The following is a 56,071-nucleotide window of genomic DNA, read 5'->3' on the forward strand; positions in this document are numbered from 1 at the left end:
TCCGCCGTGATGGCATTCGCGGTGATCTCCTTAGTCGTCGTATTCAAGGGGTTCCTCGCCTCTCACAAGTGCATTTGTGTTCGGGCGAGCATAGACGGGTGGCTGAAGGCCCGTCAGTCCCGGCTAGCCACACCACTCCAACGAGACCTGCGGCGTCCAGCCGGCGCGAGGGTGAGCGAATGCGCTTCACGCCCAAACAGCAGCTCGTCCAGAGCGAGCGCCTGCACAGCGCTCCGCGACGGCCGCCAGCTCATGGTCAGGCGGCCTTGGCGTCGATGACCGCCCGCGCATAGTCGTCGATCATCCACTGCTCCTCCGGGACGCCGTACTGCGCGCCCAGGGCATCCAGCTCAAGCCGGCTTCCGGCAGCCCGCTCAACGGCAACCTGACCGTTGGCAGCGTTGTAGACCGTCACGGTGATCCCGTCGCCACGGGATTTGCGGACCCAGAAGTGGAGTACTTCGGTGTCATTCATGGCATCAGCATCACGGGCCACGTTGCCTGCCGCATCCCGAGGCGATCACCCAGGGTGGCAGTCGCACTGGCACTGGCACGGTGCCGGTGAGTTACAGGGCCAACCAGCAAAGCTGACCTGGCCCTGCTACGGTCTGCGCCGCGGCGTCAGCCCGGTGAGACAGAAGGCGGCGGACGGGCGTACCACCACCGCTGGCCGGTGCGGGGGGACGGCGGTGCCCCGGCGTGGGCCGGGGCACCTTCGTGTCTGCCCTCCACCTGTCTGGCGGGCCGGCTCGCCGCGTGCGAAGTCGTCGAGCGTGCGGACACGCGCCGCACCCTGGACGTTATGTGCGTCCGACGGGCAGCGCGCGCCGGGTTGGCCGAGCGGGTGACGGACGGTCAGTGACCGGATCTGCACGCCGAGGTCGATCGTCGGCTGCTGCCGGTGGTAGGCCTCGGGGCGCGATGGGCTCGACTGCCCGGCGGAAGGCGGTCGCCGCGGCGAAACGGTGGTGCTCCTGCGCCACCGCGTGCCCTCTCGGCGAGCTGTCGCCGGGAGAGCAGTGCCCAGGCGGCGGCTCGGTTCTGTCCCCGGCCGAGCGTGGCCCGGAGCCCTCGCCCGGCCGGCGTCCTCGCCGTGGTCCGACGGACGAGACCGCGCAAGATGTGCCGCCAGTACTCCACGAATGCCGCCGGATGTGTCGGACCTGTCCGGATCCCCGGGGATTGACCACCGCCTCTTACCGACCTGTCACCATGAAGTGCGGGGACCGTGAGTCTCCTGTGACTAATGTTCAGTGCACGGAGCAGGTCGCCGGGGGAACCAAGGCGCCGCTCCCACTTAACTTTTGCGGCACAGTCCGCATGATCGAGGGGAATCAGTGCCCGTGGGCTCTCGCACCCTTGCCACCGCCGCCTCGGCAGCCCTTCTCACCGTCGGCATAGCCGCGGCGCTTCCCGCCGCTGCCAACGCGGCCGCCCCTGTCGGGCCCACGCTGCCGATCGCCCTGTCCGTCTCCGCAGACGCTCCGAGCAAGGCGCTGCAGCCTGGTGGGCCGACCGAGACCGTGACCATCAAGGCCGCCAACACCACGGCCAAGACCGCTGACATCAACCTCGAGGACGTCAGCATCTGGAGCGGCCCGCTGGCGCTGAAGCCCGGCAGCCTGTCCCTCAAGGCGACGTCCGAGGGCGCGACGCCCGCCAGCGCCTACTCCCCCTCCCAGGGAGCGCCGGACTTCGGCCTCGACGCGACGGTCTTCCCGAAGGGGCACCCGAACGGCGCCTTCACGATCCCGGCCCACACCACCTTCGAGTGGCAGGTCTCCGTCGGCGTCAGCAAGAACTGGCCGGCCAACGACGGCAAGGTCGACCTCTGGGTCACCTTCGAGGAGCAGGGCAAGACCCTGCACGGCCACGGCAACTACGGGACCCAGCTCAACGTCGGCAAGGGCACCACCGGCGGCCCGGTCCTGCTCTCGCTGGCCGGTGGCACCAAGGTGGCCCCGGGCCACCCGGCTTGGGAGAAGGTGCCCGTCACCAACCAGAGCGGCGCGGCCATCGCCGAGCCGCTGCGAGTCGCGCCCGACGCCTTCGCCTTCGGACCCGTCAACCAGGTGGACCTCGGGCTCTACGAGTGGGTCGGCGCCCACGGCAACGTCAAGGCGCACTGGCAGGACGTCACCCACTCCGGCTTGGTGGTCGCCGGCGGCCTGGCGAACAACGCCTCCGCCTCCACCTGGGTCCAGCTCCGCGTGGTCTCCTACAAGGCGGACGCGGCTTCGGAGGCCGGGGCACTCCTCGTCTCCAGCCCCGACCTCATGCCCACCACGCAGGACCAGGCGCGCGAGAGCCTGACCGTCCTGCGCTGACGTCGACCACGCGGTAGCACGAACCGACGAGAAGCCCGGTCCTGAGGGGCCGGGCTCCTCGTCGAGCCGCCGCTGGGAATTGGGAATGAAGTGCTGCGCGTCGCCGGGGAAGGGTGGCGCACCGACGACAAACGGGAGATCGAAGAGGTCTTCGCGGTCACAGGGCAGTTGAACCGCATGCGGATCAGCGGCCGAATCCGCGGACGCAGCACAGCGGTTGAGGCCCGAGCCTGGCGGGCCGCAGTTCGGTGCCCGGCCACGGCATCTCACACGTTGCTGTGGTGACTTCGGCGCCGCCGGCCACCGGACCGCGCTGCGTCCTCCTGTGGTCACAGCCGCTCTCCGAGAGCCGATGTCCGGTCAGTGGCAGTGGCGCCCTGGGGGTTGCCGCGTCGCCCGCTTGGAAGACCGGCTCGACTACAGGGATCCTCTGATCCTGGTCGGAGCTCCGTCCGGGGCGAACGAGTCGTGGAAGGTGAAGGCGTGCGGCGCGGAGGCGTGGCCGTGGAGGTGCTCCAGCCTGGAAACCCCGTCCCGCCAGGTGGGTATCACGTCGTCGGAGACCCACCAGCACACGTAATTTGGATGCCCTGTCCTCTCGAACCAGTCGTAACGCCTGTTCAGCGCCTCACGGTGCAGACCGGTGTAGACGGCGTCGAAGGCGGGGCGCAGGTCGGTCCAGAGTGAGAGGGTCGCGGCCAGGGCGGTGGTTTCCACCGTACGGCCCTTGCCGTACCAAGTCGGTACGGCGAACTCTCCCCATGCACCCCAGTCCGCCTCGAAGAGCATGCCCTGGTCACCGTCTGCCGCTTCAGCGCGAGCGAGGTACCCGGGGTGCTGGCTGATCTTCCGGTAGACGGCCTCGCCCGTGTCGTAGAACTCGCGCGTGAGAGGTCCGGGATCGGCGAGCGGTGACTTCAAGACGCCGAATGTGTACAGCGCAAGATGGGACATGCGTCGCTCCCTGGTTGGGGGTGCCTGGTGTGGACCCGGTTCGGCGGCTTACGCACGGGGCGAGGATTCGTGGAGCGTGACCAACTCATCCCGTCGCGGGCGGCTCAGCCTGAAGGAACTCCTGTGCGATCGTGGGCGATCGCCGAAGACCAGGTGAAGGTAGCTGCCTCAGCGAGCCATGTCGAAGTTGCGTTTTCGCTGTCCAAGTGGCCTCTTGCCACCGGCCGTTGCTGGGGCTGGGACTGGGGCAAGATGGTGACAGGCGGGGCAGCCTGCGGGTGCTGGGCTCGGGCCTGGTGGAGGCGCTGGCCGGGATCCACCGGGCGGGCCTGATCCACCGTGACCTCAAGCCCTCCAACATCCTGCTCGCCGCCGACGGCCCGCGAGTCATCGACTTCGGGATCAGCCGGGCCGTCGGCAGCCCCTCACTCACCGCCGAGGGCCAACTCGTGGGCTTTCCGGGCTAAATGTCGCCCGAGCACACCACCGGGTCCGAACTCACCCCGGCCAGCGACGTGTTCGCACTCGGTGCGGTGCTCGCGTACGCCGCGACCGACCGCCCGCCGTACGGCACCGGACGGGTGCACGCGCTGTTGTACCGCACCGCCCACGAGGACCCCGACCTGGTCGGCGTGCCCGACGGCCTGTCCGGTTCCAACTGCCCGCCTGACGCCCGGCTCCGTCGTACCGTCCCGTGAACACGGGACAGTCCTGTCCGTGCCGGGTGCAGATCCACGTCGTCGGGCACGCGGGCGAGGATGCTGCGTCGACGCCACGCTCAGGTCGTGTCGCGCTTCGCTTTTCGCCCAGCCAACGGCAGGAGGGTTTGCTCGTCGCGGCTCTCCGGGGTGAAGGCGTCACGGCGGGCGAGGGTCACCGACAGAGGCAGGCCCAGCCGCTCGGCCGCGCGTCGCCGGACGCGGACCTGCGCTTGGGTCCGGGGCCGGAACGAGGGGAGCCGCGAGCAGCCGCAGCCCGGGCGGTGATCGTAGGTCAGCCCTTCCGCGAGCACCGTCGCAACGACGGACCATGCCTTCGTGTCGCGTCGCCGAGGCGCGGCGAAGTCGTAGCCGGCGAAGACGAGTTGTTCACGACAGCCGGGACAGACGCGCTTCCGGACCGGCCACGTGCTGCCCTTGAAGGCGAGCCGGCACCCGACGCACACATAGTGCCGGAAGGCGCCGTTGAACGCGTGGTAGCACATGGTCCAACAGGCTACGCGTCGTCCGCGGCGGGCCAAAGCGGTTTCGTGGTGCCCGATCTGGGCTGTCAGCCGCCCTGTCGGCCGCTGTAGCGTGTCCGGCTCCGCTCGGTGCCGCCGGGATTGCCGCAGCGGCCCTGGCGGCGACGGGCGGGGCCCGTTACCCGCCACTGTGCTGCTCTGAGGGGGCGCCGATCGGCCGCCCCCTCCGCCTTGGCCTGGACGAGTAGGTCCGAACTGATCAGTGGTCGAGCCCGAGTGACCGGCCGACCGAGCGCGTGGCGGGGCCCGCTGTCCGCCGGCGCGACTGCGCTCATTGCGGGAAGTGGTGCGGCAGCTCCGCGGTGAGCGCGGCCGCGGCAGGGGAGAGCCAGCGTCGGCGGTGGCGGGCCAGTTGGACGGCGACGTCGGGGAACTGCGGCCCGGGCACCTGCGTCAGGCGGCCCCCCTCGAGCGCGTCCGCGACATTGGCGCGGGCCAGCAGGCTGAGGCCGAGGCCCGCGGCCACGCAGGACCTGGCCGCCTCCAGACTGCCGAAGCGCGTGATCCGGGGCGGCGCGTCCTTGGCGGCGGCGAGCAGCCGCTCGATGAAGCGGTCGCTGTACGAGCAGCCCTGCTCGTGCAGGAAGTAGTCCTCGCGGGCCAGGTCCGCCCAGTCGGTGGCGCTCCGGGCGGCGGCGGGGTGCTCCGGGGAGCAGACGAGCACCAGGGGCTCGTGGGCCAGTTGCGTGCACTCGATGTCGCGGAAAGCCGCCTCGTCTTCCAGCAGTAGGGCCAGGTCCAGTTCGCCGGTGCGGAGCGCCGCGACGGCGGTGGCGGTCCCCATGGTGCGCAGGTCCACCTCGACCCCGGGGTGCCTTCGCCGCAGCGCGGCGATGACCCCCGGCAGTCGCGCCGACACCAGCGTCTCCCCGGCCGAGAGCACCACGCGTCCGGTCACCCGACCGTCCGCGCCACCGGCCGAGGCGGCGACCGCCCGCAGCCGGGACTCGGCCTCCAGCACTTCCTCGGCCTGCGCCAGCACCTCGCGTCCGGCGCCGGTGAGCACCACCCCGCGCGGCAGCCGGTCGAACAGGCGCAGGTCGAGCTCCTTCTCCAGCGCCTGTACCTGGGCCGTCACAGTGGACTGGACGAGGTGCAGGCGCTCCGCGGCGGCGGTCAGGTTCTCGGTCCGGGCGACGGTGGCGAAGGTGCGCAGCAGGCGGGTGTCCATGCCGCCGACGATAGCGCCAGCAGCCATCGCTGAAGCCGATGGGATGGATCGGGATCCATCGTTTGTCCGGATGTCTGAGCGGTGCCACGGTAGGGGCATGAGCCTGAAGACACGCCCCGAGATCCTGCGCTACACCGCCTTCACGACCGACCCCGCCGGCGGCAACCCGGCCGGCGTCGTGCTCGACGCGACCAAGATGGACGATGCCGCCATGCTCGCGACCGCCGCCGGAGTCGGCTACTCGGAGACCGCGTTCGTCACCGCAGCGGATCAGGCCGCACGTCGGTTCCGGCTGCGCTACTTCAGCCCGCTTGCGGAGGTCGCCTTCTGCGGTCACGCGACCGTCGCGACCGCGGTGGCGACGGCCGAGCGGATCGGCCCTGGCCCGCTCGTGTTCGACACGCCGGTGGGTGAGATCGCCCTGGACACCTCGGCAGAGCCAGGAGGCCCCGTGACGGCGACCCTCACCAGCGTCCCCACCCGCTCCCGACCGGCGAGCGACGCGGAGGTGGATGCCTCCCTTGCGGCCCTGCACTGGTCCCCGGAGGACCTTGACCCGGCGCTGCCGCCGCACGTCGCTTTCGGCGGAAACGAGCACCTGGTCCTGGCCGCGGCCACCCGCGAGCGTCTCGCGGCCCTCGACTACGACTTCGATGCCCTGGCTGAGGTGATGCACCGTCACGGCTGGACCACGCTCCAACTGGTCTGGCGTGAGGCTCCGGAGCTCTTCCACGCCCGCGATCCCTTCCCGATCGGCGGTGTCGTCGAGGATCCGGCCACCGGCGCCGCGGCCGCCGCCTTCGGCGGCTACCTGCGCACACTGGGCGCCCTCCCGCCCTCCGGTGCCCTCACCATCCGCCAGGGGGAGGATCTCGGCCGCCCCAGCCTGCTCCGGGTCGAGGCCTCCACCACGGACCCGCGCGTGCGAGTGAGCGGGCACGCGGTGGCAATCGAGGGCGCAAGCACCAGCACCGGCAAGGAAGAGGCCTGAGCGAACCGGTGGCGCTGCACGCAACGTTCGCGTGACAGAGGCCGGTTGGGCTTGATCTGGCCGCTGTCATTCCGCGACCGGGTAGAAGGGCCCGCTGCACCACCGTTCTACGAGCACATCGCGGTCGCCGACGCGGTCCGGATCGTCGCCCTCACCGAGCACAACTCCGCCGTCCTGGTGGAGGACGAGTTCTACCTTCCAGGTCGCCGATTGCTCCACGTGCCCGGCGGCGGATCGAGCCGGGGGAGGACCCGCAGGCCGCGCCCATCGCGAGCCTGAGGAAGAGACCGGCCGGCGGGCCGGCGGCCTTGAGCAGCTCGGGGTGGTCTACCCGATGGCGAGCGCCACAGCCGCGACCACCCACTTCTACCTCGCCCGCGACCTGGCAGCTGGCCGGACTACCCGCGACGCTGCGGAGGCATGGATGAGGGTGCGTACCGTCCCGTTGCGCGAGGCGGTGTCGCTGGTGCGCTCCGGGGTCATCAGCGACGCCGGGTCGGTGGCCGCGCTGCTGCTGGCCGACCAGACGACGACTCCTTGACCAGGAGCCGGTGCCCCTCGGCTGACGTGAGCCCGTGGTGCCTTGGTCAACGCGAAGTCCAGCTGCAGTCAGTGGGTGCCCGTAGCGTCGTTCCAGCGCACCCAGCCCGTGCGGGCCACAACCACGCACGACGGTCCGGCGGCTTCGGATGTAAGCGGAGCTGTCGGCCCGACTTCCTACGTCCCTATTTCCGCGGCGTGGGCAGACTGCCACGATGACGAGACCAGTAGCCACACGGGACGGGGGAGCGAACATGCCCAATTGGGGCGGCGGAGGCGCCAATAGCGGCGACGACGCGGACAACAACCCAGAGCCTGACGCCGAGCAGGCCCAGGAGCAGCCAACCGCCGAGGAGCAGGCAGCCGTGGGAGAGCCGGCGCTGGACCGCGGCATCACCGACCCCTCGGAGATCAGCGGCTGAACCGGCAAGCACAGCACGACAGGCCGGGCCGGCTTCGACACACGGCAGCAGGTCCGGCCTGACTCATGCGCCGGTCGCCTCCTTCCGTGAACGGTGACCTGGCCGTCCCGTTCCCGCGATTGACCCGGTAGCGGGGCGCGCTTGCGGGCAGAGGCGACTCAGTGGTCCGGGAGGGTGTACGCGGCGCGGATGCCGCCGTAGACGGGGAGTTCGCCCCTCTCGTCGTTTCCACTCAATGCTGCGAGTTCCCGTCCCGACTTCCCCTGTCTGCGATGGGCTCGGCGGATCCTCTCGGACAGCACCTCACGCGACCTGTTCACCGGCAGTCTCCTTGCCCCGGACCGTGATCAACACGCACAGCGTGACGGCCGAACGGCTGACACCGCCCGGTTACTCCGAAACCACCGTGGTCTTGCGGTCCCGGTGGACGTGGAGGTTGTCCGCGCTGTGCAGCGTCACGTAGTCGCCGTAGTCGCTGTACAGGTCGACGATCCCCAGTCGTCCCCATCGCTGACGAGTTCTCCGCGCCGGCGTAGGGCGCGCAGGTCGGGCGGCGACTTGGGCCAGGCGGAGGTCATCGGGGTCGTTGCTGGCGGTGTCTCAGGTGGCGTGTGCCGGGGTGGTGTTGGGTGGGTGTCGGTACGCCCGCGCACAGCGGCAACGGGATTTGCTGGAGATACGGCACCGCACCTCTGCCCCGTCATCCCGTCATCGCGTATTGAGGACCAGCACATGGACGACAAGGACCCTGCTGACGTCGAGAGCCCATACGCGACTTATCTGCACGTGCCGCAGCTTCTCGCGTTGCAGCACCCGCAGACCCGGGCTTCACGCGGTGCGCAGTGGCGCGATGAGCACCTCTTCATCGTGGTGCATCAGGCATCCGAGCTTCTTCTTGCCCACGCCCTGGTCGAGCTGCGGCAGATCCGACGCCCGTCGGGGAGCACACCCGACGACAGTGTCCAGGTCGCACTCCAGCGGGTGCATGACCTGCTGCGCCAGCTCGAAGGCCTGCTCACGTTGCTCGACACGCTGACCGCGAAGGGTTTTGCCGCCTTCCGCCCGCTGCTCGGTGAGGCCAGCGGCGGACAGTCCGTGCAGTTCGCCGAGCTGTTCCACCACATTGCCCAGCCCGGATGCGGCGCACCCGCACCGCTTGCGGACGCACGAGAGATGAACGCACGAGTGACCGCGTGCGTGAGGCGGCGAAGAGCTGGAAAGAGCGGCACCTGCGGCTGGTGGAACGGATGATCGCAAACCAGCCCGGTACCGACGGCACGGCCGGAGTCGCCTATCTCCGCTCACGCATCCGCACTCCGCAGGCATCGTGAAGGCGCCGACCGGTGGCCTCCATCGCCTGCACATTCTGCACGGAAAGCGGAAAGCGGAAAGCGGAAAGCGGAAAGCGGATACGGGTGACCGTGACCGGCTACGGGGATGGGCCCGGCACCGTGCAGGTCGGCCAGGAGGTGCCGGTGGGCCGCGTTGTGCTGCCTCTCCGTCTGCTCCAGGCCGGGGCCGTCGATCACGTCGGGCAGAGCCAGGCACTCGCGCCCGCGGTCGTGACCTGAGTTCTCGGGGGGTCAGTTGCCCCAGCCGGTGTCGCCGTTCGGGTTCGCGTGGGTGAAGCAGAAGACGCACGCCGGCTTGACGTGGCCGGCAACCGTGGTGGCCTCGGCAGGCATTGCCAGGCTGACGGCCGTCGCCGCCGTGCTGCCGGCGATCGCGAGAGCAGCCGCGGTGAGGGCGATGGCGTGTCGGGCCTTTGCGAGCTTCAGCATGGCAGTGTTCTCCCGTAGTCGTGCCCTGGCGAGGGCAGTTGATGGCTGGTGTGACGTTGAACTGCCGCGTGGGCCAGCCCTGCGTGAGGCGGCACGTCCAGCCTGCGTCACGAGCCGGGTGAGGTCACGTTTCCCGTACGTATCCGTACAGCCCGCTCGGCGGATGGGCAGAGAGATTCCCGGCCCCGCGGCAGCGCCCCGCAGGCGCGAAGGTCCAGAACCACGTCAGGCGGATGCCCAGTCGACCCCTGCTCCCCACATGCGCTGTCCCGGTGGCTCACCCCGTGCAACAACGGCGGTCGGACCGCCTGCTCCCGCCTGCCGACACCGTTACCAGTAGCTCGCCTCGCCGTCAGGAGTCCGCGTGCAGGAGAGCGCAGGTGAAGTTCTCCTCGACGGCTCGCATCTTGGCGAACACGGCCGGGCTGCTGGCCGGTGTGATCTGGGCGTTCACGGAGAACGTCATGGAACGGCTGCCGTCCGGTGTGGCGACGGCGAGCTGTGTGTATCCCGGCGTGTTTCCGGTGTGGCCGTAGACCACGCCGCAGCGGGTGGTGTAGCGGAAGATCGCCAGTCCGGCCTCATTGCGTCCGGGCCCGGGCGGCTCGGAGTTCCCGTCGATGAACATCCGCTGCTGCCGACGGACCGACGGCGAGACGAGGTGCCCGGCGGCGTAGGCGGCGACGAAGGTTGCCAGGTCCCGTGGCGTCGACACGACGCCGCCGGAGGCCCAGACGCCGGAGTTGCCGAACAGGGTGCTGACGTCCTCCGGCCCGGTCGCTGTCACCGCGTAGCCGTGCAGGTAGGGCCTCGGCAGGGTGAAGCCGGCCGGCAGGCTGGTGTCGTCGAGCTCGAGCGGTTCGTAGACCAGCTCGTCCAGCAGCGTCTCGTACCGCTGGTGCGTCACGGCCTCGGCCATCAGTGCCACCGCGATGTTGTCGGAGTTCGAGTACGCATAGCGGCTGCCGGGAGTGAAATTCAAAGGCTTGTCGGCGACGAACTGCAGCAGGCGTCGTGAGTCGAACCGGTGGTGCGGATCCTTCCTCAGGATGTTCCCGAATGCTGGCGCCCGGCTGAAGTCCGGCAGCCCGCTGGTGTGTTGCAGCAGCTGGCGCAACGTCACCCTGCCCCAGTCCGCAGGGAGATCCGGCAGGCGCTTGGAGATCGTGTCGTCGAGGCTCAGCAGCCCGCAGCTGACGAGGCGCAGCGCCACCGCGCCGCTGAAGGCCTTCGCGACGCTCGCGATCCTCATGTGGTCGCCCGCCCGGGGCAGCCGCCCGCTCTCCACATCGGAGGTTCCGGTGCGCACGACGATGGTCCGTTCGTCGCTGCGGAGCACGACGATGGCCCCGGGCGGGCCGCCGGCTTCGCGGACCAGCCCGTCCAACAGCCCCTGCAGGCGTCGGTCCTCTCCGGAACCCTCGACGGGGGCGGGCGCGGCCGCCGTCAGGGCAATGGAGAGGGCCGTCATTGCGGCGATCGCGACGGATCGCTTTGCGGTGACCTGCATGGCACTCCTGCCTTCAGGGGGACCCGGCAGCGAGGCGGGCCGGCACGCGGGATTCGGCTCTCAACGTCACCAGGGACGCAGGTGCCAAAACATCTGCGGGTTCGGGTCACCCAAGTGCGGTCCCGCTGGGCAACCGGCCTGATGCTGTGTCTCGTGTCGGCCGCGGCGGGGCTGGCGACGCGATGGGCAGTCAGTCGCCCGTGGTGTCCAGGCGCCCGGCGAGGAAGGCGATGCTCAGACGGACGTGCCCTGCTCCTTCTGGCTGGTGCCCGGCCTGATCCAGACCCGGCGCCTACACCGCCGCCGCCCTCCAAGCGATCCAGCAGCGCCGGGGGCTCGTGGACGACGTCGACCGGCCCGTCGCCGCCCGCATCGGGCGGCGACGCGTCCTCCACGAAGGCGACCGCCGCTTCGCGTTCCTCATGGAGGAGTCCGTCCTGCGTGGCGGCATCGGCGGCCGGGAGGTCATGGCCGGGCAGTTGGGACGCCTCATCGCGATCGGTTCCCCGCCTCCTCGGGCCGGGGAACCTGTCCGACGAAGGAGCCGCTGTCGGTCAGGAGGAACTGGCGCAGTGCCGTTCAGCGGGTGGAGCAGCCGTTCCAGATCGTGGCCATTGGGCTGGGGATCTGGCTGAGGCAGCCGCCGGTGTCGGGGAAGCCGCCGGTGCCGAGGTAGGTCCAGGTGCCGGCGGAGCTCAGGCGGAAGTACTTCCGGGAGCTGCCCTCGTCCTGGAGGGCTACCTGCTCGTTCGTGGTCGCGTCGGCGGTCGGGGTGAACCTTGTCTCCGCGTACATGACGCCTCCGCACCCGCCGTAGAGAAAGCCGCCGGCCCGGGGCTGGATGTGGTCCAGGTGGGCCACCGCCCCGTAGGCCTGGGTGACCGCTGTTTTGACGGCAGCGGTGGCCACCAGGTTCTCGCAGACTGCGGCGGTGGGGGACGGGGTCGCCGTCATGGAGGCGGTCGCGGTCGCAGAGGAGGTTGCGGAGACGGTTGCGGAGGTGGTCGCGGAGGCATGCGCGGACGCGGACGGGCTCGGCGCTGCGGCGACCGCGGAGGTGGTGGCGGAGGCGCCTGCGGCGGGACCGGAAGAACGGCAGGCACTGAGTGCCATCGCGGCGGAGACGGCGAGGGTCGCGGCGGCTGCGCGACGCGTAGCGGGATGCATGATCGGTTTCCTTCGGGACGAGCTGGTGACAGGGCTTCAGCGGCATTGCGACTACATCCCGGGCACCTCCGCTTCGGCCAGGACCATGCCTTGGGCGTCGTAGACGGTGATCTGTATCTCAGAACCGTGTTCCGGGGGTTGCGGCCCCGTGGGCAGCCAGAGGAACCCGGTCGCGTAGCCGGGGTGCCCGGCGAGGGTCACGACGGTGGCGCGGTAGGTCCTGCCGTGGACCGCGGCGGTCATCCGGGCCGCGTCGCCCGGGCCGAGGTACAACGGCGCGTAGAGCGTTCCGGAGCTGTCCGCGGCTTCCCGCGCACTCACCGAGCCCTGCGGCTGGTTCCCGTCGGTGATGGTGTTGCAGCTATAGGCGCGGGTCGCGTACGGCCCCAGAGCCTCGCATGCCTCAGCGGCCGTCAGCCGCATCCAGATCTGGTGGCCGAAGTCCAGGTCCCGGTCGGCCGGGACCACCCGCACTGCTGGCCACGGGACCGCCGCGACCGACGCCGACGCCGAGGGGCGGGCCGAAGTCGAGGAAGCCTGCGACACCGCAGACGCGGCGACTACGCGTCCTGCCTGTGCGCCGCCTGAAGTAACGGCCAGCGCCACGCCCACAGCCGCGACTGCGACCGCCGCCGCGAACGCCCTGCGGACCCGCCGCCTGGCTCCGCGCTCGTGGATCGCCGCGGCCGGGCCCGCCCAGTGCGGCGGGCGGTACCCCAGCGCCTCGTCCGCCAGTGCGCGGCGCACCATGTCCTCGTCCTGGTGGATCGTCACTGCTCCTCCATCGATCCCGACGCCGCGTACCCGGCCAGTGCCTGGTGGTTCCGCAGCTTCGCCAGACCTCTACTGGCCTGGCTCTTGACGTTCCCAGTGGTGCAACCCAGGACGTCGGCAACCTGCCGCTCGCTGAGGTCCTCCCAGTAGCGCAACACCACCACCGCCCGTTGCCGCGGCGGCAGTTCATCCAGCGCCCGGAGCAGCGCGGACCGCTGCTCCACCTGCGCCATGGCGGACGGCTGGGCCCGCTCGGGCACCCAGGGCATCAACAACTGCCGGGCGCGGCGCCGGCGCTGTCGACTGAAGCCGTTGTTCACCATGGCTCGGTGCAGGTAGGCGTTCGGTGCGTCCAGCCGCCTGATCCTGGCCCAGTGCGGGTAGACCTTCGCCAGCGTGACCTGCACCAGGTCCTCGGCCTCGTGATGGTCGCCCGTCAGCAGGTACGCGGTACGCGTCAGCCGCTGCCAGTGCGCCGCTACGAAGGCGTCGAAGTCGACCTCAGCCAGCCCCTCCCGCGTTTCGGCACCCCCCACGATCACCGTCACCGCCACCACGGACTGCCCTCCCCGCTCCACGGAGCCGCACCAGCGACGGCCCTCACCCTCCTTCACCACGCGGGGGCTGCAGAAGTTGCACGAGAACCGAAGACAAGCCAGAACATTCAGCACGGGTAGCCGTCGATGTCGGGCCGCTCCATGAGGATGGCGGGTGTTGACGTCTCGTCTGAGCAAGTCTTCGGCTTTGGTGAGCGGCGTTCCGTGGTGAACGGGCCCGATCCGGGCCCGGAACCTCGGAGACACCTGTGGCCCCGCCAGCTCTGAGCGCTCGGCCATGGCTGAGGCGGTCTTGGAGCGCCAGGCCCCGACGTCAGCTTCCGGCGCGAGGTCCTCGCCGGCCCGAAGGCGCCCCCGTGCAGGCGCCCGTCAGCCAGGCAGGGATCGAACTGCGGCGGTCCGGCCTGCGACACAGGGCCTGTCAGGTCGGTCAGCATAGGCGTGCAGCTGCGCCAGAAGATCAGCACGCCTGGCGCGTCCGCCCTTCCTGCGCCGGCCCGCGCCAGTGGGCAACACCGGTGCCCGACCGATGCCCGGTCTCCACAACATCCGGTGCCCACCGTCCTGAACAGTGGTCAGAAGTTCGGGGGTGCCGAGCCAGTGGCGCGTCCGGGCCGGCGGCGCGACGTGGGCCTGGTTCAGTCGTCTGGGCAGATGACGAAGAGCGGGTACGGGAGTCGGCGGGGCTCGTCGCTGACCTCGACGAGCGCGTCGCGGATCTCGTGCAGGTGCCCGGTGGTCATCTGCAGCGGGGGTTCGTGGGGCTGGTAGGTGGTGCGGACCGGATAGTCCACGCCCGCTTCGGTGGTCATCTCGATGTGGCAGCCCAGGACGTGAGTGACGGGTCTGTGTTCGCAGAACTCGATCAGGCGGTCGATGGTCCCGGCGAACGCGGACCAGTCCTGGATGTAGAGGCGGCCGGGGTAGACCGTGTCGCCGGTGAGCAGGACCCCGGTCCACGGGTCGTAGAAGGTGACCGCTGTCTTGTGGTGGCCAGGGGTAGCGAGACACTCGAGCACGCGGCCCCCCAGATCGATCCGCGCCACGGCGGTGGGGTCCTGGGCGAATCCGAAGTACTTCCAGGCCGTGGCAAGGTCTGCGTCGACCACGGTGGTGTCGGGACGGTCGGCGAACTGATTGTCACCCGCGATGTGGTCGCCGTGGGCGTGGGTGTGCAGTACCAGCAGCTGGTAGTCCGGCCGGGGGTTGCGGACGAGCCAGCCGTCGATGAGTTCGTCAACCACTCGACGCAGCGGAAAGAACTCGGTGGACGCGGTGGCTCCGGTGTCGATGAGCACGGCCCGTGTGTTGCCGAACAGCAGGAACAGGAACGGCGCTTCGTAGTGGATGGCCATGTTCTGACGCAGGATGACGGTGTGCTCGTCGTAGGCGTAGACCTGGATGTCCGGGTCGGTGTTGTGCTTGGACGACGGTGAGCCGTGGATCCAGCGGACGTCCAACTCCCGGGGCCTGCGAACCGGGCTGTCGAAATCGATGAAGGATGTCCCTGTGGCCATGACGCCTCCCGAATGCGTCGTCTTTGCAGGCCGGGTACGGCGCACGTCTCGTCCGGGGCTGGCACTTATGAGCCTCCGCCGCGAAGCTACCACGAGATCGATCGACGACTCCGCCGCCCAGCGCTGCTGCAGCGACACCGCCTGGACCGCGCGGCCGGAACTCCCCGTTCACGATGGACCTGGCGGTGGCCCTGGACCGGGCACCGGGTTCACGGGTGCCCAGGCGTGGGCCGACAGGCCTCGGCGAACCCTGGGGCCCACCGGTGGGCACTGCGGGCGACCGGTGGCTCGCCTCCTGACGTCGGCCTACCGGCGCCGCCCTCTTTCGCGGCAGAGCACTCAACGTGGCGGAGCAGGGTCCGTTCAGGGTGTGGCGGCAGGGTTCGTCGGCACACCCTCCACGTAATCCATCCAAAATCCACAGGGTATGCACATATGGCCTGGTCAGGGCGCTGTTCGGTGCGTCATTGAGGGATGCGCGGCTCCACGGTGAGTTTCCGTGTATGTACTAAACGTCATAACAAGATGGGATTTATAGGACCTAGGCGAATATATCGCTCCTGGCGGGGCGTCTCTTTGAGTGAGTGTCAGTCCAGGAGCGGTTGCGTGGCTCGTGCGACCTGCGTGGGAGGCTGCTCACTTCACGATTTTTGGAGATGCGGAACACGATGTCAGCAGCCAAGCGAATGTCAGCAGCGTTCGCCTGCACGGGTTTGATCGCCATGACCGCCGCGTGTGCTCCCTCGGGGCCTACCGGCCAGGTTGCGGGGGCGCCGCCTGTGGTCATCACGGTGGGTTCGGCGAACGCCTACACCACGCTCGACCCGGCGCAGGCCTACGACATCGGCGCGTGGACGCTCTACTCCAACATCTACCAGGGCTTGATGAGCTACCGGCCGGGCTCGGACACCCCGCAGGCGGACGCGGCCCAGTCGTGCGGCTACACCGATCACGCCGACGAGACCTACACGTGCGTTCTGCGCCCGGACATGACGTTCTCCAACGGCGACCCGCTCAACGCCGCGGCAGTCAAGTACTCGATCGACCGCGTCATGGCGATCAATGATCCGAACGGCCCGGTCGCGATCCTGGGCGCCACCATCGCGTCGGTGCAGACGCGGGGGAACGACACGGTTGTCTTCCACCTGAAGTCTCCGGACGCGACCATGCCGGCCAAGCTCAGCTCCGGCGTCGCCTCGATCATCGACCCGAAAACCCTCCCGGCTGCCAAGGAAGCCGCCCTGGACTACACCGGTGTCGTCGGCTCCGGCCGGTACAAGATCGACTCGGTCACCTTCACCGGCTCCGGGGTCGACAAGTCCCCGAGCGAGGTCAAGCTCTCCCTGAACCCGAACTACAAGGGATCCGCCGCGACTCCGCGCAACTCGGGGATCGACCTGCGGTACTACCCGGACCAGGAGGGCACCAAGAAGGCGCTGGACGACGACCAGGTCGACACCGTCATCGCGGACCTCAACGTCTCCGACGTGGTCAGCATGCAGCAGAACCAGCAGCTCGGCACCGGCCTCCAAGTGGACTCCGGCCCGGGCGGCGGCATCCACATGCTGGTGCTCAACACCGCGTCCGGCGTCTTCGCGAAGCAGCCCGTGCGGCGCGCGGTGGCCGAGCTGCTCGACCGCGGCGCGATCGCCGACAAGGCCTTCAGCCACATGGTCTCCCCCGCGTACACCATCGTCCCGAGCAGCATCGCCGACGCGACCAGCAGCTTCTCCGTCTACGGCCAGCGGCCCCTGAGCGCGGACAAGGTCCGCCAGCAGCTCAAGAGCGCCGGGGTGTCGCTCCCGGTGCCCTTCACCTTCTCGTACTACAGCAGGGGCGACCAGGCCATCGCGCAGGAAGCCGCGCTCATCAAGCAGCAACTCGAGGCCGGCGGCATCTTCAAGGTCACCCTGCACGACTACGTGACCCACCCGAAGCTCGCGGCAGCGATCCTGCAAAAGCCCGACTTCGACGCCTACTCGCTGACCTGGTACTCCGACTACCTCGACATCGACGACTACATCGCCCCGCTCGTCGGCCCGCACAACGCCGTCCAAAACGGCTACGCCGCTCCCGCCGCCCTGATCGCCGACGGCCTGGCGCACACCAACCGCGAGGACGCCAAGAGCGACTACGCACAGATCCAGCAAGACATCGCACGGGACGTTCCCGTGGTGCCGCTCTGGCAAAGCAGCCAGTACGCGGCCACCCAGGAAAACGTCGACGGCGTGCCACTCACACTGGACAGCTCCGGCATCCAGCGCTGGTGGCTGATCGGCAAAAGCTCCACCTCCTGACACCCACCACCCGCACCGGATGCGACACAGGGACCGGAGGCTACCGAGAACACCCCTGACGCGCTGCGCGGCACGCTCAGTCCCACGTCGGCCAGGCCGGCCTTCGCCCAGCAGGACCCGCCGGTAGGACGGACGCCCAGCGGGCCGAACTCGTCCATGGCGAAGACCCGCCCGATCGCCGACCAGACCGAGTCGCACCGCCGGTTCTTCGTCGGAATGCGGCGTTTCGCCCCCGGGTGCGGGTCTTCCCTTGGTTCATTGGTCTAGTCCAAAATGATCGTTGACGAAGTCACGGCAAAACCGGCCGCACTCGGCTGCGATGCCGCGGGCGGTCATGACGGGTCACGGACACCGGACGAGGGGATGCCATGTCGGAGTGGGGCGGGGGGCTTCCCCGGGGAGGTGGTGCAGCCGAGTCCGGCGAGTTCGGGACGACGCTCCAGTTGTTTCGCAGACGGGCGGGGCTGAGTCAGGAGGTGGCCGCGTCGCGGGCCGGGATCAGCACCAGGGCGCTGCGTGACATCGAGCGAGGCCGGGTCCAGCGCCCCCAGACGCGCACCCTGCAGCGCCTGGCCGAGGCGCTGCAGCTGACTCGCGGAGAGCGGGCGGACCTGCTGGCGGTCGGCCGCACCGCGCCGCCTCGCGGCGTCAGTCGGCCGCGCCTGCTGATTCTCGGCCCGCTCTCCCTCCAGCGGGGTGACGGCTCCGTGTCTGTCACCAGTCCGATGCTGCGCCGCCTGCTCGGCCTGCTGGTGCTCAAGTACCCCGAGTCGTCCACCCAGCAGGAGATCACGGACGTCCTATGGCTGTCCGGGCCGCCCAGTTCCCATCAGAGCCTGATCCACACCTATGTCAGCCAGCTCCGCCAGCTGCTGGAACCGGGCGATCTGCCGACGGTCCCGCCGCCGACGGTCGCCCGTACGCCCACCGGCTACGTGCTGAAGGCGTCCCGAGGCCAGATCGACCTGGGCCACTTCGACGAGCAGCTGACCCAGGCGAAGCGGTTGCGCCGCGTGCCGGACCCCGGGGCCGCGTACGCGGCGCTGACGCAGGCCCTGCAGTGGTGGCGGGGTCCGGTGCTGGCGGATGCGGACCCGGTGCTGCGTCAGCATCCGGCGGCAGTGGCGGCCAACGAGCGGCGCGTCGAGGCGGCGCTGCTGCACGCCGACACGGCGCTGCTGCTGCGCCGGCACGAGGAGGCCGTCCCGGTGCTGCGGGACCTGGTCAACACCGAGCCGCTGCACGAGGGTCTGCACGCCCGGCTGATCCTGTCCCTGGCCAGTTGCGGGGAGCAGGCCGCCGCGCTCCAGGTGTTCAGCCGCCTGCGTGACCGGCTCGACGAGGAGCTGGGGATCGCGCCCAGCGCGGAGCTCCGCGACGCCCACATGCGGGTGCTGCGTCAGCAACTGCCCACCGCGCAGCGCCTCGACGCCCCCGCTCCTGCCGACCGCGCGGTGCCCGCCGGCCCGCCCCCGGCCCAACTGCCCGCCAGGACCGGCTCCTACGTCGGGCGGGGACGGCAGATGCGGGAGCTGGACGACCTCGTCTCGCCCGACCCGGCGCGGCGCTCACAGCTGGTGGTCGTGGTCGGGCCGCCCGGGGTGGGCAAGACCGCTCTCGCCAAGCACTGGGCGCACACGCGGCGGGAGCACTTCGGGGACGGGCAGTTGTTCGTCGACCTGCGCGGCCACTCACCGCTTCCGACGCTGCGCCCGAGCGATGTGCTGGCTCAGTTCCTCCGGGCCCTGGGTACCCCGGCCGACCAGGTGCCCGCCGACGAGGACGAGGCCGCGGCGCTCTACCGCACGCTGCTCGCCGGCAGGCAGATGCTGATCATGCTGGACAACGCACGGGATGCCGAGCAGGTCAGACCGTTGATCCCGGGCGCGCAGGGCTGCGTGGTGATGATCACCAGCCGCAGCCAGCTCGCGGGGCTGGTGGCGAGCGACGGTGCCCGACGCCTCGCCCTGGACGTGCTCGACCCGGACGAGGCCTGCCAGTTGCTCAGCAGCATCGTCGGCGCGTGCCGGGTCTCGGCCGAGCAGGAGGCGGCCCGCCGGCTCGTGCAGGTGTGCGGCGGTCTGCCGTTGGCCATCCGGATCGCCGGCGCCAACGTGGTGGCCCGCAACGCCGGGATAGCCGACTACGGTGCCGAACTGGCGGGCAGTGACGTGCTCAGCCGGCTGTGCGTCGAAGGGGATCGGCGCTCGACCGTGCGGGCCGCCTTCGACCTCTCCTACCGCGCGCTCCCGGTAGCGGGCCAGCGGATGTTCCGGTTGCTCAGCCTGATGCCCGGCCAGGACGTCACGGTGCCCGGCGCGGCGGCGCTGGTGGACTCGACCTCGGCCGGAACAGCCGGACTCCTGGTGAGCCTGACCGACGCGCATCTGGTGCAGGAACGGGTGCCCGGCCGGTTCGGGCTGCACGATCTGCTGCGCTCCTACGCCCGCGAACTGGTCGGCAGGGACGAGGCGCACGCCGCCCAGCAGCGGCTCTACGACTGGTACCTCTACCACACCGACGCCGCGGTCCGGCTGCTCTATCCGTCGGAGCCTGCCTCGGACCGGTCCGAGGCAGGCTCCGCGCCGTCGGCCGCGCTGGTCTTCTCGGGTCACGGTCAGGCCGCGCAGTGGCTGGCCGCGGAGCGGGAGAACCTGTCCAGCGCGGTCCTCCAGGCGTCCGGCGCCGGTTTCCCCGGCGTCGCCTGGCGGTTGGCGGAGAGCCTGCACAGTCATCTGTCGGCAGGGAAGTACACGGGCGACTGCCTCAAGGTCGCGACCGCCGGGCTGTTCGCCGCGGTCGCCGACGGCCGGCTGCAGGCCCAGGCCGCGGCCCAACTTCGGCGTGCCGAATGCCGTTCGGCGATGGCGCACGACGCGCAGGCCGTGGAGCTGCTCGGCAGCGCGCTGGAGCTGGCACGGCAGGCCGACTGGAGCGACGGGCAGGAACTGGCGCTGCGTCGCCTCACCGCCGCGCACCGGGGGGACGGCACCGTGGTCCTTCCCCCGGCCCCGTGATCCGCCGGTCCGCCGGGCGGCGGAAGGGCAACTGTTGCGGCAGGTACCGCAGTTCTGCCGGTGCCCCGCCGACCGGTCCGGGGCGGTCGGCGGAACTGCTGGTCAGGGGAGGCATGTTGGCTGTGATCGGCTCAACTCCGGGCTTGCGGTCCTCTGGTCCGACTGTAGGAGCCTCGGCAGGCCCGCTGCGTACCGTGATCACCAGAGGTTGGTTCCGCGCTGATTCATGAGGTGACACGTTGCGACAGCTCATCGCGCCCCTGACAGCCGCCCGTGCGGGCCGGCTCGGGCTCCTCCCCTGCGGCCGAGTCGGCATCATCCACGCGATCAGAAGGAGATGACGATGGAACTCTCCCCAGAGGCCCTGCGTCAGGACGTCCAGCGGGCCGCCGAGGTGGACGAATTCATGATCGCTTGCTACGAACACGCCCTCGGACTACCGGACTTCACTCCCTCCGGCATCGCCGAGGCGCTCGGCGTCGCACAGCAGCGTGCCGACCGGGCGGTCGCCGCGCTGCGCGATCTGCGCCTGGTCAGGTCGGCCGAGCGCGGCACGGACCGGCTGATCGCGGTCAGCCCGGAGGCCGCCCAGATGGAGCTGCTGATCCCGCTGGAGCGGGAGATCCTCGACAGACGTCGCCGACTGGCGGGCTTCAGGGGGACGTTCAGCTCCTTCGTGGCGGCATTCGAGAAGCAGAAGCAGGCCGGCACCCGCGCGAAGTCGGTGGTGATCACCGACGACCCGGAGGAGATCGAACTGCGGCTGCTGGAGGCTGCGCAGGGCTGCACCACCGAGGTCCTGGTGATGCAGCCCTGCGTGGCCCAGGAGACCCCCGAGTTGCGGCTGGCCCGCCCGCTGGTGCTGGAAGCCGTGCGCCGGGGCGCGCAGGGACGGGTCCTCTACCCCCACACCGCCCGCGGCGACTCCGACACCCGCGCGCACATCGGCGAACTCCTGCCTGCGGGTGGGCAGGTGCGAACCACCAACGAGGTGCGCGACCGCTTCCTGGTCTTCGACCGGAGGACGGCCTTCATCCCGGCCGGTGACGGTGACGAGATCGCCGTCGTCTACGAGGGCGCGGTCGCGGCCTTCCTGGCCGGACAGCACGCCAGGGCCTGGGAATCCGCGTTCACCGTCGACTCCGGGGCGGCCGGCTACGCCGGGACGCTGGAGGATCTGAAGGCGACCCTGCTCGACCTGCTGGCCTCCGGGGCCAAGGACGAGGTGATCGCGCGCCGGGTGGGCATGTCCGACCGGACACTCCGCCGTCATGTGGCCTCGATCATGGAGGACCTGTCGGCCACAAGCCGCTTCCAGGCCGGCGTCCTGGCCGCCAGGACCGGCCTGGTGGACGCGGTTCTGAGGAGCGTCGCATGAGCCGCTACGACCGACTCGCGTACACGTCCTCGGTGCGTAGGGTCCAGCAGGAGATGGGCAGCGCCACGGCGGCCGACCGTCGTCTGCGGGGTGCGGGCGGCGACGAGGCCGAGCCGCTCACCGGCGCTGCGGCCGAGTTCATCCGCGGTCTCGACGGCTTCCTGTTCGCCAGCGTGGGCGAGACCGGTTGGCCGTACATCCAGTTCCGAGGCGGCCCGCCGGGGTTCGTCCACGTCCTGGACGCGCACACGCTCGGTTATCTGGATGTCCGGGGCAACCGGCAGTACATCACCACGGGCAACGTGCGCGGCGACGACCGGGTCGCGCTGTTCTTCCTCGACCACGCCCGCCAGGCCCGGCTCAAGCTGTTCGGTCACGCCACCGCCGTGCCGGTCGGCGAGGACCCCGTGCTCGCCGAGCGCCTCGGTTCGCCGCGCACCGATGGGACGGTCGAACAACTCGTCACCATCCGGGTGGAGGCCTTCGCCTGGAACTGCCAGAACCACATCACCCGCCGTTTCAGCGAGCACGAACTCTCCGGCGCCCTGGCCCCGGTCCACGAGCGCCTCGCGCGGCTGGAGCAGGAGAACGCCGCGCTGCGCGCGGAGCTCAGCGCCCGGAACTGACGGCCCGGAACTTACGGCCCGGAACTGACCGTCCGCTGGCCGAATTCGGCAGCCGGAACCGGACATTGAGAAAGGTTCAGACCAATCCGTAGGGTGGAGGCACACCACAGAGCCCCGAGGCGAACGGAGTCCTCGCCCCATGGTCAGCGATGTGATCGACCGGAACAGCCGGTTCCAGGAAATCATGGACCGCCTCACCGCCAAGTCGATCGACGACTACTACAACCCCTACCGCCTTTTCGCGTGGCCGGATCGGCTCCCCGAGGACATCTGGTGGATGAGCCCCGAACTCACCACCACCTACGGCACGGAACTCGCCGGGACGCTTTCCCCGGAACAGCTCCGCACCCTGTCCAGGTACGAAAGCATCAATTTCTACAGCCTGAATGTGCACGGCATCCGGGAACTGCTGACCGAGGTGGTCAACCGGATCCACACGGCCGGTTTCGAGAAGCCCTCGGAGTTCTTCCACCATTTCATCGGTGAGGAGAACGAGCACATGTGGTTCTTCGCGGAGTTCTGCCTCCGCTACGGCGGAAAGATCTACCGCCAGCCGGCCGGCGGCGCGGAGGCCGTGGGCCACTCCGCCAAGACGGAGAGCCTGCTGGTCTTCGCCCGCATCCTGATCTTCGAGGAGCTGGTGGACCACTTCAACGCGACGATGGCCACCGACGAACGGCTGCACGAGACGATCCGGGCGATCAACCGGATCCACCACCAGGACGAGTCCCGGCACATCGCCTTCGGGCGTGAGCTGGTCGACCTGCTCTACCAGGACCTCAAGCAGACCGCGTCCGAGCAGGAGCTCACCGAGATCTCGAACTACCTGCGGCGCTATCTCACCCACAGCTTCGACTCGCTGTACCACCCGCAGGTCTACCGCGACGCCGGGCTGGACAGGCCGCACGAGGTGCGCCGGCTGCTGCTGGAGTCGCCCGCCCGTGCCGAGGCCGAGCGGCGGACCCTCCGCAAGACCACCAGATACCTGGAGAGGACGGGACTCATCCGATGAACCGCCTGACCGGGAGCGACGGCGCGCCCGCGCTCGCCATCCTCGGGCCGGAGGCCACCCGGCTGATCAAGGAACTCGACCGGGTCTTCACGGGCTGGGGCCTGGCGGCCGGAGCGGACGAGATCAGCCCGCCGCCGCTCTACCCGGTGACCGACCTGGAGAAGTTCGACGTCTACACCAACTTCCCCCAACTGGCCTGGGTCGCCGGTTCCCTGGACCTGACCCGGGAGCAGCACAAGCCCACCGGAGGCCGCTTCGCCCCCGAGGCGCTGCGCGAGGCCCGGTACGGGCTGCCGCACGCCACCTGCTACGGCGCGTACCTGTACCACGAGGGCGGGCAGGTCGCCGACGACACCCTGGTGACCCTGGTCAACCGCTGCTTCCGCAACGAGGACCACTACAGCGGGCTGCGCCGGCTGGCCAGCTTCCAGATGCGGGAGATCGTCGCGCTCGGCAGCTACGAGCACACCCAGCAGGCCCTGCACGGGTTCACCGAGCGGATCCTCGCCTTCGCTGCCGCGCTCGACCTCGACCTCGGCAAGGCCCCGGCCGGCGACCCGTTCTTCCGCAACGACGGCGCCCGCGCGCTGATGCAGAAGCTCAACCCGGTCAAGCACGAGTTCCAGTACGGGGACCTCGCGATCGCCTCAGTCAACACCCACCGGAACTTCTTCGGCGAGCGCTGCGACATCAAGCTGGCCTCCGGCGAGCACGCCTACACCTCCTGCACCGCCTTCGGGCTGGAGCGCTGGGTCGCGGTACTGACCGAGCACTTCGACGGAGACCTGAGCGCCGCCGTCGACGCGGTCCGCGCGGCCGACCGCGGGTGAGCCTGCCCCGCATCGGCGTCGACCTGGTGCCGCTCGCCCGGGTCGGCGAACTGCTCGGCCCCGGGAGCCGACCGCTGCTGGGCCGCATGCTCTCCGAGCACGAGCTGCGGATCTCCGTCACCCCCGACGGCGCTCCCGACCGGGCCGGGCTGGCCGGTCGGCTGGCCGCCAAGGAGGCGGTCTTCAAGCTGTTCGGCGCCGCCGGACAGCCGGTTCCCTGGCAGGGGATCGAGATCCTGCGCGGCCCGGGCGGCCGACCCGAGGTCCGGTTGGCCGGCCGCGCCGCCCAACTGGCCGCCCGGGCCGGGCTCGGCCCGATCGACATCAGCATCAGCCACGACGACGGCTTCGCGATCGCCGTCGCAGCCGCGGTCGCCGTCCCCTGACGCTCCCGCACCGCCCGTGACCGTCCAACCCGTCCCGAAGGGATCAGCCATGAGCTCCGCCGGTATCGACAAGGTCCGCGACTGGATCCTCGGCCGTCACCCAGGCCGCACCGAACTCGCCCTCGACGTCAACATCATCGAGAGCCGCCTGGTCGACTCGCTCGCCTTCGTCGAGCTGGTCTACACGATCGAGGACGCGGCCGGAATCGAGATCGACTTCGACGCCATCGACATCGAGGACTTCCAGTCGCTGGCCACCATCCAGAAGGCGTTCTTCGCCTGAGCCCGAGGAGGGTTCCCCATGCACGCTGTCTCCTACACGGCCCAGTGGATGGCCGCTGCCCGCGCCCAGGAGTCGGAGCGCGAGGACGCGCTCTTCGTCGACCGGCTGGCCCGGGACCTCGCCGCCCCCAAGGGCTTCGAGCTGATCGAGCGTTACGCGGGCGGCGGCCTGCTGCCCTTCATCTCGATCAGGACCAAGTACCTCGACGACGCGATCACGACCGTGCTCGCCGAAGGCGACATCCAACAGGTCGTACTGATCGCCGCCGGAATGGACGCCCGCGCCTTCCGGCTGGACTGGCCCGACGGTGTCGAGGTCTACGAGGTCGACCACGGGCCGCTCATCGCCGAGAAGCGCCGCCGCCTCGACGCCCTCGGCGCCGAGCCGCGCACCGACCGGCGAGAGGTCTCCGCCGACCTCACCGGCGACTGGCTGCCCGCCCTGGAGGCGGCGGGCTTCGACCGCACCCGCCCCACGCTGTGGGTCGCCGAGGCGCTGACATTCTTCCTCACCGAGGAGCAGGCAGCCGGCCTGCTCCGACTGCTGGCCTCCGCGTCCGCCCCGGGCAGCCAGCTGGCCTTCGACATCCTCGGCCGCGCGCTGCTGCGCAGCCCGTTCTCCAAGCCGTTCCTGGACACCCTCGCCGCCGACGGCACCCCGTGGATCTTCGGCAGCGACGAGCCGGAGGAGTTCGTCGCGGCGAACCTGTGGAAGGTGGTGGACCTGCACGAGCCCGGCCAGCCCGGAGCCGGACAGGGCCGCTGGCCGTACGACGTCCAGCCGAGGACCCGCCGCGGCGCCAACCGGCTGTGGCTGATCCGCGCACAGATCGCGTCGGCCTGATGAGCCATCCGACCACGGACCGCCCGACCCCGGTCTGCCCGATCACCCTGGAACGGATCGAGTCCTACCTGCCCGAGCGCAGCGTACGGATCGAGGAACTGGGTGAGCGGCTCGGCCTGCGCCGGGCCCAACTCGGCGTGTTCCGCAAGTTCTACGGGCTGGACAGGCTCCGCTTCGACCCCGATCTCCCGCTGCTCGACCTGCTGCGGCCGGCCGCGCGCAGCGCCCTGTCCGCCCTGCCGGAGGGCGGCCAGGTGGACTTCCTGGCCTACGCCCACACCACGCAGGCGGTGGCCCCGGCCGACGTGGACATCGCCCAGCTGGTCCGCGACGAACTCGGCCTCGTGGACACCGAGGCGTTCGGCCTCAGCCACCAGGCCTGCGTCAGCAGCCTCGGCGCCATCGAGGTACTGGGCGAACTGCTGCGCGCGGAGGGCGGCGAGGGCGCGTACGCCCTGATGGTCACCGGCGAGCAGGCGTACGCGCCGATCGTCCAGCACATCCCCAACACCGCGATCATGGCGGACGCCGCGGCCTCCTGCCTGATCACCCTGGACGGCGACGGCGACGTGGTCCGGTCCTTCGCGATCCGGACCCTGGGCGAGTACGCCCAGTGGCTGGAGCTGACCCCCGAGCAGAACACCGAGTTCGGGGAGCAGTACGGCGGCAGGATCGCGGAGGTCATCCACCAGGCCCTGGCGGACGCCGGGTTGACGCTCGACGAGATCGACCTGGTGATCCCGCACAACGTCAACATGCTGGCCTGGCGGCAGACCATCAAGGAGCTGGGGGTGGCGCCGGAGAAGGTGTTCCTGGACAACGTGCCGCGCTTCAGCCACACCTTCGCCTCCGACGTCTTCGTCAACTACACCACGCTGCGGGACACCGGCCGCCTGGTCGACGGCAGGCACTACCTGCTGGTCTCCGTCGGCCTGGGTGCCACCTTCGGCGCGATGGTGATCACGCACCGCACGGCGGGTGATCACTGATGGACCGTCAGGAGATCCTCTCCGTCATCGAGAAGGCACTCAGCGAGGTTCTGGAGCGGCCGGTCACCGGACTCACCGAGGAGACCGCGCTCTTCGACGAGCTACAGCTGCAGTCCTTCCACGTGCTGGGCCTGCTGATGACCGTCGAGGAGGCGACCGGGATCGCGGTGGACCCTGAGGAGCTCGACGTCGACGACCTGCGGACCGTGCGGTCCTTCACCGACTACGTCGAGGCCGCACTCCGCCAAGGAGAGGGGACGTCATGACCGGCCTTGCCCTGCGGGCCGCCGCAGCGGTGCGCTCGCCGAAGGGCCGCGCCCCGGGCGACCTCCCGGCGACCGTGCTCGACTACTTCCGCGACCTGCTCGCCCCCTTCGACCGGAAGCCAGACGAGGAGGCGCTCGGCCGCGGTGCGCAGGTCCATCACCGAGACCTCGCGGACCTGCTCGCCGCGGACGACGGCGTCAGCCGGAGCCGGCCGGAGCTGCTCATCGTCGCCCACGCCCTTCCCGACGTGGCGCCGTTCACCGCTGTCGCCCCGTACCTGACCGATCGCCTCGGCGGTCGGGCGACCAACTTCGCGATCGGCCAGCAGGGCCTGGCCGCGCCCTTCACGGCGCTGCGGATCGCGTCGGCCTACCAGCGGGCGGGGCGGGCCGCGGAGGTGGTGCTGGCGGTGCTGGAGCAGACGACCCTGCCGACAGCCTTCCCGCTGGTCCCGCAGACCCCGCTCATCGACTCCGCCGCGGCGCTGGTCCTCGGGTCCGCCCCGAGCCCGGTCGGCCCGCGGTTCGTCCGGGCGACCTCCGCCGCCACGGCTGCGGAGGTCCTCGCGGTGGACGCCCTCGGCCAGGACGTCGAGGCGGACGGCACGCTGCTGGTGCTCGGCCCCTGGGTCACCGGGGCCGTCCCTCGGCGCACCGAGGTGCACCGGGTGGAGCCGGGCAGCTACTGCACCAGCCTCTGGCTCACGCTGGCCGACCACTGGCAGGAGTGGCAGCAGGCCTACCGGCGGATCGTGCTCTGCGACACCGACCCGCGCTCCGGCCGCAGCCATGCGGCGCTCTTCGCCGACGACGAGGGGTGACTCCTCACCGCGGGGCTGGTCGAGCCCGTTCGCCCGGACCGGCCGTCGCGAACGGGCTCGACCACCCGCACCGGCCCGGACAGGGGCCAGACCGTCGGCCGCGTTCGGCGCGGCTGCGACAGACAGGACGAGGCAACCGAAGGGACGGTTGGAAGACGATGACAACGGTCAACGAGTTGACGATCAGACTGGACTCCGCGCGGGCCGGGACCGGACCGGCCACCTGGGGACAGCGCGCGATCTGGGGAGTCGTCACCCACCTGGGCGACGACGCCCCCAGGTACAACCTGCCGGTCGACCTCCCCCTCACCCCGCCCCGCCCCGTGGCCCGCGTCCTCGCGGACCTGACGCAGCTGCTCCGGCTCCACGACAGCCTGCACACCAGATTGCTGGCGGTCGGTCGGAACGGGCTGGAGCAGGTGGTGGACGGCGTCGGCGAGCTCGCGGTGGAGATCAGGCAGTGCGCCGAGGCGGACGCCCCGGCGGTAGGCGCCGGACTGCTCCAGGAGCTGGCCGGGCGCTCCTTCGACACCGCGCGCGAGTGGGGACTGAGGGTCGGCCTCGTCGCGTGCGAGGGTGCGGTTCACCGGTTGGTGCTGGTCGGTGCGCACACCGCGACGGACTACTGGGGGCTGGGCCGCCTGCTCCGCGACCTGGAGTCGGTCCAGGCGGGCGAGACCGCCGAGTCGCTGCGCCAGGCACGCCCCGCCCAACAGCCTCTGGAGGCCGCGGAGTTCCAGGCATCGCCGCTCGGCCGTCGCCGGGACGAGGCGGCCCGCCGCCACTGGCGTGAGCAACTGACCGCCGGCCCCCGGTGGCTGTTCCAGACCCCCGCAGCACCGGAACTCGCGGACGACCCGGACCGGATGTTCCCCAACGCGGTGCTGCGCTCGCCCGCGCTGGCGGTCGCGGTCGGACGGGTCGCGACGGAGCTGGAGGTGAGCGACGCCGCAGTGCTGCTCGGAGCCGCCTCGCATCAGCTGGCACGTCAGTCGGGGAGCAGCGAGGTGCTGTGGCAGGTGGTGGTGGGCAACCGCTTCCAGCCGACCGCCGCCGCCTCGGTCAGCACGGTGGCGCAGGAGGCCCTGTTCCGGCTCACGGACGCGGACCGGGACTTCGCGGACGCGGTGCGGCGGACGCGGTCGGCGGCGTTCCACGCGTTCCGTCACGCCGCCTACGACAAATGGGCGCTGGACCGCGAGATCGCGGCGCTGGTCGAGAAGGAGGAGGCGGCCGACCACTCGTACTGGTGGAACGACACCCGGGACCCGGCCGTCGGGCCCTTCGACACCGTCGAACGCCCGCGGGCGGCGCTCAGCGAGCTGATCGGCCGGACCGAGCTGAGCTGGCCGACCGAGTTCCTGCCCCGGGTCAACGTCTCGACGGCGGTGGATGTGCTGACGGCGCCGGGAGCTCTGGATCTCGCCATGACCGCCGACCCGGCAGTCCTCGACCGCGGCGGGATGGAGCAGTTCCTGCGCGGAGTCGAACGGCTGGTCGTGGCCGCGGCGATCGCCCTGGGGGACTGATGACCACGCGCTACGCGGGAATCGCCTGGACGGGCGCGGGCTACCGGGTCGCGGTCCTGGACGGCGCGGGGTGCCGGGTCACCGGAGCGAGGAGTTGGGGTGCCGCCCAGGTCGCCGAACTCATCGCCTGGCTGAGGGGTTTGGACGGCGGGAGCACACCGGCGGTGGTGCTGGACAGCACCAACGGCCTGCTCGACGGGCCGATGACGGCAGCCGGTCTGGAGGTGTACCGCGCGGACCCGTGGGTGCTGCCGCCGCGGCCGGGGTTCGGCTCCGTCCCGGCCGAGCGGCTGGCCGAGCAGGCCCGGACCGCGCCCGGCACGCTGACGGGCCGCGCCGAGGAGTTCTTCGAAGGCGTGCGGCGCGGCGAACCGACGGTGGCGGCGCTGGTGGCGGCTGGAGGCTGCTTCGAGCACGGCCGCCGTGACGTCCCACGGGTCGCCCTCACCTTCGACGACGGCCCCGACCCGGCGCTCACCCGGCAGGTGCTGGAGATCCTGGACCGCTACGGAGCCCGGGCGACGTTCTTCAGCGTCGGCCACCACGTCGCGGCGCTGCCCGACGAGGTGCGCAGGATCGCCGACGCCGGACACGAACTGGGGAACCACTCCTGGTCGCATCCCTATCTGCCTGACCTGACGCCCAGTCAACTCCGCGAGCAGCTCGACCGGACGACGGAGGCGGTGGCCCGGGTCACCGGTCAGGCTCCGACGCGCTTCCGTCCGCCGTACGGCGCGCTCACACCCGAGGTGCTGGCCGCCCTCGACGGGTATCCGACCACCCTGACGCTGTGGGACGTGGACTCCCGCGACTGGACGAGGCCGGGGCCGGAGCAGATCGCCGCGACCGTCCTGGAGGCCGCCGGGCCGGGCTCGGTGGTGCTCATGCACGAGGGCGCCGGGGACCGGGGTCAGACCGTGCGGGCCCTTCCCTCGATCGTCGAGGGCCTGCTCGAACGCGGCCTGGAACTGGTCACCGTGGGAGAACTGCCCGCGCTCGCACCCGCATCCGCACCTGCTCCCGCACCTGCCCCCGCATCCGCTTCGGCAGCGGGCAGCCACTCCACCGTCGACGACCACACGCTACGACTGATGGGTTGAAACAGTCATGGAAGAAAGCCTGACCGACGTCACCGCGGCGGCGACATCCGCGCGGACACAGGACCCGCCCACCGAGACTCCGCCTGCCCAGGACCTGCCCGCCGAGACCGCGTCGAGTCAGGGACCGGCGATCTGGTCCCGCAACTTCCGGTTCTACTTCACCGCCCGCAGTGCGGGCCTGCTCAGTTGGGCCATGCTGCCGGTCGCGGTCTCGGCCGGTCTGCTCAGCGGCGGGTACGGTCTGGGCACCGCGGGCTACGCCATGGCCTTCCTGGTGGGCCCGTTCGCCGGCCTGGTGCTGTTCGGCGGAGTGCTCGCCGACCGGTTCACCGCCCGTCGGCTGATGATCGCCGCCGACCTGGCGAACCTCACCGCCCACACCCTGCTGGCCGTCCTGTTCATCCACGGCATCAGCCATCTCTGGCAGCTGTACGCGCTGTTGGTGGTGGCCGGGACCGCCAACGCCATGTTCCAGCCGGGCGCCTCGTCGACCGTCCCGCTGGTGGCCAGGGACGTCCAGGGAGCCAACGGGGTGCTGCGGACCTCCGAGGCGCTCACGGGGCTGGGCGGGCCGGCGCTGGCCGGCGCCCTGGTCGGACTGGGAGCCACCGGCTTCGTGATGGTGATCTCCGCCGTTGCCTACGGAACCAGCGCCACCTGCCTGCTCGCGCTGCGGCTGGGAGCGGTGCCCGCCCCGCCCGCCGGGGAGAGCCTGTGGCGCAACCTGGCCATCGGGTGGCACGAGTTCCGTGGCCGCAGCTGGCTCTGGGGCGTGGTGGTGATCTGGATGTTCTATGCGGTGCTCTCCTGGGGACCCCAGCTGTCGGTGGCCGCCAGCGTCATCGTGCCCGAGCACGGTGCGACCGCCTTCGGGCTGATCAACTGCGCGCTGGGCGCGGGCACCGTGATCGGCGGCCTGCTGGCGATCCGCTACAAGCCCCAACGTCCCCTGGCCGCCGGAGCGGTGGCGATGCTGGCCTACCCGCTCTACCCGCTCGGCATCGTGCTCGGCTGGCCGGCCTGGCTGCTTGCCGCCGCGCAGGTCGCGGTCGGGGCCGGGATCGGCGTCTGGGGAGTCATGTGGGCGACCAGCGTGCAGACCCAGGTGCCGGGCGAGGTGCTCAACCGCGTCCACGCCTACGAGGTCGCGGGTTCCGTCGGGATGTACCCGATCGGCAGTGCGCTGGCCGGACCGGCCGTCGGGGCGTTCGGCACCGACCGGGTGCTCATGGTCGGCGTCGTCGTCGCTCTGCTCACGGCCGTCGCCCTCCTCGCCTCCCGGCCGATCCGCACCCTGGGCCGGTCGCCGAGCGCCGCCTGACGGTGCGGAACGGAGTCGTCGATGCAGCGGGGCACACGGCTGTCGCTGTGCACGGCCGCCGATGGCGTGCACTACCTGGTCGGCCGCACCGAGGAGGTCCTGGACGCACTGCCGGTCGCGCGGAGGGACCACGAAGCCGCTTCGGCGCGGCCGCCTTGGCGCGCGGTGGAGTACGCCGCCTCCCGGACCTTGTTGCGGACCCTGCTGCGGGAGGTCGGTGCCGACCTCCAGGGCGGGCCGATCGTCGCCCGCCCGAGTGGTCAGCCGTACCTGCCGGACCGCCCCGATCTGGGCGTGAGTCTGTCGCACTGCTCGGGTTGGGTCGCCGCAGCCGTCGGCAGTGACCGCGACGTGGGCGTCGACGTGCAGACCCCGTCCAGCGTCGGCGACCGAATGCTGCGGCTCTGCTGCTTGCCCGGCGACGCAGCGGACCTCGCCGCCATGCCCGAGGAGCGGCGCCGACGTGAGTTCGCCTGGATCTTCAGTGTGCAGGAGGCGTGCGTCAAGGCCGTGGGCCAGGGGTTCTCCGGCCGCCCCTGGAACGTGCCGGTGGCTCTCGGACAGCAGGCAGGCGAATGGGGGCTGGTCCGCTGGTGCGCCCCTGGGGGGCGGCACCCGCTACCGGTCGGCCTCGCCTGGACGGAGGTGCCGGTTCGGGACAGCGACCTTTCTGACGGAGCGTGTGGCGGTGGGTTCGGCGTCCGGGAGCTGTTCACCAGCTGAGGCGCGCCGCGATCGGTAGGTGGTCGCTGGTCGTGGCCGGCAGTACCCACGAGCTGTCCGGTGTCATGCCACGCACCAGGATCTGGTCGATCCGCACCATCGGGAACGACGCCGGCCAGGTGAAGCCGAAGCCGTCCCCGGCCACCACCTGGGCCGAGTGCAGCTGTGAGGTGATTCCGCTGAGCTCGCGGTCGTCCGTGGTGCCGTTCAGATCGCCCAACAGCACCACCCGCTGACTTTTGTCGGCCGCGATGGCCTTGCCGAGCGCCTGCACGCCGATGTCCCGCGAGGCGGTCCAGAAACCGGTCCGGGGAGTCACCCGCACGGACCCCAGGTGTGCCACATAGACCGTCAGCGGCCCGTGGGCGGTGGTGACCGTGGTGCGCAGCGCCCGGTTCGCGGGCAGTTTGTCGGCGGCCGGCTTTCGGGCCGCCAGCGGTCCGTAGTCGATGATGTCGATGGGCTGGGTGCCCGACAGCGGCAGCTTGCTCCACAGGCCGACCGTGCCCTGCACCGTGTGGTAGGGATAGGCCGCCGCCAGCTGCTGCTCGTACCTACCAGTGGCCTGCGGGGTCAGCTCCACCAGGGCCAGCAGCGTGGCGCCGGAGGCGGCCAGGTCGCGGGCGGTGCCGGCCGGGTCGGGGTTGCCGGCGTTGACGTTCTGTTCGGCGACGGTGAGGTCGCCGCCCGCACGGGACTTGTCGCCGAGCAGGCCGCCGAAGAGGCTCACCCACGCCACGACCGGCAGCAGCAGCGCGACCAGCGTGGCGGGGGAGCGGCGCCACAGCGCCCCGACCAGCAGCACCGGGACGAACAACCCGAACCACGGCAGGAGACACTCCACCAGGCTGCCGAGATTCCCGAGCCCGTTCGGGATCCGCGCGTGCAGCAGCAGGAGCAGGCCAAGCAGCAGCGCCAGCACGGTGAGTACGGGGCCGCGCCGCCAGGTGTCCGGCCTGGCGCCGGAGCGGATCACGGAGCGGATCACCCGTCGGAGGCCCGCGCGCCGGGTCCCGGCGACCTCGCCGCCGTCGAGTGGAGGCTCGTTCGTTGCCGGCGTTGAGGGCGGGGTGCGGTTCATGCCGAGAGTCAACGCGGCGGGGCGTTGTGGCTGCGTATGGGAATTTCGATACGGCGGGCATATACCTGCGCTCGTAGCATCGGGTCATGCGCGTGTTGATCGTCGAGGACGAACCCTTTCTGGCGGAAGCCGTCCGCGACGGCCTGCGCCTGGAGGCGATCGCGGCGTGCGTCGCGGGAGACGGCGACACGGCTCTGGAGATGCTGGGCGTCAACAGCTACGACATCGCGGTCCTCGACCGTGACATCCCCGGGCCCTCCGGGGACGAGATCGCCCGCCGCGTCGTCGCCTCCGGCAGCGGCATGCCGATCCTGATGCTCACCGCGGCGGACCGCCTCGACGACAAGGCCTCCGGTTTCGAACTCGGCGCCGACGACTACCTCACCAAGCCGTTCGAACTCCAGGAGCTCGTGCTCCGGCTGCGCGCCCTCGACCGCAGGCGTGCCCACAGCAGACCGCCGGTGCGGGAGATCGCCGGCCTGCGTCTGGATCCGTTCCGCCGCGAGGTCTACCGGGACGGCCGCTACGTCGCGCTCACCCGCAAGCAGTTCGCCGTGCTAGAAGTCCTCGTCGGCGCTGAGGGCGGCGTCGTCAGCGCCGAGGAGCTCCTGGAACGCGCGTGGGACGCGAACACCGACCCCTTCACCAACGCCGTGCGAATCACCGTGTCCGCTCTGCGCAAGCGGCTCGGCGAACCGTGGGTCGTCGCCACCGTGCCCGGCACCGGCTACCGCATCGACGCGCCGGCGCGGCCCGGCGGGGTCGGGGGAGGAGAGCGTGGATAGGGCGCCGGGACCGAGCGTCCGCCTGCGACTCACCTTCAGCTACACCGGATTCCTGCTGCTGGCCGGGGTGCTGCTGCTCGCGTCGGTGTGGGTGTTCCTGCTGCGCTACGTCCCCCAGCGGGCGCTCATCGTTCCCGGCTCGACCGGCGGCACTTCGACCCGGGGCGTCTTTCCGGTCCGGTCCGAGCTCCTGCATGTCTTCGCGCCGAGGGCGGCAGCCGTGATGGCCTTCCTGCTGGTGCTCGGCCTGGTGGGCGGGTGGTTCCTCGCCGGCCGGATGCTCGCCCCCGTCACCCGCATCACCGCCGCCACCCGGCTGGCCGCGACCGGATCGCTCTCCCACCGCATCCGGCTGCCCGGACGCAACGACGAGTTCCGCGAACTCGCCGACGCGTTCGACACGATGCTGACCCGGCTGGAGGCTCACGTCGCCGAGCAGCGTCGCTTCGCCGCCAACGCCTCGCACGAGCTGCGCACCCCGCTGGCGACCTCGAAGGCACTCCTGGACGTGGCCCGTACCGACCCGGACCTCGACACGGGCGAACTCGTGGCCCGCCTCCAGGTTGTCAACACCCGTGCGATCGACCTCACCGAGGCGCTGCTGCTGCTGAGCCGCGCCGAGCAGCGGTCCTTCGCCCGAGAGCCCGTCGACCTGTCCCTGCTGGCGGAGGAAGCCAGTGAGACGCTCCTGCCCCTCGCCGAGAAGCGCGGGGTCACCATCGAGACCAGCGGCGACATCACCCCCACCAGCGGATCGCCCGCGCTGCTCCTGCAGCTGACCGTCAACCTCCTGCACAACGCGATCGTGCACAACCTTCCGGCGGGCGGCAGCGTGTGGGTGACCACCGGCGTCCACGCCGACCGGGTCGAGCTCACCGTCGAGAACACCGGTGAACACATCACCGCGGAGCAGGCCGAGGCCTTCACCGAGCCGTTCCAGCGCGGCACCGAGCGCGTCCACACCGACCACGCCGGGGTCGGCCTCGGCCTGGCCATCGTCCGGACCATCACCCATGCGCACGACGGGACCCTCACCCTCACCCCGCGTCCTGCGGGCGGGCTGCGGATCACCGTGGAACTGCCGGCAGCGGACACGCGGTCCGCACCGTAGGTGCTCGGCGTCCGCCCGTGCGGAGTGTGTCCGGCACGCCGACGAAGGGCGCCGCGGCGTTCCAGCCAGGCCTCCCGGCGGCTAGGATGAAACGTCTTTTTCAGGAGGTGGCTCGTGCGACCAGCGCCCGGGGGTGTCGGCGAGGCCGTGCGGCTTCGGCTGGGGGAGTTCAGTCCGGCGGAGCGGAAGGTCGCGCGGGTGCTGCTCGCCGCGTATCCGGTGGCCGGGTTCGAGACGGTGGCCAGGCTGGCCGAGCGGGCCGGCGTGAGCGCGCCCACGGTGGTGCGGTTCGCGCAGCGGCTCGGGTTCCGGGGTTATCCGGAGTTCCAGCAGGCGCTGCGGGACGAGTTGGAGGAGCGCGAGGCCTCGCCGCTCAGCATGTACGGGTCGGCGGAGTTCGCCGAACAGGCCGAGGCCGAGGGCGGGTTGCTGACCCACAGCGGGCGGGTGTTCAGCAACTCGGTCGCGGAGACCTTCCGGATGCTTCCGCAGGACGAGATCGACCGTGCGATCGCGCTGGTGGCCGACCCGGGCCGCCGGATCACGGTGGTGGGCGGGCGGTTCACCAGCACGCTGGCGTCCTATCTCTGCCTCCACCTGGTGCAGATGCGGGCGGACTGCCGCGTGCTGCCCGAGGCGCCGGTCCAGCGCGTGGCCATGGTGGCCGAGCTGGGCCGTCGGGATGTCGTCGTGGCGCTGGACATCCGGCGCTACGAGGTCGCCACGCTCCAACTGGCCCGGGCCGCGCATGCGCGCGGAGCCGCCGTCGTCCTGGTGACCGACACCTGGCTGTCCCCGGTCGCCGAGGTCGCGCAGGTGGTGCTGCCGACGGTGGTGGCCTCGCCCTCGCCGTACGACACGCTGGTGCCGGCCATGGCGGTGCTGGAAACCGTCGTCGCAGGTGTGCTCGCCACGCTCGGTGAGGCGGCGACCGCTCGGATGGCGGCGGGCGAGCAGGCAACACAGGAGCTGTCGCTGTCCTGAACCGACCCCGGACGATGTGCCCGGACACCCGTGTGCCCGGCCAACGTGTCCACGTGCAATCGAAGCCCTCCCGGCGCCCACCGCGGCGCCAGGAGGGCTTCGGCGCGTCCAGGGCCGCATCAGTTATCGAACTGAAACAGCTATTACATCTTCCGCAGAGCTGCCGCCATCTGTAATTTGTTTCTCCATCGCCGCCTCTCCCTCGCGGCTGCAAGGAGACACCCATGTCCACAATCTCCCCGCCCGGTCGGGCCGGCGCCCTCGCGGCCGTGGTCGGCTGCGCGCTGCTCGCCACCTCCTGCGGATCCACCAGCCAGTCCGCCGGCTCCACAGGCTCGACCGATGCGACCGTCGCGGGCGTCCGCATCACGGTCGACCGGCCCCTCCACGACGCGCTCCCGGGCGCGATCAAGTCCTCCGGCGTCGTGCGGGTCGCCTCCGACGTGCCGTACGCGCCGTTCGAGATGTACGCGAGTGCGGGCAGCACGCAGATCACGGGCATCGACTACGACCTGGGCCAGGCCCTGGGCGCCGAGCTCGGGGTGCGCTTCACGTTCACTCCGGTGAAGTTCGAGGGCATCATCGCCGCCATCGACGCCGGCCAGTACGACGTGGCGATGTCCGACATGGGCGACCGCAAGGCCCGCGAGCAGCAGCTCGACTTCGTCGACTACACCCAGGACGGCACCGCCATCCTGGTGGCCAGGGGCAACCCGTCCCACATCACCACCTTCACCGACCTGTGCGGCAAGGCGGTGTCGACCGAGGCCGGTACCAACACGGAGAAGTTCGTCGAGGACACCGGCCAGCGCCTGTGCACCGCCGCCGGCAAGCCGCCGATCAGCCTGCAGACCTACCCCAAGGACTCCGACGGCCAGCTCGCGATCAAGGCCGGCAAGGTGGTCGCGCATGTCCTGGACGCGGCAGCCGCCGGCTACGCCGCTGCGACCGCCGACCAGGGCGCCTCCTTCGAGGTGGTCAAGGACCCCACGGCGCCCGATGGTTACAACTCCACGCCGAACGGCATCGCGGTGGCCAGGTCCGAACCCCAGCTGGCCGACGCCATCCAGAAGGCGCTCCAGCAGCTCATCGACGACGGCACCTACGGCCGGATCCTCGCCGCGTACGGGGAGTCCTCGATCGCGGTCGCCAAGGCCGAGCGCGACGCGGCGGTGAGCTGACCATGGCCTCTTCCACCCTCCCGCTCCGCGACCGTGCCCCGTCCGAGGCGTCGGAGTCCGTCGTCCCCCTGCGCCACTACGGCCGCCACGCCGGTGGCGCGGTCGCCCTGGTGTGCCTGGGCGGCGTGCTCTGGTCGTTCGGCAAGAACCCCAATCTCGACTGGCCCACCATCGGCGCCTACCTGTTCAAGGACCTCACGTTGCAGGGCCTGTGGACTACGGTGTGGCTGACCGTGGTCGCGATGGCGATCGGGCTGGCCGGCGGCGTCCTGGTCGCGGTGATGCGGCTGTCCGGCAATCCGGTGCTGCGCGGGGTCTCCTCGCTCTACGTCTGGGTCTTCCGGGGCACCCCGCTGCTCGTCCAGATCATCTTCTGGGGATTCCTCGGCGCGTTCTACAAGAACACGATGATCGGCATCCCCTTCACCCACATCACCTTCTACTCCACCCCGACCAGCACCCTGGTGGACGCGACCACCGCGGCCCTGCTCGCCCTGGGGCTCAACGAGATCGCCTACGCCTCGGAGATCATCCGGGCCGGAATCCAGGCCGTCGACCGGGGCCAGACCGAGGCTGCCCAGGCCCTCGGCATGACACCGGTGCTGACGATGCGTCGGATCGTGCTGCCGCAGGCGATGCGCTCCATCATCCCGCCGCTCGGCAACGAGGTCGTCACCATGCTCAAGTCCACAGCGCTGGTCTCCGTGATCGCCGGCCACGACCTGCTGTCCAACCTCCAGGACGTGTACGCCCAGAACTACAAGGTGATCCCGCTGCTGGTGGTCGCCAGCCTCTGGTACCTGGTGCTCAGCAGCCTGCTGAGCCTGCCTCAGTCCTGGCTGGAGCGCCGCTTCGGAGGTGCCCGATGAGCGCGGTGAGTTCGAGTAGCGCGGTGAGCGAGATGAGCGAGATGGGCGAGCCGATGGTGGTCGCCGAGGGCGTCCACAAGCGATACGGGTCCGTGGAGGTTCTGCGCGGCGTCGACCTGACCGTCCGGCGCGGCGAGGTCTGCTGTCTGCTCGGCCCGTCGGGCTCGGGCAAGTCCACCTTCCTGCGCTGCGTCAACCGCCTGGAGCGGGCGGACGGCGGCTCGATCAGCGTCGACGGGGAACCGGTCGGCTTCCGCCGCCGCCATGGCCGGCGCCACGAGCTGCGGGAGAAGGAGGTGGCTGCCGCCCGCCGCGACATCGGGATGGTCTTCCAGCGGTTCAACCTCTTCCCGCACCTCACCGCCGCCGAGAACATCATGGAGGCGCCCGTGCGCGTCAAGGGCGTCGGCAGGGACGAGGCGCGGCAGCGGGCCGCGAGGTTGCTCGACCGGGTCGGCCTGGCCGACAAGGCCGACAGCCGCCCCGCCCAGCTGTCCGGCGGCCAGCAGCAACGCGTGGCCATCGCGCGGGCGTTGGCGATGGATCCCAAACTGATGCTGTTCGACGAGCCGACCTCGGCGCTCGACCCCGAGCTGGTCGGCGAGGTGCTCGACGTGATGCGCGGACTCGCCGAGGACGGCATGACGATGATCGTGGTCACCCACGAGATCGGCTTCGCCCGCGAGGTCGCCGACACCACCGTGTTCCTGGACGGCGGGGTGGTCGTCGAATCCGGCCCGCCGGCCGAGGTGTTGACCGCGCCCCGGCAGGAGCGCACCCGCGCGTTCCTGGCGAAGGTCCTGTGAGCACCCCCGCGCACCCCGGGTGCGCCACCGACCTGCCCAGCACCACTGGCCTTTCGGCCACCGAGCAGCTCGAGCGGCATGTCCAGGCCCGCTATGACGGCTTCCTGGCCGACCTGGCCCGCCTGGTTTCCGTGGACTGCGGCAGTTGGAACGCCGAGGGCGTCAACCAGGTCGCCGACTTCTGCGCCGACCGGCTCGCCTCGCTCGGCTTCACCGTCACCCGCACGCCCGCCCGGGCCGACGACGGCCGCCCCCTCGGCGACATCGTGGTGGCCCGGCGCCGCGGCGACCTCCCGCACGGCCGCCGGATTCTGCTCCTCGCCCATATGGACACCGTCTACGACGACGGCACGGCAGCCTCCCGTCCGCTGCGGATCGAGGACGGCATCGCCTACGGCCCCGGCGTCACGGACGACAAGGGGGGCCTGCTCGCCGGCGTCACGGCCGCCGCGGCCATCACCGACAGCGGCCGACACCCGTATGCCGAGCTGGTGTTCCTGCTCACTCCGGACGAGGAGATCAGCTCGGACGCCAGTCGTCCTGCCATCGAGCAACTCGCTGCCGAGGCCGACTACGCGCTCTGCCTGGAGGCCGCCCGGGAGAACGGTGACCTGGTCTGGGCCCGCAAGGGGATCGCCGACCTGCACCTCACCGTCAGCGGCCGGGCCGCGCACTCCGGCGTCGAGCCCGAGCGCGGCGCCAACGCGGCGCTGGCCGCCGCCCACCTGGTCGTCGCGCTCCAGGGGCTCAACGGGCGGTGGCCCGGCGTCACCGTCAACGTCGGTGTGGTGCACGCCGGTTCACGCACCAATGTGGTCTGCGCCGAAGCCCGGCTGGAGCTGGAGGTCCGCGCCGCCACCACCGACGAGATGGACGCCGCCCTGGCCGCCGTCGAGGCTCTCGCCGCGCGCCCGTTCGTCCCCGGCACCTCGGTGTCGGTCCACCGTCCGGCCGCCTGGCCGCCGATGGCGCCCAGGGACGAGGCCGCGGGCATGCTCGCCCAGGCCCGGGAGATCGCCACCGAGCTCGGCTTCGAGGTCACCGCGGTCGCCACCGGCGGGGCGGCGGACGCCAACCTCGCCTCCTCCCACGTGCCCGTCCTGGACGGCCTCGGCCCGATCGGCGGCGGGGACCACAGCCCCGCCGAGTGGCTCGACCTGACCAGCGTCGTCCCCCGCACAACCCTGCTCGCGGCGCTGATCACCCGCCTGGGAGCCGGCTGACCGCTCGGCTCCACTGAGCCGACGGCCATCGCCGTCGGCTCAGTGGAGCGCGGGGTGTCTCTGGACGGTGGCCGGGCGGATCAAGGGCATCGGGTTTGTGTGCTCGCCGGAGGCACCGGTGAGGTTGGCCGACAGCTGCCTGTCCCATGAGTCCCGAGATTGTTAACGAATTAATATCCAGGGTCAACGGTAGGCGCAAGGCAGGGGAGTTGGCGACGTGTCACACGACCAGGTCGGGTGCTCCGCTCCGCGGTCGCCCCCTTCTGCCGGTTCGCGGAAGAGGCTTGTGGTCCCGGGCGCCGGGATCAGAGCCGCACGGCGTCGACTTCGGCGCGGGCGGCGGCGGTGATGCCCCGATCCGTGACGAAGTGGGTGTCGGCCTCGGCGGTCGAGCCCGTTGCCCCCAGCGGGATCCACGTCCCAGCGCGCCGCGCCCGGACGGGGCTCTTGGCGGACAGGTGGACGGCGGCGACGCCGGTGGCGGCGAGCAGCGAGATGTCGGTGGGGCGAACCCCCGCGCCGGCCATCACCTGGACGCCGGGGGCGGCTGCGACCATCTCGGCGATGACCGCTGCTCCCTGCGCGGCGCTGGCCGCGCCGCCCGAGGTGAGGATGCGGGTCAGACCGAGGGCAGGCGCGAGTGCCGCGGTGGCGACGGGATCACAGGCGTGGTCGACAGCTCGATGCAGGGTGATCTCGACCGGCCGGCCGACTGCTGCCTCGGCTGTGCGGCCGGCGTCGACCAGGCGGCGCATCGCGTCCAGGTCCAGTACGCCGTTCGCCGTCAGCGCGCCGACGACGACGCCCTGCGCGCCCGAGGTGACGACGGACCGTACCTCGGCGGCCATCAGCGCGATCTCGTCGGTGTCGTAGCAGAAGTCGCCCGGACGGCAGCGGACCAGGGCCTGGACCGGGAGACCGACGGCCGCCGCCGCCTCGACGAGCGCCGCCGACGGGGTGACTCCGCCGAGTTCGAGCGCCGAGCACAGTTCCACCCGGTCGGCTCCCGCGTCCCGCGCGGTTCGGGCCCCCGCAGGGCTGGTCACGGCGATCTCCAGAGCGAGCGCGCGGCTCACTCGTCGTCCCCGGTGAGCGGCTGGTCCGACGGCGCGATGATCCGGGCGGTCAGGTCCGGGTCGGCCATCTCGGGGTCGAACGGGAACATCGGGCGGCGGATGCGATGGTGCCCGAGCCGGACCAGCTCCTGGTCGACGCCACCGGGGGTGAGTGCCAGACGCCAGTCCGCGGACATGTCGAACAGCTCGGGCTCGAGGTATCCGATCTTGACGATGACGATCTCGGCGGACCTCGGGTCGAGTGCGAGCTCGATGAAGTCCCGCTCCAGGTGGTAGGGCTTGCGCAACTTGGTCAGGATCACGTGGACCCGGCCGACCCGCAGCACGACCTCCGTCTCGGCGTCGCGGTCGCCGTGCTTGACGGCGTGCACCGCACCAGTCATGGTGATCGGCCCGGCATGCCGGTCGTCGACCTCCGCGCCCGCGGTGACCGTGACGGTCGCGCCCACGCCCGCCTCCGCGGCGGTGGCCACGGCGTCGGGTCCGGGCACGGAGGCGTAGATCACGGCCGGGCCGTCGGTGTCCTTGAACTCGGGCCGGGCCAGCACGCGTTCGAGGCCCCAGGTGACGTCGCCCGCGCCGCCTGCTGTCGGGTTGTCGCCGCTGTCGCTGATGAAGAACGGTCGGGCGCCGGAGGCGAGAGCCTGGTCCAGGCAGCCGTCGAGCGTGCCGGTCGGGGCGACGAAGGCGAAGCCGCGCCGCGCCTGCCAGAATCCCTGGGCCAGCCGCTCCGCTCCGGCAGTGACGGCGTCGCGGTCGGGGCCGGTGACGACGACGGTTGCGCGGTTGCGCGGTTCGTCAGCCCAGGCGTAGCCGACCCAGATCGCGGCGTCGAGCACACCGTCCACGGCCTCGACCTCGTCCACGGCGGCGTAGACGCTCTTGGCGGGCTCGATCCGGGTGGAGGTCTGCTCGCCGGCCAGGAGCACCGGCACCGGGACCCAGGCCTTGACCGGACGGGGCGCGCCGGAGTTCAGCAGGTCGACCAGGTTGCGGGCGGCCCGCTCCTTGGTCTCCATGTGGTCCTCGTGCGGGGCCATCCGATAGCAGGTCATCAGGTCGCTCATGTGCGCGAGTTCGCGCGAGACGTTGCCGTGCAGGTCCATGGAGGTCGACACGATGACGTCTGGGCCGACGGTCTCGCGGATCCGGGCCAGCAGCAGGGCCTCGGCGTCGTCGACGCCCTCGACGCTCATCGCGCCGTGGATGTCGTACCAGAGACCGTCCAGGCGTGGCATGGCGCCGAGGCTCTCGAGCAGCTCGTCGGACAGTGCGGCGAACGCCTCGGCGGTGACCATGCCCCCGGGAAGGGACTTGCCGATCAGCGCGCCCCTCCACTCGGCGGAGTCGTGCAGCGGCTGGTCGGGGGCGAGGAACGGATAGCGGGTCAGAACGTCGTCGCCGCGCTGCGGGTGGAAGGCCGGGGCGTGGGTGCGGGCCGGGGAGAAGGTGGACGACTCGATGCCGAGCCCGGCGATGGCGATGACGGGATGCTCGACGGGCGTGCGGGGTTGGGACATGGTTCCTCGCGGGGTGGGTACACGTGCGGCGGTTGGCCGGGGGCGGTCGTGCTGGAGACCGGTGGAGAAAGTCGGTCAGGAGCGGAAGAAAATGGTGCCGGTCCGGAGGCCGGTGCGGACAGGCCCTAGGCGACGGTGTCGAGCGCGCGGGCCAGGGTGCGTTGAAGCGCGAACTGGCCGACGCCGACGAGCCCGGCGTCCGCACCGAGGCTCGCGCGCTCGATGGTGAGGTGCTCGGTGGCCAGCGGATGGCAGCCCTCGTAGAGCTGGCTGCGTACGGCCGCGACCAGGGGTTCGAGCGTGGACAGGATGCCGCCGAGGTAGACGGCATCTGGGTTGAAGAAGTTGACGTTGGCGGAGAGCACCTGGCCCAGGTACTTGCCGGCCTGCCGTACGGCGCGGGTCGCCTCCGGGTCGCCGTCGGACACCAGTTGGACGACATCCTCGAGTGAGCTCACCTGTGCGCCGCGCTCGCGCAGGATGCGGACCAGCGCCGCGCCGGAGGCGATGGTCTCCAGGCAGCCGGTGTTGCCACAGGAGCAGGGCCGATCCCCGGCGGCGTCGACCCGGACGTGGGTGATGTCGCCCGCGGCGCCGGTCGCGCCGCGGTAGAGCCGGCCGTCGGCGATGATCCCGACCCCGATGGCGGAGCCGACCTTCACCATGATCGACTGGCGGCGCTCGACCGGTCGGACGGTGTGCTCGCCGAAGGCCATGCAGTTGGCGTCGTTGTCGACCGCCGCAGGCACCCCGAACCGCTCCTCCAGCCAGGCGCCGACCGGGAACCGGTTCCATCCCGGCATGCGCGAGGGGAGCGTCACTGTGCCCTTCTCCACGTCCACCGGCCCGGGGAGGGACAGTCCGACCGCGCTCAGCCGCTCGCCGGCGCGCCGTGCGGCGACGCCCTCCAAGGCCTGGGCGAGCAGCGGCAGCGTGGCCTCGGGGCCGTCCTCGATCGTGAACGGGATGGTCGAGACGTCGGAAAGTCCGCCCCCGGGCAGGACGACGCCGATGTGTGCATGTCTGCCGCCCAGGTCCGCTGCGAGCGCGAACTCGGCGGTGCCGCCCAGCCGGAGCACCTTGCGCGGGCGTCCGCCAGTGGACGAGCGAGTGCCCTGCTCGGTGACCAGCCCGCGGTCGACGAGTTGGCTGACCGTCAGCGAGATCGTCGACGGGGCGGCACCCAGCAGCTCCGCGAGCTCGGTGCGCGAGGTCGCCTGCCCTGAGGCGATCAGTTCGAGGATGCGTGCGACCAGGGAGGCCCCTCGGGGGCTGCTCCGCTGACTGGCACTTATGTCAGGCATGGGCCGACTAACTCCAGGATCGGAAGGAAGGGTCCTGAGCCTACGCCCCCCCCGAGTGTCGGTGGTAGTGCTGTCGGCAGGTCTGGGGGCCGCCTTTTGCCAAGCCCTCCGATTTCCTTGATCAACTATATCAGTGCAGGTCAGAGTGAATTGATGGAGCGGCTTGGCTTTTGCCAGAATGGAAGAAATCGATTTGTTACGCAACTTTGTTTGTTTTTTCGGGGTGGTGCGCCGTTGACTGTCCCCGCCAGCGCCGCTCCCGGGAAGCCTCCCGCTCTCTGGCCGGGACGCGACGGTCGGGTCGTTCATCCTGAGGAGAGTCATGTCCCTTGCTCGCACCGCGGCAGGCCGCCGCTGGGCCCTCGCGGCGGTCGTCGCCGTCGCCGCCGGCACGCTGCTCACAGGCTGCGCCGGAGGCAGCGGAAACTCGTCGTCCTCCGAGTCGTCCGACTCCGTCAACTACGCGCTCCCCGCGAACTTCACGCCGAACTGGATCCTGCCGATCGGCACCGCGGCCCACCTCAACACCAACAACATCTCCATCGCCGCGACGCTGTGGGAGCCGCTGGTCGCCTACGACGGTTCCACTGGCACTATCGGCTGGAACAAGGCCGCGTCGATCGCCAGCGCCGCCGACTTCGCCCCGGACGGCAAGAGCGTCACGATCACTCTGGGCAACCGTCTCTGGAGCGACGGAACGCCGATCACCTCGCGCGATGTCGAGTTCTGGTTCGACCTGATCAAGGCGAACAAGGCGCAGTGGGCCAACTACAACGCGGGAAAGGCTCCCGACAACTGGACCGGGTTCAAGACGATCGACGCCCAGCACTTCACCATCACCTTCGACAAGGCGTACAACCCGCAGTGGATGCTCGCAAACGAGCTCAGCATGATCACGCCGCTGCCGCAGCACGCGTGGGACAGGACCAGCGCGTCCGCCCCCGTGTCCGACGCCGACCGGACGCCCGCGGGCGCCCAGCAGGTCTGGAACTACCTCAACACCGCTGCGAAGAACATCTCCGCCTACGCCACGGACCCGCTGTGGAAGACCGTCAGCGGCCCCTACACGATCGACACCTACTCCACGTCCGGCAAGGTCGTCCTCACCGCCAACCCGAAGTACGACGGCGGGGAGAAGGCCGGCATCAAGACGGTGAACCTGCTGCCGTTCACCACCACGTCCGCGGAGGAGAACGCGCTGCGCGCGGGGCAGGTCGACTACGGCTACATCGACTCCACCGATCTCGACCAGCAGTCGTCGTTCACCAACCTCGGCTACACGGTGAAGCCGTGGACCGGCTGGGCGATCACCTACATGCCGTACAACTTCAACAACCCGACCATGGGCCCGGTCTTCAAGCAGCTGTACGCCCGACAGGCGATCCAGACCTCGATCGACCAGGACAGTCTGGCGAAGGTCGTCTTCAACGGCACCGCCGTGCCCGGTTACGGACCGATCCCGCAGGCACAGTCCTCCGACTTCCTCTCGCCGGTGCAGAAGTCCAACCCCTATCCCTTCTCCACCACCAAGGCCAAGGCCCTGCTCGCCGCCCACGGCTGGACCGAGCAGAACGGCATCATGGTCTGCACCGACCCGGGCAGCTCCGCCACCCAGTGCGGCGCGGGCGTAGCGCAGGGCACCAAGTTCCAGATGCAGGTGCTGTCGCAGTCCGGGTCGACCGTCACCGACAACATGATGAGCGCGATCCAGTCCTCGCTGGCCGAGTCCGGCATCGGGCTCAGCATCAAGACCGCGCCCGTCAACTCGGTGCTGTCGCAGACCCCGCAGTGCACCTCGGGCCAGTCGATCTGCACCTGGCAGCTGTCCTTCTTCGGCACCGCCGGCAGTTGGTACTTCCCGGCCTTCCCGACCGGTGACTCCCTGTTCCAGAGCCAGGGCGGCTCCAACTTCGGCAGCTACTCCAACCCCGCGCTGGACAAGCTGATCACCGCCTCGACCACGTCGAACTCCACCCAGGCCGTGCAGGACTACAGCGCGGCGGCGGCCGACGACCTGCCCGTGATCTGGCTTCCGGAGCCCGACTACCAGATCTCGGTCATCAGGAACGGCCTCGGCGGCTTCGCCCAGGACTCGCTCGCCGACTTCCACCCCGCTCAGTGGAAGTGGACCAAGTGAACCGCCGGCCGCGCGTCACCGAACCGAACCCATCGGAAAGCACATGACCAGCCTCCTGTACCTGACCAGGCGAGTCCTGCAGGCCGTGGCGGTGATCCTCGTCGTCACCGTGGTCGTCTTCTGCCTGCTGCACGCCCTGCCCGGCGGTCCCGCACGCGGGATCCTCGGGCCGCAGGCCACCGCCCAGCAGATCGCCGAGTTCAACCGCGCCCAGGGCCTCGACCGGCCTCTGCCCGTGCAGTACCTCTACTATCTGCGGACCCTGCTCCACGGCGATCTCGGCACCTCCTACACGCTCAACGAGCCCGTCTCGCAGCTCATCGCCCAGCGCCTGCCCAAGACGCTGGTGCTCACCGTCCTGTCCGCGGTGGTCGGGCTCGTCATCGCGGTCCCGCTGGGCATGTGGCAGGCCGTCCGGCGTAACAAGCCGGTCGACTACGCCGTCACCGCGCTGAGCTTCGTCGCCTACGCGACCCCCGTGTACTTCCTCGGCATCATCCTGGTGCTGGTGTTCAGTCAGATCCTGCCCTGGTTCCCGCCGCAGGCGCCGCAGGGGGACACCGTCGCCCAGGTCCTGTCCGACCCGGCGGGCCTGGTCCTGCCGGTGACCGCAGGAGCAGCGTCCATGATCGCGGTGTTCAGCCGCTACATGCGGGCCGCGACGCTGGAGAACCTCTCCGAGGACTACGTCCGCACCGCGCGGGCCGGCGGGACTCGGCAACACGCGATCCTGTGGCGGCACGTGTTCCGCAACTCGCTGACCCCGGTGATCGCGATGCTGGGCTACTACGTACCGGTGCTCTTCGGCGGTGCGCTCGTGGTCGAGCAGCTCTTCAACTACCCCGGTATGGGCCTGCTGTTCTGGAGCGCCGCCCAGTCGTCCGACTACCCGGTCCTGCTCGGCTGCGTCCTCGTCATCTCGGTCGCCACTGTGGTGGGCACGCTGCTCGCCGACATCGTTCAGCGGATCGTCGACCCACGAGTGAAGGCAGGTCGCTCATGAGCGCCGAGTTGAGGCCCGACCAGGCGCCCGGAACCCCTGCGTCCGCCACCCCGCCGGACCCCCGGCCCGAACCTGAGGCAGCGACCGGATTCCGTCTCGCCGCCGGCCGCTTCACCCGCAACCGCCTCGCTGTCGCGGGGCTGGTCGTGGTGGTGCTGTTCGTACTGTTCTGCTTCGTCGGGCCGTACCTTTACCACACCGACCAGGTCCACACCACGCTGACGCAGGTGAACCTGTCGCCCAGTGCGAAGCACCTTCTCGGCACCGACGCCGTCGGCCATGACGAGCTCGGACGCCTGATGTACGGCGGCAAGGTGTCCTTGCTCGTCGGCCTGGCAGCCGGTGTGCTGGCGACGGTCATCGGCACGGTCTGGGGAGCGGCTGCCGGCTACGCCGGCGGTTGGGTCGACGCGGTGATGATGCGCGTGGTCGACGCCGGGATCGCCATCCCGGCGCTGTTCATTCTGCTCGTCATCTCGGCCATCACCACCCCGGGCGTGTTCGGACTCATCGTCATCCTGGGCCTGGTGTCCTGGCTCGTGCCGTCCCGTCTGATCCGGGCCGAGACGCTCACGCTGAAGAACCGTGACTACGTGCTGACGCTGCGCGCGATCGGCGGCTCGCACACGCGTGCCATCACTCGGCACGTCCTGCCGAACTCGATCTCGACGATCGTCGTCGCCGCGACGTTCCAGGTCGCCGACGCGATCCTGCTCGTCGCCTACGTGTCGTACCTCGGCCTCGGCGTGCAGCCGCCGGCCACTGATTGGGGTGGAATGCTCTCCGCCGGTCTCACCGCCGCCTACTCCGGACGCTGGTGGTTGATTCTGCCTCCGGGCCTCGCCGTGATCCTCGTCGTGTGCGCGTTCAATGCCATCGGCGACGGCCTGCGCGATGCCTTCGACGTGAGGGGGCGCGGATGACCGCCGCAGACCGCTTCGCCGCGGACTCCTCGGCTGCGGCCGAGCAGCGGATGCTCGAACTCGACGACCTCGGCGTCACCTTCACCACGGAGACCGGCGAGGTGAACGCCGTGCGCGGCGTGTCACTGCACGTCCGCCCCGGCGAGACGCTCGCCCTGGTCGGCGAGTCCGGCTCCGGCAAGTCCACGGTCGCGTTCGCCGCGATGGGCCTGTTGCCGGGCAATGCCCGGGCCACCGGCCGCGCGTCGATCCGCGGGACCGACGTGGTCTCCGCGCCCGAAAGCGAGCTCGCGGGCCTGCGCGGGCGCACCGTGTCGATGGTCTTCCAGGAGCCCGCGACCGCGCTCGACCCGCTCACCCGGATCGGCGCGCAGATCGCCGAGGTGATCCGCAACCACCGGGACCTGAGCGCCAAGGAAGCTGCGGCTGAAGCCGTCGAACTGCTGCGCCGGGTCGGCATCCCCGAGCCGGAGCAACGGGCCACCGCGTTCCCGTTCCAGCTGTCCGGCGGACAGCGACAGCGCGTCGTCATCGCCATGGCTATCGCCAACTCGCCCAGCCTGCTGATCGCGGACGAACCCACCACCGCGCTCGACGTCAGCGTCCAGGCAGAGATCCTCGACCTGCTGCGCGGCCTCACGGCCGAGGCCGGGACCGGAGTGCTGCTGGTCACCCACAACATGGGCGTCGTCGCGGACTTCGCCGACCGGGTCGCCGTCATGCTGCACGGGGAGATCGTCGAGACCGGGTCGGTCGAGGAGGTGCTGCTGCACCCGACGCACGAGTACACCAAGCGGCTGCTCGCCGCCGTTCCGAGGCTCGCCGTCGCCGAGACCGACCCGGCACCCGTGCACACCGGCGCGCCTGCGGAGGCGCCTGCGATCGGCGAGCCGGTGGTGGAACTACGTGACATCTCCGTGCGGTTCGGCCGCGGCCGCAATGGGGTACGTGCCCTCGACGGCGTCTCGCTCTCGGTCCGCCCCGGCGAGACGGTGGGCCTGGTCGGCGAGTCCGGCTCCGGCAAGTCGACGGCGGCCCGCGTGGCGCTCGGGCTGATCCGGCCCACCTCCGGCAGCGTGTCGCTGTTCGGCTCCGACCTCGGCCGGATGCGCTCGCGTGCCCGCCGGTCGCTGCGCTCCGGTATCGGCGTGGTGTTGCAGGATCCGGTGGCCTCGCTCGACGCGCGGATGAGTGTCGCCGAGTGCATCGCCGAACCGCTACGGGTGCACCGACGGGCCATGTCGGCACAAGAACGCCGCGCACGAGTCGCGGACGTCCTCGAACGCGTACGACTCCCACGTACCCTGGCCAACCGCGCGCCGCGCGAACTGTCCGGCGGTCAGCGTCAACGCGTCAGCCTCGCCCGCGCGTTGGTGCTCGAACCCCGGCTGCTCGTCGCCGACGAGCCGACCAGCGCGCTCGACGTCAGCGTGCAGCAGTCGGTGCTGGAGGTGATCTCCGAGCTCCAGGCCGAGTTGGGTTTCGCCTGTCTGTTCGTCTCGCACGACCTCGCCGTGGTGCAGCAGTTCGCGCAGCGCGTGGTGGTGATGCGCGCAGGGCGTATCGAGGAGCAGGGCCCCACCGCGTCCACGTTGCTGTACCCGGAGACCGAGTACACGCGCCGGCTGCTCGCGGCTGTTCCCATGCCGGACCCGGCGCTGCAACGGCAACGACGGGAACACCGTCTCGCCGGGCAGACCATGGGCGGATCGGAGGTGCCCGCGTGACCCGTGACGGGACGCCCGGCCAGGAGCACGACGAGACCCCGCGCGTCTTCGCGGGCGCCGACATCGGCGGCACCACGACACAGGTGGTGCTGTGCGGCCACGACCTGGCCGTGCTCGGCCGCACCGAGGTCCCCACGCCCGCCGCGCAGGGCGGCGAAGCGATGCTGCGCGTCGTGCTCGACGCGGTCGCCGACCTGCGCGCGCGAGTGCCGTCGCGCCTGCTCGCGGTCGGCGTGGGTGCGGCGGGCGTGGTCGACGCGCGGGCCGGACGGGTCCTGGTCGCCAGCGACTCGTTCTCGGGCTGGGCCGGGACGGAGGTGACCGCCACGCTCGGGTCCGCCCTGGGCGTGCCGGCCTTCCTCGACAACGACGTCAACGCCTTCCTGCACGGCGAGGTCGCGAGGGGCGCGGTAGCGGGCGAGCCGAACGTGCTCGGGATGACGCTCGGCACCGGCGTCGGCGGCGCCTTGTGGATGAACGGAGCGCTGGTCGACGGTCCGCACGGGGCCGCCGGCGAGATCGGCCACATCCCGGGGTTCGGCGACCTCGTGTGCTCCTGCGGGGGCCGCGGCCACCTGGAGACACTGGCCTCTGGCCGCTCCATCGGTGCCCGCTACCGCGAGCGGACCGGGCGACACCTCACTGCGAAGGAGGTTGCCGCAGCGGCGCATGAGGGCGACCCGGACGCCCGGGCGGTGTTCGACATCGCGGGGTGGGCGATCGCCCGTGCCATCCTGATCACTGCGGGGGTGGTCGACATCACCACGGTGGTGATCGGTGGCGGCGTCAGCCGGGCCTGGGAGCTGCTGGAGCCACCGATCCTCAGGGCGCTCGGTGACGAGCCGCCGGTCAGTGGCCACGCGATCCGTCTGTCCCGGACCCGGCTCGGCGGCGACGCCGTCGCGGTCGGTGCGGCCTCTCTCGCGCGCACGGAGATCATCGCGGCGGCCGGTGGGTAGCCCGCGTCTGACGGAGTCGCCGTCGATCTCCATCTAAGGGCGAGCACGCGCCACTGTCAGTGTCGCGCTCTACCGTCCGAGCTTGCCGAGAGCCACAACCACAGCGCGACAGGCCGACGCACCCAGGGACAGGGCCGGCCCGACCTGTACCCTCCCAGGGGTGGCGTGAAGTGCTAACGTCCGGTCAACATCGTTGCCCGGCACGACCGGACGGCGCACGCCGATGCGCAAGTCCGACGCGTCCACCGGGCCGCATACGAGGGGGACGGCATGAAGAAGCTCGCACGAATAGCGTCGCTGGCGGTGACGCTGAGCATTGCAGCGGTCATCGGGTCCGGAGTAGCCCAGGCCGATACCGGCTCCCGCGCGTACGACCACGTGGCCGTCGGTGCAGTCAACAGCGGTGTGTCACCGTCCGTTGCCGTCCGCGTCAACGACACGAACCCGTGGGGCAGCTGATAGTCAGGGCCGTTGAGGAGTTGACGACGGAGGTCGGCGAACTCGGAACGCCGAGTAAGTGACCTGGGTACAGCGCGATGGCCGGGCCAGCTCCGAGACACGGGAGCAGGTCCGGCCTTGTGCTGGCTCACATGGCGGTGAAAGAGGTGCAGGCCGCCGTTGACGACGCGCACCTCTCGCTCGGCCTCGGTGTGGAGCCAAGTGATAAGGGCTGCCAGCCCCACGCCGTCGATCGCCACTTCGAGTCTGCCGGCGTTGTCGACCGGCTGGGGGTCGGGCCTGACTGACACCTGACCATGTCCTGTGGGCTCTGCTCGTGCTGACGAGCGAAGAGGTCCAGTGCCGACGGACGGTCTCAGGGCAGGGTGGTGGTGTCGATCTCCTGGATCTGTTTCGAGTCGTGGTCCGAGACGAGCAGGGCTTCCCCGTCGGGGCTGAGGGCGAACTCGCGGGGGAATGAGCCCGTGGGGATGCGTCCGAGGGCGGCCGGCTTCCCGGCGAGGGCGGCCTGGCTGTCCACGACCGTCAGGCCGGTGACGGCACCGGCGGTGTGGAACCGGTCGGAGTCCGCCGTGACGACGAGCCTGCCCCCGTGAACCAGGGCGAGGCCGACGGGGGCGGTGCCGACCTGGACGGAGGCGAGCAGGGCGTGGTGCGGATCGGTGGTGAGCCTGCCGACGTCGAAGGCGAGCAAGGCGTTGCTGCCCCGTGCGGTGACCCAGAGGGTGCGGCCGTCCGGTGCGGAGAGGACCCGTACCGGCTGGCAGCCGGCGGCGATGCTGGTCAGCAGGGCCTTGACGGGAGCGGACTCCAGGGTGGCGAGGTCGATGACGCTCAGTTCGCCTTGAGCGGAGTCCGCCGGCCCTTTCTGGCCCGGCGTGACCTCGCTGGTGGCGTACAGCCGCTGTCCGTCGGGTGAGAGTGCGCTGCCGACCACCGCGTCGCCCAGCGGAAGGCGGCCGATGTACGAGTTCCGTTCGAACCTGGAGCGAACCGCTGTGCGCAGATCGAAGACCTCGATGTCGCCGCGATGGTCGGTCCCGGCGTCTCCGTACTCCTGGCTGACGAAGGCGTAGCGGTCGTCGGGTGAGACGGTGACCTCGATCGCGCTGGTGCCGGCCGTCCCGGTGAGCGTGCCCAGTACGGCTCCCGCGGCTCCGGCTGCTGCCTTGGCCGCGTCCACCACGATTGCTCCGCGGTCCGCGGCGATGAGCAGTTCGCTTCCGTCATGGGTGAGCGTGATTCCGGTGGCGCCTTCCTTGCCCAGGCTCGCGGCCGGAAGCGGGATCGTGCGCACGAGCCGGGGCGTGCCCCCGTCGGTGGACAGTACTCCCAGTCCCGAATGCAACACGGTGAAGGCGAGGTTGCCCTTCGAGGCGTAGACCAGGCCGAACGGTTGTGCCGGGACGGTCAGACTCACCGTCTGCACGCCGCTGAGCTGCCTCTCCGCCGGGGCGGGCCCGGACTGGCACGTGGGTGGTGACTCCGGCTGCGATGCCAGCGCGGCCACTGGCGTTGTCAGCGGTGCGGCACCGCCCCGCTGACACGCCGAGCCGACCAGGCCCACAGCCAGTGTCAGTAGAAGCGAAGACAACCGCCGTCCCGCGAGATTCATTCTTCTCCTTCCGCCGTATCCTGAGGCGCAGCGATCGTGCCGCAGGTTCTTGTGGATTCCTGGTGAGTGCGGCTGCCTTCAGGCAAGACAAGAACGACCGGCCGCTCCTCCTGAAAGCGCGCCGCAGCTGCTGCCGGCGTCCTCATCCTGGCGGGTGCCGCGTTCGCCCGCCCCGCCGGGTACCACACGATCAACCTCGATGCCTTCAGTGGTGATTCGACTGTGGGTGGCCATGCCTGGTTGAGCGTCACCCGGGTCGCCGTCGACGCCCAGACCCGCCACTCCGATGTGGTCCTGACGGGCAGCCCCTGCGATGGCGTGCGCGGCCCGACGGTTCGGCTCAGCACGCGTTCGAGGCCCCCGGTGACGTCGCCCGCGCCCGCGGTCGGGTTGTCGCCGCCGTCGCTGATGAAGAACGGACGGGCGCCGGAAGCAGGGGCCGGTCCAGGCAGCCGTCGATGGTGCCGGTCGGGGCGAGTCCTGGTGGGCTGTCAGCTGGGTCCGGCTGGCGGTGCGAGTGGACCGGGCCTGTTCGGCGATGCGTTGGGCGAGCGGCCTGTCGGGGGAGTCTGGCGATCGTGTGCCTGGCACCGGGCCGGCGCTCGGCCAGCACCAGGTTGGGCCCCTGCGGCTTGCGCACGGCCGCGAGGTTCGGCTGCGCACACCCGATCACGCCGGCGGTGTTGCCGGACGGCCTTGCGATGCGCATCGTCATATATGAAGCGATGTCGACTCGGCGCGCTCGTGTACGAGGGGTTCTGTCATGAGCCTGTATATACCTAGGTGAAGGGCGTTGACCGGTCCAGGTGGACATCTTAGGCTCATGGTCAGTCATATATGAGATTTCGTCAGCGCGTTGCCTCAAGACCCGAGATCCAGGGCAGACGGTCGGGCTTCGTAATGCCTGCAGCCCAAGGTATCGGTCGACCAGGGGCTCGCCGCTGCCCGTCGTACCGGCGCCACCGTCCATGAGCCCACCCGTCTCAAGGAGCCGTGATGCACCTCCGTCGAACCGCCGGCCTGGCCGCAGCAGGCCTGCTGACCCTGCTCGGACTGGCCACTCCCGCCCACGCTGCGGGGGTCCCGCCGACCGCGACCGGTGACAGCCGCAGTGTCAGCCAGCCTGTACTGCCGCCGATCTGCACCACCCTGAGTGCGCAGCTCGCCCCGACGAACCGGCAGTTCAGCTCGGCCGACGAGCAGAACCCGCCCGACACCGCGCGCATTCAGACAGCACTCAACTCCTGCAAGGTCAGCGGTAGTTCCACCGCCGCGGTGGAGCTGACGGGCAGCGGGGCGGACAACGCGTTCCTCTCCGGCCCGCTGACCGTCGGACCCGGTGTCGTCCTGCTGATCAACAGCGGCACCACCCTGTACGCGTCGCTCAACCCGGCCGACTACCAGGTCTCCGGCGGGGCCACCTGCGGGTCGCTGTCCAGCTCCAGCAGCACCGGCTGCCAGGCGCTGATCACCGTCGACGGCGCGGGCGCGGGCGTCATGGGGATCCGCTCCGCCAGCGGCGCCCAGGGCATGATCGACGGCCGCGGCGACCTGGACATGTACGGCACCAGCACAAGCTGGTGGCAGCTCTCGGCCAACGCCAAGTCCGCGGGGGACAAGCAGAACAACCCGCGCATGATCGAGGTCAGCAACACGAGCAACGTCACGGTGTACGACCTGGACATCGTCAACGCCCCGCTGTTCCACATCTACGCCGAGGGCGTCAACGGCCTGACCGTCTGGGGCGTGCGGATCAAGACCCCGGCCACCGCACGCAACACCGACGGCATCGACCCCGACTCCAGCACCAACGTCACGATCAACCAGTCGTACATCCAGGACGGCGACGACGGAGTCGCGATCAAGACCAACAGCGCGGCCGCCGCGAACATCACCGTGGAGAACAGCAACTTCTACGGAACCCACGGCATGTCGATCGGCAGTGAGACCAACTACGGCATCACCAACGTCCTGTTCCAGAACAACACCGTCAACGGCTCGGACACGTCAGGCAACGTCAGCGGAGACAACAACGGCATCCGGATCAAGAGCTACCCGGGCAAGGGGGGCACGGTCTCCCAGGTGACGTACGACGACACCTGCATGACCGGGGTGAAGCACGCGCTGGAGTTCAACCCGGCCTACTCCAGCGGCAGCGGTTCGATCCCGGAGTTCACCGACGTCGTCGTCAACGGCGCGGTCGCCCAGAACTCCGTGTCCGGTGCCGGCTCGCTCCTTGACGGCTACAACAGCTCGAACCTGCTCGGCCTGACCCTGGAGAACGTCAGCCTCGACGCGACGTCGACCAGCGCCCAGTACGCGAACATCGGCCTCTACAACACCGACATCAGCCCCTCCGGTACCGGGGTGACCGTCACCAGCGTGTCCGGCAGCGGCTCGGTGCCCTCCTGCACCTTCCCGGCCTACCCGGGCCTGTAGGCGGCGGCGCCAGCTCCACGACGAAGCGCCCCGGGGCCATGGGCCCCGGGGCGCTGTGGCGCGTAGGCCGGGTCAGCGCATGCCGGAGCCGGGGGCGGTGGGGAACGCGGGGAAGGAGCACGGCTCGTGGCCGTCGCCCGAGCCGTGGGAGGGGGCGACCACGCTGGTGGTGACGTCGGTTCCGGTGGGCGCGAGATCGGTTCCGGCCAGGGTGATGGCGGCGTACTGGGCCTGTACGGTCGTGGCGTCGAAGTCGACGTCGCGCAGCGTGATGCCGGACACGTGGGCGCTGTCGTAGCCGTCCAGCACGGACTGCGCTCCGGGCAGGGAGTGCCAGGCGCGGGCGCCGTCGACGGTGACGGACTGGAACAGCGGAATGCTGGTGCCGGTCGGGGCCGCGTAGTTCGGGTCGATGTCGATCAGGTACTGGACGCCGGTCATGCAGGTGTCGGCGTAGGTGACGTTGCTGACGGTGCCGCCGGCGCCGGGGTAGC

General features: G+C 70.6%; 53 protein-coding genes, 3 pseudogenes and 1 riboswitch (1 of these 57 cut by a window edge). Of the genes and pseudogenes, 38 read left to right on the forward strand and 18 right to left on the reverse strand.

The window, feature by feature from the left end:
* Positions 1-256: 256 nt before the first annotated feature.
* Complete coding sequence (locus tag ABH940_RS32060) at positions 257-475, reverse strand: hypothetical protein (protein ID WP_370072145.1); 219 nt, start codon at positions 473-475, stop codon at positions 257-259.
* Positions 476-1,343: 868 nt separating this feature from the next.
* On the opposite strand from ABH940_RS32060, the gene ABH940_RS32065 reads away from it, so the two are divergent.
* Positions 1,344-2,327: a hypothetical protein gene (locus ABH940_RS32065; RefSeq protein WP_370106882.1), complete on the forward strand. Its 984-nt coding sequence runs from the start codon at positions 1,344-1,346 to the stop codon at positions 2,325-2,327.
* Positions 2,328-2,744: 417 nt separating this feature from the next.
* Here the strand turns inward: ABH940_RS32065 and ABH940_RS32070 are convergent, their stop codons facing one another.
* A complete protein-coding gene (locus ABH940_RS32070) occupies positions 2,745-3,281 on the reverse strand; it encodes a DUF3291 domain-containing protein (protein ID WP_370072147.1) in 537 nt (178 codons plus the stop codon).
* Positions 3,282-3,553: 272 nt separating this feature from the next.
* On the opposite strand from ABH940_RS32070, the pseudogene ABH940_RS32075 reads away from it, so the two are divergent.
* Positions 3,554-3,928 (forward strand): annotated as a pseudogene (locus ABH940_RS32075) (protein kinase); the annotation flags it as partial.
* Between the two features lie 131 nt (positions 3,929-4,059).
* On the opposite strand, the gene ABH940_RS32080 reads toward ABH940_RS32075, so the two are convergent.
* Both ABH940_RS32080 and ABH940_RS32085 read right to left on the reverse strand, forming a co-directional pair.
* On the reverse strand, positions 4,060-4,485 hold the full coding sequence (locus ABH940_RS32080) for a hypothetical protein (RefSeq protein WP_370072148.1): 426 nt from the start codon (positions 4,483-4,485) through the stop codon (positions 4,060-4,062).
* 310 nt (positions 4,486-4,795) lie between these two features.
* On the reverse strand, positions 4,796-5,695 hold the full coding sequence (locus ABH940_RS32085; RefSeq protein ID WP_370072215.1) for a LysR family transcriptional regulator: 900 nt from the start codon (positions 5,693-5,695) through the stop codon (positions 4,796-4,798).
* 97 nt (positions 5,696-5,792) lie between these two features.
* Between ABH940_RS32085 and ABH940_RS32090 the strand changes: the two genes are divergently transcribed.
* The 3 genes from ABH940_RS32090 (at position 5,793) to ABH940_RS32100 (ending at position 7,648) form a co-directional block, all read left to right on the forward strand.
* Entirely contained in the window at positions 5,793-6,686 is an 894-nt protein-coding gene (locus ABH940_RS32090) for a PhzF family phenazine biosynthesis isomerase (protein WP_370072149.1), read from the forward strand.
* A gap of 334 nt (positions 6,687-7,020) precedes the next feature.
* Positions 7,021-7,227, forward strand: coding sequence for a hypothetical protein (locus tag ABH940_RS32095; protein ID WP_370072150.1), 207 nt, complete (start codon positions 7,021-7,023; stop codon positions 7,225-7,227).
* 253 nt (positions 7,228-7,480) lie between these two features.
* Positions 7,481-7,648, forward strand: a complete 168-nt coding sequence (locus tag ABH940_RS32100; protein ID WP_370072151.1) for a hypothetical protein — start codon at positions 7,481-7,483, stop codon at positions 7,646-7,648.
* 158 nt (positions 7,649-7,806) lie between these two features.
* On the opposite strand, the gene ABH940_RS32105 is transcribed toward ABH940_RS32100, so the two are convergent.
* Positions 7,807-7,968, reverse strand: coding sequence for a hypothetical protein (locus ABH940_RS32105; RefSeq protein ID WP_370072152.1), 162 nt, complete (start codon positions 7,966-7,968; stop codon positions 7,807-7,809).
* 412 nt (positions 7,969-8,380) lie between these two features.
* On the opposite strand from ABH940_RS32105, the gene ABH940_RS32110 reads away from it, so the two are divergent.
* Both ABH940_RS32110 and ABH940_RS32115 read left to right on the forward strand, forming a co-directional pair.
* Positions 8,381-8,899: a tryptophan 2,3-dioxygenase family protein gene (locus ABH940_RS32110; RefSeq protein ID WP_370072154.1), complete on the forward strand. Its 519-nt coding sequence runs from the start codon at positions 8,381-8,383 to the stop codon at positions 8,897-8,899.
* A 92-nt stretch (positions 8,900-8,991) separates the two neighbouring features.
* On the forward strand, positions 8,992-9,219 hold the full coding sequence (locus ABH940_RS32115; protein WP_370106883.1) for a hypothetical protein: 228 nt from the start codon (positions 8,992-8,994) through the stop codon (positions 9,217-9,219).
* A gap of 12 nt (positions 9,220-9,231) precedes the next feature.
* Here the strand turns inward: ABH940_RS32115 and ABH940_RS32120 are convergent, their stop codons facing one another.
* Both ABH940_RS32120 and ABH940_RS32125 read right to left on the reverse strand, forming a co-directional pair.
* On the reverse strand, positions 9,232-9,429 hold the full coding sequence (locus ABH940_RS32120) for a hypothetical protein (protein ID WP_370072157.1): 198 nt from the start codon (positions 9,427-9,429) through the stop codon (positions 9,232-9,234).
* A 352-nt stretch (positions 9,430-9,781) separates the two neighbouring features.
* Positions 9,782-10,939: a serine hydrolase domain-containing protein gene (locus tag ABH940_RS32125; protein WP_370106884.1), complete on the reverse strand. Its 1,158-nt coding sequence runs from the start codon at positions 10,937-10,939 to the stop codon at positions 9,782-9,784.
* A gap of 253 nt (positions 10,940-11,192) precedes the next feature.
* Here ABH940_RS32125 and ABH940_RS32130 point away from each other — a divergent pair.
* A pseudogene (locus ABH940_RS32130) lies at positions 11,193-11,451 on the forward strand (Scr1 family TA system antitoxin-like transcriptional regulator); the annotation flags it as partial.
* A gap of 67 nt (positions 11,452-11,518) precedes the next feature.
* On the opposite strand, the gene ABH940_RS32135 reads toward ABH940_RS32130, so the two are convergent.
* The 4 genes from ABH940_RS32135 to ABH940_RS32150 form a co-directional block, all read right to left on the reverse strand.
* The gene (locus ABH940_RS32135; RefSeq protein ID WP_370072159.1) at positions 11,519-12,106 is read right to left on the reverse strand and encodes a hypothetical protein; all 588 of its coding nucleotides are present in this window, start codon (positions 12,104-12,106) and stop codon (positions 11,519-11,521) included.
* 51 nt (positions 12,107-12,157) lie between these two features.
* Entirely contained in the window at positions 12,158-12,880 is a 723-nt protein-coding gene (locus ABH940_RS32140) for a hypothetical protein (RefSeq protein WP_370106885.1), read from the reverse strand.
* A complete protein-coding gene (locus tag ABH940_RS32145) occupies positions 12,877-13,389 on the reverse strand; it encodes a SigE family RNA polymerase sigma factor (protein WP_370072216.1) in 513 nt (170 codons plus the stop codon). Before ABH940_RS32145 ends, ABH940_RS32140 begins: the two co-directional genes overlap by 4 nt.
* 686 nt (positions 13,390-14,075) lie before the next feature.
* A complete protein-coding gene (locus tag ABH940_RS32150; protein ID WP_370072161.1) occupies positions 14,076-14,954 on the reverse strand; it encodes an MBL fold metallo-hydrolase in 879 nt (292 codons plus the stop codon).
* 11 nt (positions 14,955-14,965) lie between these two features.
* Positions 14,966-15,033, reverse strand: a riboswitch (guanidine-III (ykkC-III) riboswitch).
* A gap of 700 nt (positions 15,034-15,733) precedes the next feature.
* Between ABH940_RS32150 and ABH940_RS32155 the strand changes: the two genes are divergently transcribed.
* Complete coding sequence (locus tag ABH940_RS32155) at positions 15,734-17,251, forward strand: ABC transporter substrate-binding protein (RefSeq protein ID WP_370072162.1); 1,518 nt, start codon at positions 15,734-15,736, stop codon at positions 17,249-17,251.
* Positions 17,252-17,337: 86 nt separating this feature from the next.
* Here ABH940_RS32155 and ABH940_RS32160 read toward each other — a convergent pair.
* A pseudogene (locus ABH940_RS32160) lies at positions 17,338-17,421 on the reverse strand (IS630 family transposase); the annotation flags it as partial.
* A 198-nt stretch (positions 17,422-17,619) separates the two neighbouring features.
* Between ABH940_RS32160 and ABH940_RS32165 the strand changes: the two are divergent.
* The 15 genes from ABH940_RS32165 (at position 17,620) to ABH940_RS32235 (ending at position 32,375) form a co-directional block, all read left to right on the forward strand.
* A complete protein-coding gene (locus tag ABH940_RS32165; RefSeq protein WP_370106886.1) occupies positions 17,620-20,268 on the forward strand; it encodes a BTAD domain-containing putative transcriptional regulator in 2,649 nt (882 codons plus the stop codon).
* A gap of 343 nt (positions 20,269-20,611) precedes the next feature.
* Positions 20,612-21,646, forward strand: a complete 1,035-nt coding sequence (locus tag ABH940_RS32170; RefSeq protein ID WP_370106887.1) for a LuxR C-terminal-related transcriptional regulator — start codon at positions 20,612-20,614, stop codon at positions 21,644-21,646.
* Positions 21,643-22,272 carry a pyridoxamine 5'-phosphate oxidase family protein gene (locus ABH940_RS32175; RefSeq protein ID WP_370072165.1) on the forward strand — a complete coding sequence of 210 codons (630 nt, stop codon included), beginning with the start codon at positions 21,643-21,645 and terminating at the stop codon, positions 22,270-22,272. The genes ABH940_RS32170 and ABH940_RS32175 overlap by 4 nt, the downstream gene beginning before the upstream one ends.
* A gap of 139 nt (positions 22,273-22,411) precedes the next feature.
* Positions 22,412-23,284 (forward strand): diiron oxygenase, encoded by an 873-nt coding sequence (locus tag ABH940_RS32180; protein ID WP_370106888.1) that lies wholly within the window; start codon positions 22,412-22,414, stop codon positions 23,282-23,284.
* On the forward strand, positions 23,281-24,114 hold the full coding sequence (locus tag ABH940_RS32185; RefSeq protein ID WP_370072167.1) for a hypothetical protein: 834 nt from the start codon (positions 23,281-23,283) through the stop codon (positions 24,112-24,114). The genes ABH940_RS32180 and ABH940_RS32185 overlap by 4 nt, the downstream gene beginning before the upstream one ends.
* The gene (locus ABH940_RS32190; RefSeq protein ID WP_370072168.1) at positions 24,111-24,500 is read left to right on the forward strand and encodes a holo-ACP synthase; all 390 of its coding nucleotides are present in this window, start codon (positions 24,111-24,113) and stop codon (positions 24,498-24,500) included. The genes ABH940_RS32185 and ABH940_RS32190 overlap by 4 nt, the downstream gene beginning before the upstream one ends.
* Before the next feature lie 49 nt (positions 24,501-24,549).
* The gene (locus ABH940_RS32195; protein WP_196192483.1) at positions 24,550-24,783 is read left to right on the forward strand and encodes an acyl carrier protein; all 234 of its coding nucleotides are present in this window, start codon (positions 24,550-24,552) and stop codon (positions 24,781-24,783) included.
* An 18-nt stretch (positions 24,784-24,801) separates the two neighbouring features.
* Positions 24,802-25,626, forward strand: a complete 825-nt coding sequence (locus ABH940_RS32200; protein ID WP_370072170.1) for a class I SAM-dependent methyltransferase — start codon at positions 24,802-24,804, stop codon at positions 25,624-25,626.
* A complete protein-coding gene (locus tag ABH940_RS32205; RefSeq protein ID WP_370106889.1) occupies positions 25,626-26,615 on the forward strand; it encodes a 3-oxoacyl-[acyl-carrier-protein] synthase III C-terminal domain-containing protein in 990 nt (329 codons plus the stop codon). The genes ABH940_RS32200 and ABH940_RS32205 overlap by 1 nt, the downstream gene beginning before the upstream one ends.
* Positions 26,615-26,881 (forward strand): acyl carrier protein, encoded by a 267-nt coding sequence (locus ABH940_RS32210; RefSeq protein ID WP_370106890.1) that lies wholly within the window; start codon positions 26,615-26,617, stop codon positions 26,879-26,881. The genes ABH940_RS32205 and ABH940_RS32210 overlap by 1 nt, the downstream gene beginning before the upstream one ends.
* The gene (locus tag ABH940_RS32215) at positions 26,878-27,702 is read left to right on the forward strand and encodes a hypothetical protein (protein ID WP_370072173.1); all 825 of its coding nucleotides are present in this window, start codon (positions 26,878-26,880) and stop codon (positions 27,700-27,702) included. The genes ABH940_RS32210 and ABH940_RS32215 overlap by 4 nt, the downstream gene beginning before the upstream one ends.
* A gap of 158 nt (positions 27,703-27,860) precedes the next feature.
* Positions 27,861-29,231, forward strand: coding sequence for a condensation domain-containing protein (locus tag ABH940_RS32220; protein WP_370106891.1), 1,371 nt, complete (start codon positions 27,861-27,863; stop codon positions 29,229-29,231).
* A complete protein-coding gene (locus ABH940_RS32225; protein WP_370106892.1) occupies positions 29,231-30,331 on the forward strand; it encodes a polysaccharide deacetylase family protein in 1,101 nt (366 codons plus the stop codon). The genes ABH940_RS32220 and ABH940_RS32225 overlap by 1 nt, the downstream gene beginning before the upstream one ends.
* 7 nt (positions 30,332-30,338) lie before the next feature.
* The gene (locus tag ABH940_RS32230; protein ID WP_370072176.1) at positions 30,339-31,652 is read left to right on the forward strand and encodes an MFS transporter; all 1,314 of its coding nucleotides are present in this window, start codon (positions 30,339-30,341) and stop codon (positions 31,650-31,652) included.
* A gap of 21 nt (positions 31,653-31,673) precedes the next feature.
* On the forward strand, positions 31,674-32,375 hold the full coding sequence (locus ABH940_RS32235) for a 4'-phosphopantetheinyl transferase superfamily protein (protein WP_370106893.1): 702 nt from the start codon (positions 31,674-31,676) through the stop codon (positions 32,373-32,375).
* Here ABH940_RS32235 and ABH940_RS32240 read toward each other — a convergent pair.
* Positions 32,365-33,456 (reverse strand): endonuclease/exonuclease/phosphatase family protein, encoded by a 1,092-nt coding sequence (locus ABH940_RS32240; RefSeq protein ID WP_370106894.1) that lies wholly within the window; start codon positions 33,454-33,456, stop codon positions 32,365-32,367. The two genes, ABH940_RS32235 and ABH940_RS32240, sit on opposite strands and share 11 nt — an antisense overlap.
* 86 nt (positions 33,457-33,542) lie before the next feature.
* On the opposite strand from ABH940_RS32240, the gene ABH940_RS32245 reads away from it, so the two are divergent.
* The 7 genes from ABH940_RS32245 to ABH940_RS32275 all read left to right on the forward strand — a co-directional run bounded on the left by ABH940_RS32245 (position 33,543) and on the right by ABH940_RS32275 (position 40,415).
* Positions 33,543-34,241, forward strand: a complete 699-nt coding sequence (locus tag ABH940_RS32245) for a response regulator transcription factor (RefSeq protein ID WP_370106895.1) — start codon at positions 33,543-33,545, stop codon at positions 34,239-34,241.
* Positions 34,234-35,352, forward strand: coding sequence for a sensor histidine kinase (locus ABH940_RS32250; RefSeq protein ID WP_370072180.1), 1,119 nt, complete (start codon positions 34,234-34,236; stop codon positions 35,350-35,352). The genes ABH940_RS32245 and ABH940_RS32250 overlap by 8 nt, the downstream gene beginning before the upstream one ends.
* A 114-nt stretch (positions 35,353-35,466) precedes the next feature.
* On the forward strand, positions 35,467-36,336 hold the full coding sequence (locus ABH940_RS32255) for a MurR/RpiR family transcriptional regulator (RefSeq protein WP_370072181.1): 870 nt from the start codon (positions 35,467-35,469) through the stop codon (positions 36,334-36,336).
* A 224-nt stretch (positions 36,337-36,560) separates the two neighbouring features.
* The gene (locus tag ABH940_RS32260; protein WP_370072182.1) at positions 36,561-37,517 is read left to right on the forward strand and encodes an ABC transporter substrate-binding protein; all 957 of its coding nucleotides are present in this window, start codon (positions 36,561-36,563) and stop codon (positions 37,515-37,517) included.
* Between the two features lie 2 nt (positions 37,518-37,519).
* Entirely contained in the window at positions 37,520-38,386 is an 867-nt protein-coding gene (locus ABH940_RS32265) for an amino acid ABC transporter permease (RefSeq protein ID WP_370072183.1), read from the forward strand.
* Between the two features lie 41 nt (positions 38,387-38,427).
* Entirely contained in the window at positions 38,428-39,192 is a 765-nt protein-coding gene (locus ABH940_RS32270; RefSeq protein ID WP_370072217.1) for an amino acid ABC transporter ATP-binding protein, read from the forward strand.
* The gene (locus ABH940_RS32275) at positions 39,189-40,415 is read left to right on the forward strand and encodes a M20 family metallopeptidase (RefSeq protein ID WP_370106896.1); all 1,227 of its coding nucleotides are present in this window, start codon (positions 39,189-39,191) and stop codon (positions 40,413-40,415) included. The genes ABH940_RS32270 and ABH940_RS32275 overlap by 4 nt, the downstream gene beginning before the upstream one ends.
* 305 nt (positions 40,416-40,720) lie before the next feature.
* On the opposite strand, the gene ABH940_RS32280 is transcribed toward ABH940_RS32275, so the two are convergent.
* The 3 genes from ABH940_RS32280 to ABH940_RS32290 all read right to left on the reverse strand — a co-directional run bounded on the left by ABH940_RS32280 (position 40,721) and on the right by ABH940_RS32290 (position 44,315).
* Positions 40,721-41,491 (reverse strand): copper homeostasis protein CutC, encoded by a 771-nt coding sequence (locus ABH940_RS32280; RefSeq protein ID WP_370072185.1) that lies wholly within the window; start codon positions 41,489-41,491, stop codon positions 40,721-40,723.
* The gene (locus tag ABH940_RS32285; protein ID WP_370072186.1) at positions 41,488-43,011 is read right to left on the reverse strand and encodes a M81 family metallopeptidase; all 1,524 of its coding nucleotides are present in this window, start codon (positions 43,009-43,011) and stop codon (positions 41,488-41,490) included. The genes ABH940_RS32280 and ABH940_RS32285 overlap by 4 nt, the downstream gene beginning before the upstream one ends.
* 125 nt (positions 43,012-43,136) lie before the next feature.
* Positions 43,137-44,315 (reverse strand): ROK family protein, encoded by a 1,179-nt coding sequence (locus tag ABH940_RS32290; RefSeq protein ID WP_370072187.1) that lies wholly within the window; start codon positions 44,313-44,315, stop codon positions 43,137-43,139.
* A gap of 322 nt (positions 44,316-44,637) precedes the next feature.
* Here ABH940_RS32290 and ABH940_RS32295 point away from each other — a divergent pair, with 322 nt between their 5' ends.
* From ABH940_RS32295 to ABH940_RS32320, 6 genes are all read left to right on the forward strand, one after another.
* A complete protein-coding gene (locus tag ABH940_RS32295; RefSeq protein WP_370072188.1) occupies positions 44,638-46,452 on the forward strand; it encodes a peptide ABC transporter substrate-binding protein in 1,815 nt (604 codons plus the stop codon).
* Positions 46,453-46,495: 43 nt separating this feature from the next.
* Positions 46,496-47,455, forward strand: coding sequence for an ABC transporter permease (locus ABH940_RS32300; protein WP_370072189.1), 960 nt, complete (start codon positions 46,496-46,498; stop codon positions 47,453-47,455).
* A complete protein-coding gene (locus ABH940_RS32305) occupies positions 47,452-48,378 on the forward strand; it encodes an ABC transporter permease (protein WP_370072190.1) in 927 nt (308 codons plus the stop codon). Before ABH940_RS32300 ends, ABH940_RS32305 begins: the two co-directional genes overlap by 4 nt.
* Entirely contained in the window at positions 48,375-50,105 is a 1,731-nt protein-coding gene (locus tag ABH940_RS32310) for a dipeptide ABC transporter ATP-binding protein (RefSeq protein WP_370106897.1), read from the forward strand. The genes ABH940_RS32305 and ABH940_RS32310 overlap by 4 nt, the downstream gene beginning before the upstream one ends.
* Complete coding sequence (locus tag ABH940_RS32315) at positions 50,102-51,064, forward strand: ROK family protein (protein ID WP_370072193.1); 963 nt, start codon at positions 50,102-50,104, stop codon at positions 51,062-51,064. Before ABH940_RS32310 ends, ABH940_RS32315 begins: the two co-directional genes overlap by 4 nt.
* 270 nt (positions 51,065-51,334) lie before the next feature.
* Positions 51,335-51,523, forward strand: a complete 189-nt coding sequence (locus ABH940_RS32320) for a hypothetical protein (RefSeq protein ID WP_370072194.1) — start codon at positions 51,335-51,337, stop codon at positions 51,521-51,523.
* A gap of 355 nt (positions 51,524-51,878) precedes the next feature.
* Here the strand turns inward: ABH940_RS32320 and ABH940_RS32325 are convergent, their stop codons facing one another.
* Entirely contained in the window at positions 51,879-52,952 is a 1,074-nt protein-coding gene (locus tag ABH940_RS32325; protein WP_370072196.1) for a hypothetical protein, read from the reverse strand.
* 1,182 nt (positions 52,953-54,134) lie between these two features.
* On the opposite strand from ABH940_RS32325, the gene ABH940_RS32330 reads away from it, so the two are divergent.
* Positions 54,135-55,577: a glycoside hydrolase family 28 protein gene (locus ABH940_RS32330; protein ID WP_370106898.1), complete on the forward strand. Its 1,443-nt coding sequence runs from the start codon at positions 54,135-54,137 to the stop codon at positions 55,575-55,577.
* Positions 55,578-55,649: 72 nt separating this feature from the next.
* Here ABH940_RS32330 and ABH940_RS32335 read toward each other — a convergent pair whose 3' ends face one another.
* Positions 55,650-56,071, reverse strand: partial view of a pectinesterase family protein gene (locus ABH940_RS32335; protein WP_370106899.1) — the final stretch only. 2,050 nt of this gene lie beyond the right edge of the window; 422 of the gene's 2,472 nt are visible here — the last part of the coding sequence; the start codon falls outside the window, past its right edge; it ends in the stop codon at positions 55,650-55,652.

The organism is Streptacidiphilus sp. BW17 (assembly GCF_041262485.1).
Lineage (GTDB): Bacteria > Actinomycetota > Actinomycetes > Streptomycetales > Streptomycetaceae > Streptacidiphilus.

Bases quoted from the DNA above. Each gene is read 5' to 3' on its own strand.
- ABH940_RS32060 (WP_370072145.1), bottom strand. From the start codon at position 475: ATGAATGACACCGAAGTACTCCACTTCTGGGTCCGCAAATCCCGTGGC.
- ABH940_RS32070 (WP_370072147.1), bottom strand. From the start codon at position 3,281: ATGTCCCATCTTGCGCTGTACACATTCGGCGTCTTGAAGTCACCGCTC.
- ABH940_RS32080 (WP_370072148.1), bottom strand. From the start codon at position 4,485: ATGTGCTACCACGCGTTCAACGGCGCCTTCCGGCACTATGTGTGCGTC.
- ABH940_RS32085 (WP_370072215.1), bottom strand. From the start codon at position 5,695: ATGGACACCCGCCTGCTGCGCACCTTCGCCACCGTCGCCCGGACCGAG.
- ABH940_RS32090 (WP_370072149.1), top strand. From the start codon at position 5,793: ATGAGCCTGAAGACACGCCCCGAGATCCTGCGCTACACCGCCTTCACG.
- ABH940_RS32095 (WP_370072150.1), top strand. From the start codon at position 7,021: ATGGCGAGCGCCACAGCCGCGACCACCCACTTCTACCTCGCCCGCGAC.
- ABH940_RS32100 (WP_370072151.1), top strand. From the start codon at position 7,481: ATGCCCAATTGGGGCGGCGGAGGCGCCAATAGCGGCGACGACGCGGAC.
- ABH940_RS32110 (WP_370072154.1), top strand. From the start codon at position 8,381: ATGGACGACAAGGACCCTGCTGACGTCGAGAGCCCATACGCGACTTAT.
- ABH940_RS32120 (WP_370072157.1), bottom strand. From the start codon at position 9,429: ATGCTGAAGCTCGCAAAGGCCCGACACGCCATCGCCCTCACCGCGGCT.
- ABH940_RS32125 (WP_370106884.1), bottom strand. From the start codon at position 10,939: ATGCAGGTCACCGCAAAGCGATCCGTCGCGATCGCCGCAATGACGGCC.
- ABH940_RS32135 (WP_370072159.1), bottom strand. From the start codon at position 12,106: ATGCATCCCGCTACGCGTCGCGCAGCCGCCGCGACCCTCGCCGTCTCC.
- ABH940_RS32150 (WP_370072161.1), bottom strand. From the start codon at position 14,954: ATGGCCACAGGGACATCCTTCATCGATTTCGACAGCCCGGTTCGCAGG.
- ABH940_RS32165 (WP_370106886.1), top strand. From the start codon at position 17,620: ATGTCGGAGTGGGGCGGGGGGCTTCCCCGGGGAGGTGGTGCAGCCGAG.
- ABH940_RS32170 (WP_370106887.1), top strand. From the start codon at position 20,612: ATGGAACTCTCCCCAGAGGCCCTGCGTCAGGACGTCCAGCGGGCCGCC.
- ABH940_RS32175 (WP_370072165.1), top strand. From the start codon at position 21,643: ATGAGCCGCTACGACCGACTCGCGTACACGTCCTCGGTGCGTAGGGTC.
- ABH940_RS32180 (WP_370106888.1), top strand. From the start codon at position 22,412: ATGGTCAGCGATGTGATCGACCGGAACAGCCGGTTCCAGGAAATCATG.
- ABH940_RS32185 (WP_370072167.1), top strand. From the start codon at position 23,281: ATGAACCGCCTGACCGGGAGCGACGGCGCGCCCGCGCTCGCCATCCTC.
- ABH940_RS32195 (WP_196192483.1), top strand. From the start codon at position 24,550: ATGAGCTCCGCCGGTATCGACAAGGTCCGCGACTGGATCCTCGGCCGT.
- ABH940_RS32200 (WP_370072170.1), top strand. From the start codon at position 24,802: ATGCACGCTGTCTCCTACACGGCCCAGTGGATGGCCGCTGCCCGCGCC.
- ABH940_RS32205 (WP_370106889.1), top strand. From the start codon at position 25,626: ATGAGCCATCCGACCACGGACCGCCCGACCCCGGTCTGCCCGATCACC.
- ABH940_RS32210 (WP_370106890.1), top strand. From the start codon at position 26,615: ATGGACCGTCAGGAGATCCTCTCCGTCATCGAGAAGGCACTCAGCGAG.
- ABH940_RS32215 (WP_370072173.1), top strand. From the start codon at position 26,878: ATGACCGGCCTTGCCCTGCGGGCCGCCGCAGCGGTGCGCTCGCCGAAG.
- ABH940_RS32220 (WP_370106891.1), top strand. From the start codon at position 27,861: ATGACAACGGTCAACGAGTTGACGATCAGACTGGACTCCGCGCGGGCC.
- ABH940_RS32225 (WP_370106892.1), top strand. From the start codon at position 29,231: ATGACCACGCGCTACGCGGGAATCGCCTGGACGGGCGCGGGCTACCGG.
- ABH940_RS32230 (WP_370072176.1), top strand. From the start codon at position 30,339: ATGGAAGAAAGCCTGACCGACGTCACCGCGGCGGCGACATCCGCGCGG.
- ABH940_RS32235 (WP_370106893.1), top strand. From the start codon at position 31,674: ATGCAGCGGGGCACACGGCTGTCGCTGTGCACGGCCGCCGATGGCGTG.
- ABH940_RS32240 (WP_370106894.1), bottom strand. From the start codon at position 33,456: ATGAACCGCACCCCGCCCTCAACGCCGGCAACGAACGAGCCTCCACTC.
- ABH940_RS32245 (WP_370106895.1), top strand. From the start codon at position 33,543: ATGCGCGTGTTGATCGTCGAGGACGAACCCTTTCTGGCGGAAGCCGTC.
- ABH940_RS32260 (WP_370072182.1), top strand. From the start codon at position 36,561: ATGTCCACAATCTCCCCGCCCGGTCGGGCCGGCGCCCTCGCGGCCGTG.
- ABH940_RS32265 (WP_370072183.1), top strand. From the start codon at position 37,520: ATGGCCTCTTCCACCCTCCCGCTCCGCGACCGTGCCCCGTCCGAGGCG.
- ABH940_RS32270 (WP_370072217.1), top strand. From the start codon at position 38,428: ATGGGCGAGCCGATGGTGGTCGCCGAGGGCGTCCACAAGCGATACGGG.
- ABH940_RS32285 (WP_370072186.1), bottom strand. From the start codon at position 43,011: ATGTCCCAACCCCGCACGCCCGTCGAGCATCCCGTCATCGCCATCGCC.
- ABH940_RS32290 (WP_370072187.1), bottom strand. From the start codon at position 44,315: ATGCCTGACATAAGTGCCAGTCAGCGGAGCAGCCCCCGAGGGGCCTCC.
- ABH940_RS32295 (WP_370072188.1), top strand. From the start codon at position 44,638: ATGTCCCTTGCTCGCACCGCGGCAGGCCGCCGCTGGGCCCTCGCGGCG.
- ABH940_RS32300 (WP_370072189.1), top strand. From the start codon at position 46,496: ATGACCAGCCTCCTGTACCTGACCAGGCGAGTCCTGCAGGCCGTGGCG.
- ABH940_RS32305 (WP_370072190.1), top strand. From the start codon at position 47,452: ATGAGCGCCGAGTTGAGGCCCGACCAGGCGCCCGGAACCCCTGCGTCC.
- ABH940_RS32310 (WP_370106897.1), top strand. From the start codon at position 48,375: ATGACCGCCGCAGACCGCTTCGCCGCGGACTCCTCGGCTGCGGCCGAG.
- ABH940_RS32320 (WP_370072194.1), top strand. From the start codon at position 51,335: ATGAAGAAGCTCGCACGAATAGCGTCGCTGGCGGTGACGCTGAGCATT.
- ABH940_RS32330 (WP_370106898.1), top strand. From the start codon at position 54,135: ATGCACCTCCGTCGAACCGCCGGCCTGGCCGCAGCAGGCCTGCTGACC.